This window comes from Mesorhizobium sp. P3_B5 (genome assembly GCF_056402815.1).
Genome location: NZ_JBFUGR010000016.1, coordinates 1 through 54,860, shown reverse-complemented (window position 1 = coordinate 54,860; position 54,860 = coordinate 1). Strand labels below are relative to the sequence as shown.

The window sequence follows — 54,860 nt, the reverse complement described above, 5'->3', positions numbered from 1 at the left end:
ATCACCGCGGCGCACGGGCTGCCGGCCTATGAGATCTCCAACCACGCCCGGCCAGGCGCGGAAAGCCGGCACAACCTCACCTATTGGCGCTATGGCGAATATGTCGGCGTCGGCCCCGGCGCGCATGGCCGCTTCATCGAAAACGGCCGCCGCACAGTCACGATCGCCGAGAGAATGCCGGAGACCTGGGCCAATCTGGTCGAGGCCAAGGCTCATGGCGTCACCGGTGGCGAAATCCTGACCCGTTCGGAGGAGGCCGACGAGTTCCTGTTGATGGGCTTGAGGCTCGCCGAAGGCATCGACCTGTCGCGCTACGAAGCGTTTTCCGGACGCAGCCTGTCGACCGCGCGGCTGACGGTGCTGCAGGACGAAGGGCTGGTGGTGCCGATCGGCAATGCAAGGCTGCGCGCCACGGCCGCCGGCATGATCGTGCTCGACGCCGTGGTGGCGGATTTGGCGAGATAACCCCTTTGAAAAACGTGCTCTTCGTCTGCAGCCAGAACCGCTTGCGCAGCCCGACTGCCGAGCAGGTGTTTTCCAAGCGCCAGGATATCGAGGTGGCGTCGGCGGGAACCAACCACGATGCCGACACGCCGCTGACACATGAGCTGGTGGCGTGGGCCGACATCATCTTCGTCATGGAGAAGGCGCACCGCACCAAACTGCAGAAGAGATTCAGGAACAGCCTGAGCAAGGCCCGGGTGATCTGCCTCGACATCCCCGACGACTATGAATTCATGGATCTGGAGCTGATTGACCTGCTGAAGGCGCGGGTGTCCAGGTATCTCAGCTGACTAATGTCGCCTGGTGCGCAACACCTACGCGTTCGTCATCCTCGGGCTTGACCCGAGGATCCATGCCGCGACGTTAAGACATTGCAATGGTTCAGAATTCTGTTTTCGCTGCGCTCTTCGGCTGATGTCACGGAATGGATCCTCGGGTCTGCGCTGCGTCGCTGCGCTCCTTGCTCCGCCCGTGGATGACGAAGAGAGAATTGTCTGCGCCAATCGCGAAGGTTGCAGCAATCAGGCGTCGTGCTTGAAATGGCGCTTGGCGCGACCCTTCTCGGCATGCGCCTGTCCGGTTCGGGCCGGCTTGGCGTCGGCCTTGTCGCGGCGGACGCTGTTCTGGCCGCTTATCGGATGCGGCGGGACGCCTTCCCTGGTGGTTTTCGTTTCAAGACGGGTGATGAAAATATCGAAGCGATTGGGCATCGTCCGGTCAGTGCTCCGTCGTGCTGTCGGGTTCGTTGTTGGAAAGCCTGATCTCCGCTGCCGGAGCGCGCGGGACAGGCTTTTGCGACTGTCTGTTGCCTTTTTCGCTCGGCACGCTGTCCTTCGGCGCGGCAAAGCGCTTGCGGCCGGCATAGTAGGGCTCGAAAACGTCCTGGATCTTCAGGCTGTCCATCCTGTCCTCCTCCTCAGAGACTCAGGGGGTAAATTCGCCGGGCTTGGTTTCGTTCCCCACTGTGGCAAAGGCATGGCGGCCAGATTACATCGCGGTCACGTTTTGCAACCGGGCGTGCGCCGTGCCAAACAGGGTAAACGCATTCGAAATATCAGGGGCACTGGTGACCGGTGATACGGCAAAACGCAGCTATGTGATCGGGCAGACCGAGATATCAGTTCGGCCGCTGCAGCCGGCGCTCTATCTGGTGGCGACGCCGATCGGCAATCTCTCCGACATCACGCTGCGGGCGCTGGAAACGCTGGCCGCCGCCGACGTCGTCGCCTGCGAGGACACGCGTGTCTCGCGCGTGCTGCTCGACCGCTACGGCATTCGCCGCCGCACGTCAGCCTATCACGAGCACAATGCCGGCGAGGCCGGACCAAAACTGATCGCGGCCCTGCAGGCCGGGCAGAGCGTGGCGTTGATCTCCGACGCCGGCACGCCGCTGATCTCCGATCCCGGCTACCGGCTGGTCGGCGAAGCCATCGACCACGGCATTCGCGTCGTGCCGATCCCCGGCCCATCGGCACCGCTGGCGGCGTTGACGGCGTCAGGCCTGCCCTCCGACGCCTTCCTGTTCGCAGGGTTTTTGCCGGTGAAGACCGGGCAGCGGCTGACCAGACTGGAGACGTTCAAGGCAGTGCCGGCGACGCTGATCTTTTTCGAATCGCCGCGGCGGCTGGCTGAGACGCTTGTCGCGATGGTCGAGGTGCTGGGCGGCGAGCGGAAGGCGGCGATCGGCCGCGAGCTGACCAAGACCTTCGAAGAAATGCGCACCGGCACGTTGCAGGCACTGGCCGACCACTATGCGGCGGCCGACACACCGAAGGGCGAGATCGTCATCTGCGTCGGCCCCGCTGAGGTCAAGGCCGACCAACCCGCCGACATCGACCGGCTGCTGCTGTCGCTCGCCGCTGAAATGCCGGCCTCAAAGGCAGCGGCGGAAGCGGCGAAGATGACCGGCGGCCAGAAACAGGCGCTCTACCGGCGGCTGCTTGAACTTAAGGATGCCGTTGGAGAAGGCGACGGTGGCTGAGCGCCCGGCCGCCAGCCGCCAAAAGGCCTATCGGCGCGGCCATCGCGGCGAGTGGCTGGCGGCAGCGGCTTTGATGCTGAAAGGCTACCGGATTCTCGCCCGCCGCTACCGCACCAAGCTCGGCGAGATCGACCTGATCGCGCGGCGCGGCAATCTGGTGCTGTTCGTCGAGGTCAAGGCGCGGCGCACGCTGATCGAGGCCATGGAGGCCATCGCCCACGAATCGGAGCGCCGTATCGAAGGTGCGGCCGATCTCTGGCTGATGCGGCAGCGCGACTACGGGCGGCTTTCGGTGCGCTTTGATATGGTGGCCGTACTGCCTTGGCGCTGGCCGGTGCATGTCGAGAATGCGTTTTATGGGCGGAATTAGCTGAGGTCCGCGCCCTTCCTTCGTCATCCTAGGGCGAAGCAGTCGCGAAGCGACGTCGCGGAGACCCTAGGATCCATGCCGCGACGTCTAAGCGCTTCTGCGGTGCAGAATGTGGAGGATGAAGAACCACGGCTTGGCAATGTTTATTCTCGACCGCTGTGCTCCCCGATCGACGTCACGGCATGGATCCTCGGGTCTGCGCCGCGTCGCTACGCTCCTTGCTCCGCCCGTGGATGACGAAGTCGCGGAGGCCGCGGACCACTCCTCACCCCCAGATGAAAAGCGCCACCAGCCCGACTATACCAACCACCAGCCGCCACCAGCCGAACAGCGAGTAGCCGTTGCGCGAAACGTAATCGAGCAGGAAGCGGACGACGATCAGCGCGGTGATGAAGGCGGCGACGAAACCGATGGCGATGATCGGCAGGTCAGCGGTGCTCAGGACATTGCGGTTCTTGAACAGGTCGAAGGCGAAGGCGCCGACCATGGTCGGGATGGCAAGGAAGAAAGAAAACTCCGCCGCCGCACGCTTGTCGACGCCCAGAAGCAGCGCGCCGACGATGGTCGAGCCGGAGCGCGACGTCCCGGGGATCAGCGACAGGCACTGGAACAGGCCGATCTGCAGATAGAGCCGGGTCGGAAAGCGCTCGACGTCGCGGTAGACCGGCTTGAGGTTCATGCGATCGACCGCCAGCAGGATGACGCCGCCGATGATCAGCATGATGCAGATCAGCCGTGGCGATTCGAACAGCACCGTCTTGATGAAATCATGCGCCAGCGCGCCGATGATCGCCGCCGGCAGGAAGGCGATGAGGATGCCGATGACGAAATGCCGCGTCAGCCGGTCATGCGGCAGGTCGAGCAGCATCTGCCACAGGCGGCGGAAATAGACGCTGAGGATCGCCAGGATGGCGCCGAGCTGGATCAGGATCTCAAAAGCCTTGCCGGTCGAGTGAAAGCCAAGAAAATGGCCGGCGAGCAGGATATGGCCGGTCGAGGAGACCGGGATGAACTCGGTCAGCCCCTCCAGCAGGCCGAGCAACAGGGCTTCGACGATGGTCTGGCTTTCCATGGCAACCTCGGCATTGGCGTGAGCGCTTGAGAAAACGGCTTGCGAAAGGGCTTGCTTGTCACGGCGCGGAAGTCCCCCTATAGGTCGCAACACCCTGACGGCCCGGAATCCGGGCGGCCAAGACTTACCGGCGCCGCCGGCGATTCGCCAGTGCGCCTTATTATCGCGGGACCATGCTGACGCTTTTCCACCACCCGATGTTCGCCACCTGCCGCTTCGTTCGCCTCGCCTTCGGCGAGTATGGCGAGGAGCTGGCGCTGATCGAAGAAAAGCCGTGGACGCGGCGCAAGGAGTTCCTGGCGCTGAACCCGGCCGGAACCTTGCCGATCCTGCTGGCCGAAGGCGATGTGCCGATCGTCGGCGCCATGGTGATTGCCGAATATCTCGACGAGACGCGCGGCGTCTTGAAGCGCGACAAAAGGCTGTTTGCGGAAGACCCGATGGAGCGCGCCGAAATCCGCCGTCTCACCGACTGGTATCTCACCAAGGCCGAAGGCGAAGTGACAAGGCATCTGGTGCGCGAACGCGTGCTGAAGCCGGTCATGCCGGAAACGGCGGGCGGCGGCTCGCCCGATTCGGCGGCGATCCGCGCGGCCCGAGCCAACATCCGCCAGCATATGAAATATACCAACTGGCTGGCCGGCACCCGCCACTGGCTGGCCGGCTCAAGGGTGACCTATGCCGACCTCGCGGCGGCTGCAACACTGTCGGTGCTGGATTATCTCGGCGAGATCGACTGGCGCGAACACACCGCGGCGCGCGAATGGTACACGCGGGTCAAATCGCGACCGTCGTTCCGGCCGCTTCTGTCCGACCGGGTGCGCGGCCTGTCACCGGTGTCGCATTATGCGGACCTCGACTTCTAAGAGCGAAACCCTGCGCGCGCTGATCGACCGTGAAGCGCGGCGCGCCGGTTTCGATGCGGTTGCCGTCACCACGCCCGGCGCGATTCCGCTGGCGCCCGCGCGGCTCGCCGAATTCGTCGCCGACGGTTTTCATGGCTCGATGGGCTGGATCGCCGAGACGCTTCAACGCCGGGGCGAACCGACGGCGCTGTGGCCGGAGGTGCGCTCGATCGTGGTGCTGGCGATGAATTATGGTCCCGACCATGACCCGCGTGCGCTGCAGGCCAGGCGCGACCGCGGCGCCATCTCGGTCTATGCGCAGAACCGCGACTATCACGAGGTGATGAAAGGCCGGCTGAAAGAAATCGCCGGCAAGATCGTGGCGCGCGCCGGCGGCGACGTCAAAGTGTTCGTCGACACCGCCCCGGTGATGGAAAAGCCGCTGGCCGAAGCCGCCGGGCTCGGCTGGCAAGGCAAGCACACCAATCTGGTCAGCCGCGAGCATGGCTCCTGGCTGTTCCTCGGCACCATTTTTACCACGGCCGAACTCGAGCCCGACCGGGCGGAGATCGACCATTGCGGCTCCTGCCGCGCCTGTCTCGATGCCTGCCCGACCGACGCCTTTCCGGCACCCTACCGGCTCGATGCGCGGCGCTGCATTTCCTATCTCACCATCGAAAACAAGGGGCCGATCCCGCACGAATTCCGCGAAAAGATCGGCAACCGCATCTATGGCTGCGACGATTGCCTGGCCGCTTGCCCGTGGAACAAGTTCGCCAGAGTGGCCTCGGAGGCGAAGCTTGCCGCCCGCGCGGATTTGCGCGAGCCGCCGCTCGGCGAGCTGCTTAGCCTCGACGACGCGGCGTTCCGGTCTTTCTTCTCGGGTTCACCGATAAAACGCATCGGCCGCGACCGCTTTGTCCGCAATGTGCTGATCGCCGCCGGCAATTCCGGCGATTTTTCGCTTGTCGACTCCGTGCGAGCGCTGCTTGGCGATGCCTCGCCGCTAGTGCGGGGTGCTGCGGTATGGGCGCTGGCGCGACTTGTGCCTGAGAGCGAATTTGCCGACCGTGCCGCCGCTGCGATGAAAACAGAAAGCGAAGAAGCCGTGCGAAACGAATGGCTTCTGGCGTTGCCCCCTCCAATCGAGACGCATGCATGAGCCAAAAGCATTTCTTCATTTTCGGCGCCGGTTATTCGGGCAAGGCTTTTGCGCGAGGCAACGCCAATGACGACAAGATTTTCGGCACGACGCGCTCGACTGAAAAATTCGCGGCGCTGCGGCAGGCTGGCATCGAGCCGCTGCTTTTCGATGGCGCGCTGACACCGGAGATCGGCGAGGCGCTGAGGACGACAACCCATCTCGTCATCTCGGTTGCACCGGAAGAGGCCGGCGACCCGGTGCTGAATGCCGCGCGCGCAAGGATCGCGGCTGATATGCCGGCCCTCGCATGGATCGGTTATTTGTCCACCGTCGGCGTCTATGGCGATCATGGCGGTGGCTGGGTGGACGAAAGCGCCGCATGCCGGCCGGTGTCGAAACGGTCGGTGATGCGGGTCGCGGCCGAGCAGGACTGGCTGAAGCTCGGCCAGGATATCGGCCGGCCCGTCGCGATCCTGCGGCTGTCCGGCATTTACGGACCAGGCCGCAATGCGCTGGTCAATCTGGACAACGGCACCGCGCGGCGGCTGGTCAAGCCCGGCCAGGTGTTCAACCGTATCCATTGCGACGACATTGCCGGCGCGCTCTGGCATCTGGCGGAGAGCAATAGAGGTGGCATCTTCAACGTCACCGATGACGAGCCGGCGCCGCCGCAGGATGTCGTCACCTATGCCGCCTCGCTGATGGGTGTCGCCCCACCGCCGGAAATTCCGTTCGAGACCGCCCAACTTTCGCCCATGGCGCGGTCCTTCTATGGCGAGAACAAGCGGGTCGCCAATACGGCGATCAAGGCGGCGGGCTATCGCTTTCGCTTTCCGGACTACCGCACCGCCTTCGATCATATGTGGGCCAGCGGCGACTGGCGCGACGGCGAAGCGCGCAGCCCGATGAAGCGCTAGCGATCGAAGCGTCGTGCAAGGCATGATATGATTCGCCGTGGTCGCCTTAGGGCAACCTGGTTCAGGAATGCGGTGGGGTCCGGTTTCATGAAGACAGCGATGCGGCTCGGCAAAACGTCAATGCTAGCGGCGGCACTCGGCCTGCTCGCAGTGGCCGGGCTCGCCGCGCAGCCGGCGGCGGCCGAGGAGCGGGCAAAAGACCTGTTCGGCGCCAAGAAATTGCCGGCGGCGGTGGCGGCGCAATCGATCGGCTTCTATTCCAAGGGCTGCTTTGCCGGCGGCGTCGCCATTCCCATGGACGGTCCGAACTGGGAGGTGATGCGGCCTTCGCGCAACCGCCGCTGGGGCCATCCCGTCATGATCGCGCTGGTCGAAAAGCTGTCGCGCGACGCAGCGGCCGACGGCTGGCCAGGCCTGTTGATTGGCGACATTTCGCAGCCGCGCGGCGGCCCGATGATGACCGGCCATGCCTCGCACCAGATCGGGCTCGACGCCGACATCTGGCTGACACCGATGCCGGCGCAAAAGCTTTCGACCGACAAGCGCGAATCGATGAGCGCCACCTTGCTGGTCGACGAAAAGACGCATCTGGTGAAGGACGCGCTGTGGACGCCGGCACATATGCGGCTTTTGAAGCGCGCGGCGAGCTATCCGGAGGTCGAGCGCATCCTGGTCAATCCGGGGATCAAGAAAAAGCTCTGCGACACCGTCAAAGGCGATCGCAGCTGGCTGCAAAAGATCAGGCCGTTCTGGGGCCACGACTATCATTTTCACATGCGCATCGGCTGCCAGCCGGGCTCGCCCAATTGCAAGGCGCAGGAAGCCACCACGCCCGGCGACGGCTGCGACAAGTCGCTGGCCTGGTGGTTCACCGAGGAGCCGTGGCGGCCCAACAAGAACCCGGATGCGCCCAAGGCGCGCGACATTATGACGATGGCGAACCTGCCCAAGCAGTGCCAGGCGGTGCTCGACGCGCCGGCGCCGGCCTCGGCGGAAGCCGCCACCTATCATGGCGACGGCATGCCGATCGCTGCCGCGCCTGCTCTTGCAGATGCAGAGCCGGCTCCGCCAGCCGAAAGCCCAGGAACAGTTCTGCCGGCTTCGGCCAATGCCTTCGCTGCGACCCCCGAGATCCACATTCCGCTGCCGCGCCCGCGGCCGGGAAACTGACCTGTCAGCGGTCCCTGGCGAAATCCATTCTTTCCCTTTCCAAACTCATGCGCTAGTCAACGAAGAACGGTGCAACGCCGCCGGAACGGGGACGGACAAGGGCATGCCTAGCGTGAGTGACGACGATACTGTGCTGCGGTTTCCGATCCTGATCGGCGATATCGGTGGCACCAATGCGCGCTTTTCGATCGTGCTCGACGCGAACTCGGAGCCGAGCGAGCCGCAAATCGTGCAGACGGCCAATTTCAACACCATCGACGAAGCGATCCAGGCGGCGGTGCTCGACCGCTCGTCGGTGCGGCCGAATTCGGCGGTGCTGGCCGTGGCCGGCCCGGTCGACGGCGACGAGATCCAGCTCACCAACTGCCCATGGATCGTCAAGCCGAAGCAGATGTTTGCCAATCTCGGCCTGAGCGACATCGTCGTGCTCAACGATTTCGAGGCGCAGGCGCTGGCCGTCGTCGCGCTCGGCGAAGAGCATATGGAAAAGATCGGCGGCGGCACGCCGGAAGCCAATGCCGGGCGCGTGGTGCTCGGTCCAGGAACCGGGCTCGGCGTCGCCGGTTTGATCCATGTCCTCAATCACTGGATACCGGTGCCGGGCGAGGGCGGCCATATGGACATCGGACCGCGCTCGGCCCGCGATTTCCAGGTGTTCCCACATATCGAGAAGCTCGAGGGCCGCATTTCCGGCGAGCAGATCCTGTGCGGACGCGGCCTGGTCAACGTCTACCGGGCGGTGGCCAAGGCCGACGGCAAGCCGGCGCCTTTCACGACGCCGGCCGAGATCACCGCTGCCGCACTGGCGAAAACCGACCGGATCGCCGAAGAAGCGCTGTCGATGTTCGTCACCTGCCTCGGGCGCACCGCAGGCGACCTGGCGCTGGTGTTCATGAGCCGCGGCGGCGTCTTCCTCACCGGCGGCATCGCGCAAAAGATCGTGCCGGCCCTGAAAGCCGGCAATTTCCGCGCCGCTTTCGAGGACAAGGCGCCGCACAGCGAGCTGATGCGCTCCATGCCGGTCTACGTCATCACCCACCCGCTGGCGGCGCTTCTGGGGCTTGCCGCCTACGCCAGAAACCCGTCGCTGTTCGGCGTGCAGACCGCGGGACGGCGCTGGCGCGCCTAGACGCTCCCGTCGCGAGCATCATGTTTTCCAAAAACCGCTTCCGGCCTTTTTGGAACCGTGCTGCGGGCCGCGACGAAGTTTCGCCATAGGCAAGCCACGACCGGGGCGCTAAGAGGGGGGCCGAATTCCAGCCCGCTCTACCATGCGGAAACCGACGAAGCGCTGCAGATTTGACACTTCAAAGCCCAAACACGGCGAAAGCTCGGCCCGGCGAGGTCACGGCGGTGCTGCGCCGTATCATCGCTGAAAACGGCCGTGACCATCGCTGGACCTATGCGGTCGTCATCGTCTGCTCGCTGCTGGTTTCGGGCGCGACCGCCTTCACGGCCTGGGTGATGGCCCCGATGGTCAACGAGATCTTCTACGAGCGGCGCGCCGACTCGGTGCTCTGGATCTGTGCCGGCTTCATGGGTGCCTTCATCGTGCGTGGCTTCGCCGGCTATGCTCAGGCGGTGGGGCTGGCCACTATCGGCAACAATCTGGTCGCCCGCTACCAGAAACGCACCTTCGATCATCTGATGAAGCTCGGCGTCGACTTCTTCAACGACACGCGTTCCGGCCGGTTGGCGGCACAACTGGACGAAAATATCGGCGGCATCCGCGACCTGTTGTCGTTGACGTTGATTTCGATCACCCGCGACGCGGTTACGCTGGTCGGCCTCGTCGGCCTCATGGTTTACCAGGATCCGGTGTTGTCGCTGAGTTCGCTGCTGATCGGGCCGCCGCTGATCTGGGCCGTCGTCTACATCACCCGCAGGGTCCGCAAGATCAACCGGGAATCCGTGCTGATCAACTCGCGGCTGAGCGGGTCTGTCCAGGAGGCCACGCAAGGCATCGCCATCGTCAAGGCCTTCACCATGGAGGATGAGCTGGCACGGCGCATCGGCGTCATGGCCGACACGGCGGAGCAGCGCAGCAACAAGATTGCGCGCGTCTCGGAGCGGCTGTCGCCGATTTCCGAGATGCTTGCAGGTCTCGCGGTCACCGCTGTCATCGGTTATTCCGGCTATCGGGCACTGGTCCTCGGCCAGCCGCCGGGCGCGGTGTTTTCGTTCATCACCGCGCTGATCCTGGCCTATGATCCGGCACGGCGCCTGGCGCGCATGCAGGTCACGATGGAGCGCGCGCTGGTCAATGCGCGCATGATCTACGAGCTGCTCGATCTCGAACCGAAACAGAGCGACGCGCCAGATGCCGTCGAAGCGCGGATCACCACCGGCGAGGTGCGCTTCAACAATGTGACGTTCGGCTACAGCTCCGATATGCCGGTTCTGAGGGATCTGAGCTTCACCGCCGTCGCCGGCAAGGTGACGGCGGTCGTCGGCGCTTCGGGCGCCGGCAAGTCGACGCTGGTGGCGCTCTTGCAGCGCTTCTACGACGTCGACAAGGGCAGGATCGAGGTCGATGGCTGGGACCTTGCCAAGGTGACGAAGCGCTCGCTGCGCCAATCGATCGCCTATGTCTCGCAGGCGCCCTATCTTTTCGAAGGCACGATCCGCGACAACATCCGCTACGGCCGGCTCTCCGCCAGCGACGCCGAAATCGAACAGGCCGCGCAACAGGCCGCCGCCGACGAGTTCATCCGCCAGCAGCCGCAAGGCTATGACACGCCCGTCGGCGAAAACGGCGTGACGCTGTCGGGCGGCCAGCGCCAGCGCGTCTCGATCGCTCGCGCCATCGTGCGCAATGCACCGATCCTGCTGCTCGACGAGGCGACCTCGGCGCTCGACAATGAAGCGGAGGCCCGCGTCCAGCAGGCGCTGACTCAGGTCATGGAAGGGCGCACCACCATCGTCATCGCGCACCGTCTGTCGACCGTGGTCAATGCGGACCACATCATCGTGCTCGAGGACGGCCGGCTGGTCGAGGAGGGCACGCATGCTTCGCTGATGGCCGATCCGTACAGCGTCTATGCCCGGTTCCATCGCATACAGGGCATCGATGGCCTGGGACTTGTCGACGACAGCGCGACGACCCAAGGTGCGGTTGAGGATTTCGAGACGCAGGCCGGGAGCACGAGATGAGCGAGACGTCCGCAACCGGGAAGCCGGCAAGCGATATGGGCCTGGTGGTGGTGGGGGCGGCCGGCCGCATGGGCCAGACGCTGATCCGCGCCATCCATACGATTCCCGGCGCGCGCGTCGTCGGCGCGGTCGAGCGCACTGGGTCGCCCTATCTCGGACGGGATGCGGGCGAACTCGCCGGCATCGGCATCATCAATGTGGCGATATCGGACGATCCGTTGCCGGTGTTCGCCAGGGCCGATGGCGTGCTCGATTTCACTGCACCGGCGGCGACCGTCGAGTTCGCCGGCTATGCCGCGCAGGCGCGTATTGCCCATATCATCGGCACCACCGGCTGCTCGGCCGACGACAATGAAAAAATCGCAGCGGCGGCGCGCCACGCGACGATCGTCAAATCCGGCAATATGAGCCTCGGCGTCAATCTGCTGGCCGTGCTGGTGGAGCAGGCCGCGAAGGCGCTCGACGCCGACGATTTCGACATCGAGATCCTGGAAATGCATCACCGGCACAAGGTCGACGCGCCGTCGGGGACAGCACTGCTGCTCGGAGATGCCGCCGCCGCGGGGCGCGGCATTCCCCTTGCCGGCAACGATGTCAGGGTGCGCGACGGCCACACCGGCGTGCGCAAGCCTGGAACGATCGGCTTCGCCACTTTGCGCGGCGGCTCGGTGGTCGGCGACCACAGCGTGATCCTGGCCGGCACCGGCGAGCGCATCACGCTGTCGCACCATGCCGAGGACCGGGCGATCTTCGCCCGCGGCGCGGTCAAGGCGGCGCTATGGGCGCGCGCGAGGAAGCCGGGACTGTATTCGATGCGGGACGTGCTCGGGCTCGCCTGAGATTTCCATAAACTTGAAGGAGCGAAAATGTCGGGAACTCTCGTGCTCGTGCGCCATGGCCAGAGCGAATGGAACCTGAAGAACCTGTTCACCGGCTGGCGCGACGTCGACCTGACGGAACTCGGCCACAAGGAGGCCAAAGAGGCGGGCGCGAAGCTGAACGCACGCGGGCTGAAATTCGACATCGCCTTCACCTCGGCGCTGATCAGGGCGCAAAAGACCTGCCAGCACATTCTCGACGCGGTCGGCCAGAGCGATCTGAAGACCATTCGCGACCAGGCGCTGAACGAGCGCGACTATGGCGACCTCTCCGGCCTCAACAAGGACGACGCGCGCAAGAAATGGGGCGAGGAACAGGTGCATGTCTGGCGCCGCTCCTACGACGTGCCGCCGCCCGGCGGCGAGAGCCTGAAGGACACCGGCGCCCGCGTCTGGCCCTATTATCTGCACGACATGCAGTCGCATGTGCTGCGCGGCGGCACCGTTCTGGTGGCGGCGCACGGCAATTCGCTGCGGGCGCTGATCATGGCGCTGGACGGCAAATCCGGCGAGGAGATCGTCAAGCTGGAACTCGGCACCGGCGTGCCGGTGGTCTACAAGCTCAACGCCGATTCCACCGTGGCTTCGAAGGAAGTGCTGGAGGGCTGAGCCGGCTTGCCGACCGTGGCCTCAAAAAAGCGCGTTGACACTCATCGCTTGCCCGCTTACATGAGCCCGCACCAGCCCAGATGGCGGAATTGGTAGACGCGCACGGTTCAGGTCCGTGTTCCGCAAGGAGTGGAGGTTCGAGTCCTCTTCTGGGCACCATTTTTCCCGACTACCAACGGGATCAACACGTTAAGCAGAGTGCAGGACGTCGGAGCGGGTCAATGGGTCTCGATTTCGTTGTCTTCAAGCAGCTCGCGTCCTTAAAGGCGGAGTACGGCGCCGATTTGTCGCTGGCCGACGAGGAAACGGGTGAGGTCGACTTGGAGTCGCTGTGCCTGGATGACCCTTGGGCAGCGGCAGTGGCTCTCGATCATCGTGTTGGAAACATCAACACAGTCTATTATCTTCGAGATCTCGTTGCCGATATTCTGATGGATCCCGACTCTGCGTTGCAGACTCTGGTGCTCGACTCCCGCAGCCATCTGGGAGACGTGATCAAGGCGTCTGCTTTCGGCCAGCTCCGCAAGGAGCTCGATGCTCTTCGTTCCGTCGATACCCCCATAATCGTAGAGTTCGTCGCGGGGCTCGATGCCTTGATTGCGTGCGCCGAGCGAGAGGGCAACCCGATCGTCTTCTCTTAGATGGCGGTGCCGCCGCTGCGTGGCAGGGCTTGCGGTCTTCCAGCAGCAGCCGCCGCCCCGAGAATTGAACCCGTTGGCCCTCTTGCCTATAAGCGCATGTGGCCGGCCAGCGAGGATTTCTGTTGAGACTGTTTGGAAAGCTTCGCGCGAGAGCGGTATCGATTTCAGCGGCAAGCGCATACTCGACGCCGGCTGCAATGTCGGGATCGTTGCCTATGAGGTGGCGAAGGAGGGGCCGGCATCGATCCGCGGCGTCGACTATTTCCCTGACTTCATCGAAACCGCAAAACACGTGTTCCACGGCTATCGATCTCTCCCGCACCGCTTCGATGTGCTCGACCTCAGCAAACCGCGACGGGTCGAGCAGACGCTTGCGACCGAGTATGACATCGTCATCTTCTTGGCGGTGTGGCAGCATATTTACCAAAGGCATGGGGCGGGCGTGGCCGAGCGGGTAGCGGTCGATCTTGCCAGAAGATGCAAGGAGACGTTGATCGCCCGCACCGTGCCCCTTGCGCTTGCCGATGCCTTCTCCGGCATCATGCGACGGGAAGGCTTCGAGCTTGCCCGGGAATGGCGGGGCACAAAGTCAAAGAACGGTGACCGTATATTGGCGATCTACAACCGTGTTCATCCGCCGGTTTCGGATAGCGCAACACAATATCGCTAATCGGCCATCGGTGCTTGTATTCTCGACTATTCACTTTGCTCTGCGTCGACGCCAGTAGATCAAATGGCCGAGACTTCCCGATGCGAATGAGGTCAGAGCATCGGGCCGACACGCATTTGGTCGAATCGTGCACCAGCTCGTCGACAGGGATGATTGTTCGAATCGGCCTTGGTACGAAGTCTTAAGATGTCTCACCTAGGTTCGTCTTTGACTTCGAGAGCGCTGCCTTAAACAGATCTGCATAGTTTACATTGGCCAGTCAGACAGCGCTCCGCATCGGAATGGATGTCTCAGAATGCGCGACGTCACGCCTTCTCGACCGCACCCGAGAACCCTGGGATGGGTGGGCACGACAGCGCTCGCCATGGGCGGCAGCAATCAAAGCCTGTTTCTGATCACCGCCCTTTTCGTCGGCCAGGGGAACATTCCCGGCCAGGGAAGCGCCGCGGTTCCGTTGCTCTTCATTGGCCTGCTGCTTGGCTGGGCTGCCGCGCCGGCGTGGACCGAACTGGTTCTCATGTGGCCAAACCGCGTCGGCGGTATCTCTGCGGCGTGCGCGGAAGCTTTCAGGCCTTACAGTCCCGTCCTCTCGGCCTTGACGGGCACTTGCTATTGGTGGGGCTGGGTTCCGACCTGCGGACTGACCGCGGTTCTTTCAGCGTCTGCAATCCAGCAATGGTACTTGCCGGGCCTTCCCGTGGAGGCGGTCGCCTGCGGGCTCGTCGCATTCTTCGCGGCAGTCAATTTGTGCGGAATCAAGTGGGTGGTCCGACTGGCGATACCGGTCGCCACGGCCTCCGCAATACTGGCGTTTCTCTCGTCCCTTGTCCCGGTCATCAGTGGCGAAGTCGACTGGCGCAAGGCGACGGATTTTGCGCTGACCAGCCCGTTTGCCGGCCTGTTCGGCGATATCACGTCGGTGATGGCTGGGCTGTACCTGATCGGATTTGCAGCGCCGGCATTCGAGGCTGCAGCCTGCCATGTTGGCGAGACCGTCGATCCCAACCGCAACATTCCCCGGGCGATGTGGGCCAGCGCGGCAATGGCCGGCATCTATTTCCTTGTCCTGCCGGTCGTCTGGCTGGGTGTGCTTGGACCTGAGCCGCTCGGCACGGACCTCGCCATGGCTCTCGGGCCTACGTTTGCGCCCCTGTTGGGCGGTTTCGGCAAGGCGGCCGCCATCTGGTTCATCATGTTCAACATGTTCCATGGAACGTTGCAGCCATTGGCAGGCGCCGCGCGGACCCTTGCGCAACTGAGCGAAGACGGCCTGCTGCCGAGATTCCTGGCCAGCCGCATCTCGACAACGGATTGCCCATGGGCGGCAACGCTGCTCACCGCTGCCGCGGCAATCGGTTTCATGCTGTGCGGCTATCCGCTCTGGATGATTGCCGCAGCCAATTTTACCTACCTGATCAGCATCTGCATGCCCAACATCGCAGTCTGGCTCTTGCGCCGTGACCATCCCGATGCCGCGCGACCCTTCCGGGCTCCCAGAGGAACGATCGTCCTTGGCGTGGGCGCGGCGGCAGTATGGTTGTTGACCGCTATACTGGGCTTCCAGCAGTTTGGCCTTCCGACCGTCCTGTTCGGTCTGGCGTTGGCCTATTCGGGTGCTGCGCTTTACGCCTGGCGCGCCATGGAGGATCGCCACGCACTGGGTCTATCCTTGCTGCCGCATACGCTTCACCTGAAGCTTACCGGGGCCATGCTTTTTGTGCTCGTGCTTGACGGTGCCGGCTATTTCCTGGCGATCGGCAGCGTTCCCAACATCGACGCTCCCCTGATCGCCGCGCTGGAGGACATTTTTGTCGTTGTCGCGTTGCTGACCATCAGCGTCGGTCTGGTTTTGCCGGGAATGATCACCCATTCGGCAACCGAGGTGAGCAACGCAGCGAAGCGTTTGACATCCGGAACGCTGAAGGACTTCTCTCTCGCCATGGCTGCCCTGGGGCGTGGAGACCTTGCTGCAGCGCACGCCTCCGTGAACATCATGCCGGTGACTGTAAACTCTCGCGACGAACTCGGAGAGATGGCCGAAAGCTTCAACCAGCTGCAGGACAAGGTGAGGGAAGCCGCCCACGGCCTGGACGACGCGCGCGAGAATATGAACCTGGCGCGCACCGAACTCATGGCACGGCACGAGGAAATCGCGCATCTCGCGCACCACGATCCGCTTACCGGTCTGGCGAACCGAACTGCGCTTGCAGGGCACCTGGCCACCACGATTGAGCGGGCGAGAGCAACGCACGCCAGCTTTGCCGTGTTCAGCATTGACCTTGATCATTTCAAAGAGACCAACGACGTTTTTGGGCACGCGGCCGGCGACGATCTCCTGTGCACCATCGCCCGGCGCCTTCAATCCGCGGCGCCGGAGGCGTTTATCGCCCGCATGGGCGGCGACGAATTCACTCTTGTCCTGGCGCTGGATGAACGACCCGCGGGGGCAAGGGAAGTCGCCGATCGTCTGTTCGAAGCGGCGGCAGGCGAATTCGAAATACGGGGCCAGCACATTTCAATCGGGCTGAGCATCGGCGCGGCGATCTATCCGAGGGACGGAGACAATGTCGCATCGCTCATGGCAAATGCCGACGCCGCCCTCTACCGAGCCAAGGCAGATGGTCGCCGAATGCTGCAATTCTTCGATCCGGAAATGGATCGGCGACTAAGAGAGCGCTACGCCCTGCAGCAAGATTTGCGATCGGCGGTCGCGCGTGGAGAACTTGTGCTCCACTATCAGCCGCAAGCCCGGATAGACGGCGAAATCTTTGGTTTTGAGGCACTTGCCCGTTGGCACCATCCAAAACACGGGCTCGTCTCGCCGACCGCGTTCGTACCCCTTGCCGAACAGGATGGCACGATCGTTGAAATAGGGGAATGGACGCTAAGGCAGGCATGCAAAGACGCCGCCTCCTGGGCCACACCCCTGCAGATCGCCGTCAATCTTTCCCCGGTGCAATTCCGTTTCGGGGACCTGGTGGGTCTCGTTCATTCGATCCTCTACGAGACCGGCCTTACGCCCGGACGCCTTGAACTGGAAATCACGGAAGGGGTTCTCATCCGCGATCGGGCAACCGCATTGTCGGTTTTGCGGCGACTGAAGGCGTTGGGCGTCAGGATCGCCATGGATGATTTTGGCACCGGATATGCCTCACTGTCCTCGCTACAGGCGTTTCCATTCGACAAGATCAAGATCGATCGCAGTTTTGTTTCGGGTGTCAGTTCGAATGTCCAGTCGGCCGCCATCGTGCGCACGATACTCAGCCTGGGCTCTGCGCTGGCCCTGCCTGTCATCGCAGAGGGCGTTGAAACCGAAGACGAGCGTGTTTTCCTGATGAAGGAAGGATGTCCGGAGATTCAGGGATATCTGGTGGGGCACCCGCATCCAATAGCGCTCTACAAGGATGTGACGGATGGCTTATCCCCTGGATCTGCCTTGGGAGATTCCGCGGGATCCTCCGCTGCAGCCCAGGCGTTTGGCGTGACAGGATAGTCTTGGGCGGAGATCGTGGCTTGCGCTGTCGGCCGCGTCATCGATCAGGCTCGCCCCTGATCTGCGCGGCAGATCAAACGGCCAGCTTGCGCGCGGCCTCGATCGAAGCCTCCGCTATGATATCGAGCGCGCCGAACTGCTCGTAGAAATTGAGCCCGAACTGCTCTTGCATCTCGCGCCCGGTCGTTCCGCACAGCATCCAGCTGTTGCCGGATGGATTGATTTCGATCAGTTGGAGATTGCCGGTCGCTTCGTCGCGCAGGATGTCGACACCGAGCGAGGGAATGGTCGGGAAGACGGCATGTGTCTGGACAGCAAGGTCGAGCACGTCCGGGTCCACGGCAAGGGCGACGGTGCAACCCTTGGCCGAGGCTATGATCGATTCCCCCTGGCCATGCCGGAACCCGTCGGGACTCTCCAGCGGGGTGAAATCCTTCCTGCCCTCGTACTGGAGGGACATCAGCGGCCTGCCGAGATAGGTGAGGACGCGGTAGGCCTTTGGCCAGCGCCCGGTATGGACATAGCGCTGGGCAAGCATCGGCGAGCGTCGTCCCGCATGCTCCTCGGGATACTCCACTGGGTCGGTGTAGCGGACGCGGCCGGTCTTGGTGATGCGCACGAACGCGCCGCGCGCGCCTCGCGACGGCTTTACCACCACATACGGCCCCCAAACCGCCGGATCGAGTTTGGTCCCGGGCACGATCTCCACCCATTTGGGAACCGGCAGTCCCGCTGCCTCGAGAACGGCAAGCTCCCTGATCTTGCCCATATGCTGATGAACGAGCCGCGTTCCGCGCAACGGCCGCAGCCATTTCAGCCTGTCCATTTCGATGGAAAGGGTTGGCCGCATCGCCAATGCCGCGGTGGGCAACGGCGTCAGCACGGAAGCGGTCGACAGAACACTGACTCTGATCTCCGGCGCGCGCGCCGAGATCAAGGCGCCGACCTTGCGGAAATCGTCGATCGCTTCCTTCTTGGGATAGCAGTAGAAAGCCAAGTTGGACTGGGCCATGCTGGGTTTCGTCCGGAAAAATCGTAAGCTAGAAGACAGATCGCGCCCGCTTCAAGTAGCAAGGAATAGCTTTGCTGCGCCAACGCAATCTCTGCCAGCCCTGAAATAGCAGGACAATCCGTCATCGAGGGTCCTGAAGGAAAAGCCTTCTAGGGTGGGGGTCTACCTTCGCAAGAATCCAAATCCGATTACCTCGCCTCGCGGCTAGGCCCTGAACAAACCACTTCAAACCCGGCGGCCGCTTCGGTACGGTCAAAGCCATGGCTCAACCCACCAACCCGACCGTCACCCGTCGCGACCAGATGTTTCCCATCCTGGCGGAGGCTGACATCGAGCGCATGCGCCGTTTTGGGCAAGCCAGCGCCTATGCCGCAGGCGAGCCGATCGTCAAAGCCGGCGATGTGGCGCCGGGCCTGATCGTCATCCTGTCGGGCAGAGCGGACATTACCCAGGGCGGTGAGTTCGGGAAGCGCGAGACCATCGTCACCCACGGCCCGGGCAATTTCCTCGGCGAACTGGCCCAGCTTTCGGGACGGCCGTCGCTGGTCAATGCCGAGGCGATCGAGCCGGTGGAGGCGTTCGTCATCGCGCCGCAGCGACTGCGCGACTTGATGGTGCAGGAGGCAAATCTCGGCGAGCGCATCATGCGGGCCCTGATCCTGCGCCGCGTCGGGCTGCTGGAAAGCGGCAGCAGCGGGCCGATCATCATCGGACCCGCCGGCAATGGCGACACGCTGCGCCTGCAAGGCTTTCTGGCGCGCAGCGGCCAGCCGCACCGCGCACTCGATTCCGACACGGATCCGTGCGCGACGACGCTGATCGAGCGGTTTCAGGTCGACCCTCATCATCTGCCGATCGTGCTGTGTCCGAACGGAAAGCTGCTGCACAATCCCGGCGAGAATGAACTCGCCCGCTGCATCGGCCTGCTGCGGCCGATCGATGCCAGCAAACTCTACGACGTGGCCATTGTCGGCGCCGGACCGGCGGGGCTGGCGGCGGCGGTCTATGCGGCGTCCGAAGGGCTGTCGACGATCGTGCTCGACTGCCGCGCGTTCGGCGGACAGGCGGGCGCCTCCTCGCGCATCGAAAACTATCTCGGCTTTCCCACCGGTATCTCGGGCATGGCGCTGATGGCGCGCGCCTACAACCAGGCGCAGAAGTTCGGCGTCGAGATGGTGATACCCGACGAGGCCAAGCTGCTGAGTGCTGCCAACGACCTGACCGGCGCCCGCTACAGGCTCGATGTCGGCGACGGCGAGAGCGTGCGGGCGCGCACGGTGGTGATCGCCAGCGGCGCGCGCTACCGCCGCCTCGCCATCGCCAACCTGGCGCAATTCGAGGGCACGTGCGTGCACTATTGGGCCTCGCCGATCGAAGCGCGGCTGTGCGGCGGCCAGGAAGTGGCGCTGGTCGGCGCCGGCAATTCGGCGGGGCAGGCGGCGGTCTATCTGGCCAGCCATGTCAGGAAGGTGGCGCTTTTGGCGCGTGGCGGCAGTCTGGACGCCACGATGTCGCGCTACCTGGTCGAGCGCATCAGGGCCCAGCCCAACATCGAGGTGCTGACCGAGACCGAGATCGAGGCGCTGGAAGGCGATCAGGGCAATCTCGGCAGCATTCGGTGGCGCAACCGCGCCAGCGGCGAGGAAACGACGCGGCCGATCCGCCATCTCTTCCTGTTCATCGGCGCCGACCCGAATACGGACTGGCTGGCGCACTGCAACGTGGCGCTGGACACCAAGGGTTTCGTGCGCACCGGGACGGACATAGGATCGGGCCTGATGGAGACCAGCCGCAGCGGCGTGTTTGCCATCGGCGACGTCCGCTCCGGCTCGGTCAAACGCGTCGCTGCCGCCGTCGGCGAAGGCGCCCAGGTGGTGGCGGCACTGCACGCATATCTCGCGCAAAACGGCAGCCAGGCCGTGGCGCCCGAACTGGCCAGGAGAAACTGATGGCGGATGAATGCAGACATGCGCATGACATCAAGGATGTGACGCCGAGCGCGCTCGGCTGCGAGGAATGCCTGAAGAGCGGCTCGTGGTGGGTGCATCTGCGGCTCTGCCGCACCTGTGGCCATGTCGGTTGCTGCGACGACTCGCCCAACCGCCACGCGACCAAACACTTTCACGCCACAAGCCATCCAGTCATCGAAGGCTACGATCCGCCGGAGGGTTGGGGCTGGTGCTACATCGACGAGGTCTTTCTCGACCTCGGCGAGCGGGTCACGCCGCAGAACGGCCCGATCCCGCGATTTTATTGAGGTAGCGTTGGAAGCCGGCCGTTTATCGCACGGAGCCGGTGACGGTCCGGTCGATGGCGTCGGGATTGCGTTCATTGCCGGCAAGGGCCGCTATGAGCAGCAGGCTGGCAACCACCGGCACAAACAGGATGGCAACGCGGGCTTGCACATAAAAAATGGCGCGCCATTCGCTGCGCTTTTCGGGGCTGTCGTCCATCGTACTCACTCTGTCATGCCCCCCAGGGCGTGACATAGCGGCGAACGGTTAAACAACCCCTTCCGAGTTTGTTAACCCGGCGATTTTGAAACCCTCGCAACCCTGCGGTCAGACGGGCAATGCGAACAGCCTGCCTCCGGCGGCCACGACATCATTCACCCCCGCCAGCCGCAGGCAGTGCCAGGCCATGGCGTGGTTGCTGGAGGTGGCGGGAATGCCGATGCGTTTTTCCAGTCCGGCCACCGCTTCGGCGATGCGCAAGCTGGTGCAGGAGATGAAGATCGCATCGACACCCGGCGTCGCCGCCATGCGCTCGGCGGCGGCCTCGATCGAGGCGACCGAGATACGGGCGGCTTCGCGATCGTCCTGCCGGTCGAAGGTGGCGACGGCGGCTATGTCGAGGCCACGGCCGGTGAAATAGGCAACGAGGCCTTCATTGATGCGGGGCGAATAGGGCGTCAGCAGGCCGATGCCCTTGACGCCGAGCGCCCGGAAAGCGGCAAGGGCCGCGGTGACCGGCGTGGTGCAGGCGATGCCGGGCCGCGCCTTCCTGATTTCGGCGAACACCGCCTCCTCGCCGAGCGTCATCGTCGCCGAGGTGCAGCCGAAGCCGACGACGTCGAGCGGGATGCCGGGCAGGATGAGGTCGACGCATGGCGCGATCCTCGGGCCGATCGCGCGCAAAGTGTCTGGGGTGATGTCGTGGTCGTTGAAGACGCGGGCTTCGTAAAAGGCGACCCCGGGGATGTGTATGAGAGCGCGGAATTCATGCTCCAGCGTCTGGTCGGTGGCCAGCACGGCAAGGCCAATCGCCGCGCGTGACGCCAGGCCGCCGTCGAGGTCTGACGGCAGCACGCCAAGGTCGACCGGTCCGGAGGCGGGACGTCTAGCAGCAACGTTAGGAGACATAGCGTTCCCTTTCAGTTCAAAAGACCATCCATCGAAATACCTGGCGTCTTGCCGGCGATCAGATCGGCGGTGATGCGGGCCGAGCCGTGCGACATGGTCCATCCGATATGGCCGTGCCCGGTGTTGAAATAGAGGTTGCGCAAGCGGCGGCGACCGAAGGCGGGCAAATTGTTCGGCGTCATCGGCCTCAGCCCCGCCCACATCTCGGCGCGGTTGTAATCAGCGCCTTCGGGGTAGAGCTCCTGCGTGACGCCTTTCATGAAAGCGAAATCGGCCGGCTTGTGGCTGGTGTCGTAGCCGGCGAACTCGGCCGTCGCGGTGACGCGGATGCGGTCGCCGAAGCGCGAGATGGCGACCAGATTGTGCTCGTCGACGGAAGCGATGGTCGGCGGGGCCGGGCGGTTGCCGACCGGAATGGTCAGCGAATAGCCCTTGATCGGATAGATCGGCAGGTTGATGCCGATCTTGCCGGCAAGCTTCGGGCTGTGGCTGCCGAGCGCCAGCACATAGGCGTCACCCCTAAAGGCGCCCTTGTCGGTCAGCACATGGGTGACGCCATCGCCCGACGTCTCGATGCCGGTGATCGTCGTTGCCGTGTGGATGGCGCCGCCGCGCGCAAGTACCTTCGCGGCCAGCGCCCGGGTGAATTTGGCGGGGTCGCCGGTCTCGTCGGTCGGGCAATAGATGCCGCCGGCGATCTTGTCCCTGGCCAAGGCCAGCGACGGGTCGAGCGCGACAACGCCGGCGCGGTCGAGCACTTTTATCTCCTGTCCGTCGGATTCGAGCAGCTTCATGTGCTCGACGCCCTTGTCGAGCGCCTGCTGGCTGCGGTGGAAATAGACGATGCCGCGATCGTTGCGGTCGTAGTCGATGTCCTCGTCGGCAATGACCTCGCGCAGGATGGTCTGGGAATAGGCGGCGAGGCGATGCTTGAGCAAAGTGTTGCGCCGCGCCTTGGCGGCCGTGCATTCCATCAGGAACAGCCACGACCAGGTGTACAGCCGCGGGTCGGCCGAGAATTTGAAGCGCAGCGCCTGGTCCTTCAGCAGCAGCGATTTCAGCAGGATCATCGGCGCGCGCGGCGACGACCAGACGAAGGAATGGCCCGGCGCGATCATCCCAGCATTGCCCCAGCTGGTCTCGGCGGCGACTTGTGGCTGGCGCTCTAGGAGCACCACGTCGTGGCCATCCTTCTGCAGCTGGTAGGCGGTGGTGACGCCGACGACGCCGCCACCCAGCACCACTATGCGCATGACGCCTCCGGAGATCGCAAAGTGAGTACACTTTAGGGTGTACGTCGCGGTCCGCAAGTGGAGACGCCAGCGGGACAGCGCCCCCCTCTGGCCTGCCGGCCATCTCCCCCACATGGGGGGAGATCGGCCGTCACGCCGCGTTTCGCCAATCGCCAACGTCGCAGGAACGAGCAAAGCGCTGGAACAGCCAATCTCCCCCCTCGTGGGGGAGATGTCCGGCAGGACAGAGGGGGGCGCGAAGGATCACCGCGATGGAAGCGACCCCGAAAGCACTTACCCCTTCAGCGCCTGCTCGAGGTCGGCGATCAGATCGTCGCCGTCCTCGATACCGGCGGACAGCCGCACCAGCGAATCGGAAATGCCTAATGCCGCGCGTTTTTCGGCCGGGATAGACCCATGCGTCATGATGGCGGGGTGCTCGATCAGGCTTTCGACGCCGCCGAGGCTTTCGGCCAGGGTGAACAGTTGCGTGCGTTCGAGGAAGCGCTTTGTCGCGGCGAGGTCGCGATCGAGCTCGACAGTGATCATGCCGCCGAAGGCGTGCATCTGCTGGACGGCGATGGCGTGCTGCGGATGGCTGGCGAGACCGGGATAGATGACCCGGCGCACGTCTTTGCGCGCCTCCAGCCATTGCGCGATCTTGAGACCGTTGGCGGAATGGCGCTCCATCCTCAGCGCCAGCGTCTTGATACCGCGCAGCGCCAGAAAGCTGTCGAACGGACCAGAAATGGCGCCGATGGCATTCTGCAGGAATTTCAGCTGGACGGCGAGATCCTTGTCGTCGCCAACCACGGCGACGCCGCCGACCATGTCCGAATGGCCGTTGAGATATTTGGTCGTCGAGTGGACGACGATGTCGATGCCGAGCTCCAGCGGCCGCTGGATATAGGGGCTGCAGAAGGTGTTGTCGGCGACCGTCAGCACCCCTTTCCGTTTGGCCAATGCCGCGACGCCTTCGAGGTCGACGATGCGCAGCAGCGGATTGGTCGGCGTCTCGACCCAGAGCATTCTTGTCTCCGGGCGGATCGCCGCTTCGACGGCAGCGAGGTCGGTGAAATCGACGAAGGAGACCTGCAGATTGGCCGAGCGCTTGCGCACCCGCTCCATCAGCCGGAACGAGCCGCCATAAATGTCGTCGGTGGCAACGATGTGGGCGCCGGCATCGAGCAGTTCCAGCACTGTGGCGATCGACGCCAGGCCGGAGGCGAAGGCAAAGGCGGCCGAGCCGCTTTCGAGATCGGCCACGGCGCGCTCGAAGGCGAAGCGCGTCGGGTTCTGGCTGCGGGCATATTCAAAACCCTTGTGCACGCCGGGCGACTGCTGGCCATAGGTCGAGGTGGCATAGATCGGCACCATCACCGCGCCGGTCAGCGGATCGTGGCTCTGGCCGCCATGGATGGTGCGCGTCGAGAAGGCCAGTCGGTTCTTGCCCGGTGTCTGTTCGGTCATCGTGCGCGCCTCAAATGGTTGATCAGGTCGATGCGGGTTATCAGGCCGACGAACTCGTCGCCATCGAAGATGATGGCGACCTCGTTGCGGTCGAACACCGGCAGCAGCGCATCCAGCGTCTGACTGGCCTGCAGCGTGTGCAGATTGGAGGTCATCGCCGTGCGCACCGGACCGTTGAAGCGCTCCCAGCGGCCGTCATGGGGACCATCGACCTTGGCCAGGATGTCGCTTTCGTCGACGATGCCGACCAGTCTGCCATTGTCGAGCACCGGCAGTTGCGACACATCCGAGCGGCGCATGCGGCCATAGGCGTTGAGCAGGCTTTCCTCCGGGCCGACAGAGACGGTGTCGCCGGTGCGATGCGAGCGCATGACGAGGTCGCGCAGATCGCCATGCTGCTCCTGTTCGGCCAGCCCTTGCTCGGCCAGCCAGAAATCGTCGAACACCTTTGACAGATATTTGTTGCCGCTGTCGCAGACGAAGGTGACGACCCGCTTCGGCACCGTCTGCTCGCGGCAATAGCGCAAGGCGGTCGACAAAAGCGTGCCGGAGGACGAGCCGGCCAGAATGCCTTCCTTCGACAGGAGATCGCGCACCGCCAGCATGCTCTGCTTGTCGGGGATGGAGTAAGCCTTTTTCACCAGCGACAGGTCGGCATTGGGCGGCACGAAATCCTCGCCGATGCCTTCGACGGTCCAGCTGCCGGCCTCTTCCAGCTTGCCGGTCTTGATCAGCGGCGCCAGCACTGATCCCACCGGATCGGCCAGGATCATTTCGGTCTTCGGCGAGACCTTTGCAAAATAGCGGCCAAGCCCGGTCAGCGTGCCGCCCGAGCCGACGCCGACGACCACCGCGTCGACGTCGCCTTCGAGCTGCGAAAAGATCTCCGGACCGGTGGTGGTTTCATGCGCCGCAGGATTGGCCGGATTGGCGAACTGATTGGCATAGAAGGCGCCGGGCACCTCGGCGGCGATCTTTTCGGCCATGTCCTGATAATATTCGGCATGGCCCTTGCCGACATCGGAGCGGGTCATGCGTACTTCGGCGCCGAGCGCGCGCAGATGCTGGATCTTTTCGCGCGACATCTTGTCGGGCACGACGAGGATGATGCGGTAGCCCTTGGGGATGCCGACCTGGGCAAGGCCGAGGCCGGTATTGCCGGCGGTCGCCTCGACAATGGTGCCGCCGCGCTTGAGCTTGCCCTCGCGCTCGGCGGCGGCGATCATGGACAACGCAATGCGGTCCTTGATCGAGCCGCCCGGGTTCTGGCTTTCGAGCTTGATGAACAGCCGGCACTTGCCGGTGTCGAACTTGGTCAGTTCAACGATCGGCGTCTGGCCGATCAGGTCGAGAACCGACGCATAGGGCGGACGCAGGCGCGACAGCGCGCCGTCAGGTGAAGCGGTTCTGTGCTCGCTCATGTCGAAGCTCCATGGTCAAGGCGAGCAACCGCCGGGGGCAAGCGGTAGCCTATCCTCTTCTCCTGCCCTTTGCAGTCGGAAAGAAGATAGATCATGCCAATCAACCGGCCAGATGCGGAATGAAATTCCGGGTTTCGAGCATGCGGCCGCTGCGGAGGGTTGACGGCAATCACGGTTGCGCAATCGTTCGAGGTTTGCCGAAGCCTCCTCGCGTTCGTCATCCTAGGGCGGAGCAGGAGCGAAGCGACGTTGCGGAGACCCTAGGATCCATGCCGGGACTCTTGAACGCCGCGACGGTGCAGAGTTTTGAAGTGCCAAGACGATCCTCATTCTCAACCGCCGTGTTCCTTGCCGCCCGTCACGGAATGGATCCTAGGGTCTGCGCCGCGTCGCTTCGCTCCTTGCTTCGCCCTAGGATGACGAAGGCATGGGTAGCTTGCTCAGGCGTCTACCCCAGCAGCTGCTTGCTCAGCCTCGCACACTGAACGCGAATGTCCGGGATGGCGTCGATCTCGAAGAAAGTCCCGCGCGTCAGCGGTCCGACGGCGAGGATCTTGGCCGATACCGACCCGTCGCTGGCGATGATTTCGCAATTGGCTGACACGTCGAGGCCGAGCCGCAGCGGGTCGGGCCGGGCCAGTCCACGGTCGACCAGCGAGCGCACCACGCTGTTCGAGGTGGTCGAGATGTCCCTGGCGATGCCGGTGCAATCATAGAGGCGGGCGGCTTCGAAGGTTTCGAGACGCTGCGTGTGGCGGGACTGGACTTCCACCGTATAGCCGTCGCCCGCCGTGATGCCGACGATACGCCCGGCGACGGGACGGATGCGGCCCTTTTGCACGGCCTCGGTGACGCGGGCATAGACCTCCGGCGCCATGCGATGCCGATGGATGTCCCACCAGGCCTTGGTGTGCTCGACAAAGCGGCGCTTGGCCGAGGACGGCCAGTTCTGCCAGATTTTCTGGTTGAACGGCCTGAGGCCGTCGACGACATCGCGCCAGTCGATACCGGCCTTCTGGTTCTCGCGGATCAGGTCGCGGAACCAGCCGACAAAGTAAGAAAGCTGGGTGCCGAGCGGAATGTCGGCGACATCGAGCTTGATCGGTTTGCCCTTGCGGTGCGGCGAAGGCAGCAGGCCGCGCCTGGACAAAGCGACGATCTCGCCGCGATGGCCGCGCTGTTCGAGCGCCAGGAAGGCATCGACCATGCTCAGGCCGGTACCCAGCACCAGCACTCGGGCTTGCGGATCGAGCGCGGTGTCGGCTTCCGACCCCATGCGGATGGCGTGGCCTTGCCCGGCGCCTGGCTCCTCGTCATGACCGGTGGCCAGCACGGCAAGATGGGCGACGACGCTGGTGCCATTGGCCAGTGCCACCTCGACCCCGGATGCGCTCGGCGCAATCGACAGGCTCTCCTCGCGGATCAGGCGCAAGCGTCCCGTCTGCTCTTCCCGCGTCTCGAGCTCGTCCAGCAATTCCTTGAGGTAGCGGGCATAGACGCTGCGCGGCGCATAGACCGGCGCCTGCTCCTGGGTTGCCAGGCCATTTTCGAGCAGCCAGCGCCAGAAATTGCCGGGATCGTCGGCATAGGCGCTCATGCCGGTGGCGGCGACATTCAGCACATGGGCGGAGAGCAGCGTGGAATAGGCCATGCCCTGGCCAAAATGCGGACGCTTTTCGATCAGCGTGACGCGCAGATCGGGATTGGGCGATTTTAAGAGATGCGCGGCCAGCACGACGCCGCTAGCGCCGCCGCCGACAATGATGATCGAATTGGGGATGATCGAATTGCCGCGCCCGGTCATGCGCGCACCAGCAGTGGTCGAAGGGTCAGGCCTGAACCTTCACCGCGATGTCCCTCGCGACCGTAAGGTCGTCGAGGGCGATGTCGCGCATCTCGGCGAGGCTGCGCTGATCGAGCACCTCGGCGATCGCCTGCCGGACCTCGAGCATCAGATGTCTGACTTGGCATGTCGCCTCATTGCAGTCTTCGCAGCGCTGATACTGGGTGCGGCTGGCGCAAGGAATCGGCGCCAGCGGCCCGTCGAGCACGCGCACGACATGGCCGACCTTGATTTCATCGGCCGGGCGGGCAAGACGATAGCCGCCTTCCTTGCCCTTGCGGCTCTGGACGAAACCGGCATTGCGCAATTCGCCAAGGATGGCGTCGAGAAACTTTTTCGGAATGTTGTTGCCGCTGGCGATATCGCCAACGAAGGCGAGCTGTCCGACCGGCAACTGCGCCAGATGGACGAGCGCCTTGAGGCCGTACTTACCCTTTTTTGTGAGCATAAACCGAACGTTTCTCTGTCCTGCGATGGTTTTTGACCATCGGTTGCGAAACGCCTGGCGTGCCTCCCCGCCGCGTCCAAGCTGCCACGACACATAAATTCTAGTGACATGATATACAAGCCGGGAAACGTTGATTTTGCTCGATTTTCAAGCCGCTGAGGCCGTTTTTGCCGGCCTTTGTGCCTTTGAGAGCACAGAAATGCGCTTGGCCGGCAGCGGGGCGACAAAGGGCGACGCGCCAGAAGTCCGATGCATGCCGCGAACGATCATGGTGATGCGGTGGTCGCTCATCGTCGCCTCCAATTCGTCAATGTCGATAAGACTACTATACTTAGCCCCGAAGACGCGGAAGGCGTTTTCAATTCCTTGGCTGTTTGGGGCATGGATTTGCCGAACGGGGGAGCGCGTTGGGAATTCTCGTTCGCGGCCGGCGGGCTAGAACATCAGATGCGGGAGCGGTTCGCCCAACCCAACCCGACCAGGCCGACCAGCATGGTCACGATGCCGATATAGAGCCATTGCGTCTGGTCGGTCATGAAGCTTCCCCGGACAATGCCGAGGCCCTGCAGCGACCACAGCGCGCCGATGGCCAGGACAAGCAACGCCAGCAGATTCCTGATCAGTCTCATCGTCGGCATTCCCTTCCCAAGTCGATCGTCAACTGCATCATGGCCGCGATGAAAATGCGAAAGGAAGCGATCCGGTCGCGTCTGCTGTTACTTGCATAGTAACGTTGAACCTTGCCGAAAACATCCCCGATATTGACATGATAATCACCGGAAATACGCCGGTCTATGGTTAAAAATTCCTGACAAACTGTTTCCTCGTGACTCCAAACGTGTGCTGCCGCCACGGAACTGCCAGACGTTTGCCGCATTTCCTGCCTTATTCGACACATAACGGCTGGGGTCTGTCAAAGAACGGAGCCAATCCCACAAATGAAGAAGAACAACCAGACCGCGCTTGTCGCGGTGACGATAGCGGCTGGCCTGATGGTCGGCGCTTCCGTCTCCCCCGCCGCAGCGCAATGCGGCCGTGCCTCCTGGTACGCACTGCACTCCCGGACCGCCTCGGGCGAGCGCATGAACCCGTCGGCGATGACCGCCGCGCACCGCACCTTGCCTTTCGGCACGAAGCTCAGGGTGACCAACAAGAACAACGGCCGCAGCGTCGTCGTGCGCATCAACGATCGCGGGCCGTTCATCAAGGGACGCATGCTCGACCTGTCGAAGGGCGCTGCCGGCCAACTCGGCTTCATCAGCTCGGGCTATACCGCCGTCTGCGTGGCCCGCATTTGACCTTTGTCGTGTCCAGCCCAGCCGGACACGACCTGCCCGCCAAGCGCCTTTCGCAACGCACAGTGAGCCGGCTCCGCTGTTCGAGACGGATTCTCAAGGCCTTAGACGAAATGAGGATATTTCACGCCAGGTGACGTATTGCATCGCAGCAATTAGTTGTTAACCTCGCCGCGAGATATTCAAGGATCGGCGCTGCTCGTCGTGCCTTTGGATCGCATGCAGCAGCGGGGTTCTTTATGTTCTACCAGCTCTACGAACTCAACCACGCTGCCTTGCAGCCCGCCCGCGCCTACGCGGATGCGGTGCGGATTTTTTACCGCAATCCGCTCAATCCGTTTTCGCATACATCCTGGGGCCGCTCGGTGGCGGCGACCGCCGAATTGTTTGAGCGCACCACGCGCCGCTACAGCAAGCCGCGTTTCGAGCTGACCAAGACCGTGGTCGACTGGAAAAATGTCGAGGTCACCGAAAAGACGGTGTGGTCGCGGCCGTTCTGCAATCTCCAGCGCTTCGAGCGCGCCGTTCCTGCCGGGCGCAAACCGGATCCGAAGCTCTTGATCGTGGCGCCGATGTCCGGCCACTATGCGACGCTGCTGCGCGGCACGGTCGAAGCGATGCTGCCCCATGCCGATGTGCACATCACCGACTGGGTCGATGCGCGCATGGTGCCGCTTGCCGACGGCAGCTTCGATCTCGACGACTATATCGACTACATCATCGACATGCTGCACGCGCTGGGGCCTGACACCCATGTCATGGCGGTATGCCAGCCTTCGGTGCCGGTGCTGGCGGCGGTGGCGCTGATGGAAACCCGCGGCGACCCCTTCGTTCCCTCGACCATGACGCTGATGGGCGGGCCGATCGATACACGCCGCAATCCCACCGCGGTCAATCTTCTGGCCAAGGAAAAGGGCATCGATTGGTTCGCCGACAATGTCATCATGAATGCACCCTGGCCGGTGCCCGGCTTCGGCCGCGAGGTCTATCCCGGCTTCCTGCAGCTTTCGGGCTTCATGAGCATGAACCTCGACCGCCACATCACTGCCCACAAGGACTTCTTCGTGCACCTGGTGAAGCATGATGGCGACAATGCCGAGAAGCACCGCGATTTCTACGACGAGTATCTGGCGGTGATGGACCTGACGGCGGAGTTCTATCTGCAGACGGTCGATACCGTGTTCGTCCGCCACGCTTTGCCGAAGGGCGAAATGATGCATCGCGGCGTCGCCGTCGATACGTCGGCGATCCGCAATGTCGCGCTGTTCACCGTCGAGGGCGAGAACGACGACATTTCCGGCCTCGGCCAGACCCAGGCCGCGCACGACCTTTGCCCCAACATCCCGGCTGAGCGGCACGCCCATTACATGCAGCCGGCGGTCGGCCACTACGGCGTCTTCAACGGCTCGCGATTCCGTTCCGAAATCGTGCCGCGCATAGTCGACTTCATCACCAGCTACGGCCGCCAGAACCGCGTCGCGGCAAAGCCCAGGCTGGTCCGCTCCGCCAAGGGCTGAAGCAAGAGCCACAGCACGCCAAGGTCACAGCGCGGAAGCGCTATCTTTGTTTTGAGCATGACCTTTCCGAAAACCAGTTCCCACTTTTCGGGATCATGCCCTGGCCACTGCCGAAACCGATCTGTTGCACAATAGACGCTGTCGGCCGGGTGCGGGTAACCATGCCAAGATTCTGGCTGTCGTCATAATTGACACGGAGTGTAAATCCCCCTTAACCTTTCGTTAACAACAAGGGCGAACGGGGACAATGATTTCCTCACCGATGGCACGGACGCTGCGCTTGTGTGCAGTCGCAGGGCTGGCGATTTCGGGATGCTGGGCTGGCCCGGCATCGGCGGCAGCGCCAATGGCAACCGGGGGGCCGACCTCGCAGCCGATCGGACACTATGATTTCTGCAAGGCCCATCCGGGCGAATGCTCGATCCGGCCGACCAACCTCGCTCCCGCCGCCATGACCGACGCGTTCATGCGCAAGCTGATCAGCGTCACCGCGCAGGTCAACGCCGCCGTCAAGCCGATGAGCGACTACGACATTTACGGCAAGGACGAGGTCTGGGCCTATCCCGACAAGGGCGTCGGCGACTGCGAGGACTATGTCCTGGAAAAGCGCCGCGACCTGAACCGCCTGGGCGTGTCCCTGGCCGACCTTCTGATCACCGTCGTGCGCAAGCCGGACGGCGAAGGCCATGCGGTGCTGACTGTGCGCACCGACAAGGGCGACTACATCCTCGACAATCTGACCGACAAGGTCCGCTCGTGGGACCAGACCGGTTACCGCTTCCTCAAGCGGCAGGCGATCGACAACACCGGCCGCTGGGTTTCGATCCGCGGTGGCCAGCAGGTTCTGGTCGGCGCGGTTCAGTAGCGACCTGCGGCTTCCACCGTTTCGACCGCTCAGGCGCGCCTCATCGCCATCCGAAAATTTTCTGCATTCTCCGTGAACCAATTCATCTCGGCCAACGACACATGGCTGTAGACGGAAACCAACCATGGAGAATTCAGATGACTGCACTTTTGCGTAATGCCTTTCTCGCCGCCATTGCGGTATCGGCCCTGGCCGGATCCGCTTTGGCGGATCAGACCATCACCTGTTCCAACACCCAGACCAACGACCCGTGGGCCGGCCGCTGTTGCAACGCCGGCGACTCGAACTGCCTGGGCGGCGGCAACAATGGCCACGAGCATGGTAATCCGGGAGGTCGCGGTGGCCCTAACGGCCCGGCCGGCGCAAAGTAATCGCGCCATGCCCGCTGGCTCCCCGCCGGCGGGCATCGCTTTCAGAGTGAAATAGACGTCCGGCGCGAGTGGGCTGACGTGGCTGTCAGACTTAGGCCGGCCGGCCCAGCGCCGCGCGGATCGACGCGGTGATGCGGCGCAGCTCGGCTTCGTCGAGTTTTTCGATGTTTTCGGCCAGCAGATTGGCGAGTTCGGTGGCGGCGGGGGTGAGACCCGACGTGTCGATCCTGACGCGCGGATGCGAGCCCTCGGCCAGCCGCGCCAACTCCTCCGCATCGTCCCAGATGACATTGAAATAGCCGATGATCTTCTGGATCAGCGTCCAGGTCGGCGCGCCGCGGCGGCCATGCTCGAGCGCCGACAGATAGGCGGCGCTGACGCCGATGGCCGAAGCCATGTCCTTCTGGCTGACACCACGTTCCTGCCGCAGCGACCGCAGCTTTTCGCCGAACGGGGTCACGGCCACGCCCTCATCAGCGCAGCCGCCGCAAACGGATGTAGAGCGCGCCCGAGCCGCCATGGTTGCGGGCGGCATGGTCGTGGCTGGAGACCAGCGGCCGGAACGCCGGCGTCGACAGCCAGGCCGGCACGGCGCGGCGCAGCACGCCGTCGCCGCCCGACGACGAGCCCTTGCCGGTGATAACAAGGACATAGCGGATGCCGCCGGCATGTGCCCGGTGTAGGAACGAAAACAGCAGCGAATAGGCCTCGTCCTGGGTCATGCCATGCAGGTCGACGCGGCCTTCGATCGGCAGCCGGCCCTTCTTCAACTTGTCCAGTGTCGGCTCGTCGAGCGCATGCGAGATGTGCTGCGGCTTTGGCTTTGACGCCAAAGCGGGGCTGGCGGCGGCATGAGCCGGCGGCGCGGCAGGCTTCGCGTCGACGCCGAAATCCGGAATGTCGACGGCGGTTCTGCCCCTGAGCGGCTTGGCGGTGCGCGCCACCAGGTTCCACAGCACCCGGTCGTCCTCACTCAGCCTGTCCGTCTTGCGGGTCATCGATTCGCCCCCGAAACAAGCGGACGCGGTAGCAGCGCATAGAAATCGGCGGCGTTGCGGACGACGCCGGCGATCTCGCCGGCCGCATCGCCCGATCCGGCGAAAAGATCGCCTCGCGCCGGCCCGGTGATGGCCGAGCCGGTGTCTTGCGCGATCATCAGGTGCCGGAACGGTTTGGCGTCGAAAGCCATCAGCGACGGCGCGTCGATGTAGAACGGCGTGCCGAACGTGTGCAGCAGCCGGTCGACCGCGACCGAGCGGCCCGGCGTCAGCGGAACCTTGGCGGCGGCGATTGGCCCGAGCGTCGCGTCGTCGACCGCCGCTTCACGGAAGAAGATAAAAGAACGGTTCTGCCAGAGGATCTCGTCGATGCGATCCGGGTGCGCTTTGAACCAGGCGCGGATCGACTGCATCGTCACTTTTTCCAGCGGGATCTCGCCGGTTTCGCTGAGAATCTTGCCGGGGCCGGTAAAGCGTTGGCCGGATTTGGCGGCATAGGTGATGCGGCGCAGCCGGCCGTCGGTCATCTTCAGCCGGGCGGCACCTTGAACATGGATGAAGAAGGCATCGACCTTGTCGGCCAGCCAGGCAATTTCCAGACCCTTGCCGGCAAGCGCGCCGCGCTCGATGGCGCCACGGTCGTAATACTCCGCTGGCCCGTCGGCGCGCGCGAAGGCGAGATAGGGATCCATGCCTGGGGGACGATTGGCGTCGTCAATGTCGATGAGATCGGCCGGGCGCGACAGCAGCGGCACCGTGAACTGCTGCGTGCGCACCGGCGAGGCATCGACTTGTGGCTCGTAGAAACCGGTGACGAGGCCGGAGCCGCCGTTTTCGGCGTCGATGCGGGCCGGAATGAAATGGCGTTCGAAGAAAGCGCGCGCCGCGTTTCGATTCGGCAGCGAAATGGTCCGCGCCTCATCACAGGCGGCGGCAAAGGCGCTGAAGTCGACGCCGAGTGAGCCCGAGCGATAGGGCCTGGTCAGGACATGGACGGCCGAACGGCGAAAGGCGACAAAGGCCTGGAGATGGTCGTCATCGCCCCAGCCGGGGAGATCATCGAAGGATTTTACCTGGAAAGACCGCGATAGCGACACGACCTGGCCCGCCGCCGCTGGAATTCAGTCTTCTTCTTCGGTGGCGACGAGCTTCCAGTTCGGATCGCGCGAGCGCGTGTCGCGGGCAAACGTCCAGACATCCTTGACCTCGGCGACCGTCTCGGGATCGCCGTCGATGACCGCACCGGCCTTGTCGCGGGTCGCCGAAATCAGTTCGCTGATGATGCGCAAGGTGACATGGGCCTCGCCGCCCTTCATTTCGGCGGAGACGATGTCGGCCTTGTCGATGCCGACGAAGGAGGACTGGATCTTTTCCGATTTCGCCTCGCGGTCGCCGATGGCGGCGACGAAGCCGTCAAAGACCTCGCGCGACAACAGGTTCTTAAGCGTCTTGCGGTCGCCATCGGCATAAGCCATGACGATCATCTCGTAAGCCATCTTGGCGCCGTCGACGAAGGTTTTGGGCTCAAAGGTCGGGTCGTTGTCCTTGATCGTGCGCAGGCCCTTGTTGAGGTCGGTGTCGGGCTTGGCGAAGGCATCGATGGCGGCATAGGTGTCGCCAACCGGTTCACCCGGCGCCCGCTTGCGCGGCAGCGAGACCACATTCTCGGGTTTCTGGGGGGCATCCTTGTCGGCGGCGCGGCCCGCCGTATAGGGATCGAAGGGCGGGCGTTCGCTGCCCGTGCGGCGACCGAGCACATTGCGCAGCTGGAAAAAGATCACCACTGCCGCGATCAGAAAGAAAATTGTGCCGAAGTCGAAAAATCCCATATCTTCCGCCAATCAATCCCTGTCCTGGCCGGACCCCCGGCCAATCAACAGGCCGCGGTCGCATAGCGTTCAACATTCAAAGCATATAGAACGCAAGGCGCCATCATTCAAATCAAAGGCAGGCATACCTATCTAACGGGCTCAGTGCCAGCGGCGATTGCTCGCCGACCGGCAAAACACGGAACCGATCGGTCAAGACTTGCGTATTTCGTTCCTTCCCCTGTTCCTGCTGGCGCTTCCGTTGCTGGAAATCGCCGGTTTCGTCGTTGTCGGCCGCCAGGTCGGCGCGCTGGCGACGGTCGGCCTGGTGCTGGCGTCAAGCGTGGCCGGCGCCCTGCTGCTCCGGTACCAGGGCTTTGGCGTCATGACCCGCGTGCGCACTGAGATGAACGCCGGACGCGATCCAAGCCGGCAACTGGCGCATGGCGTAATGATCGTGCTGGCGGCAATCCTGCTGATCATCCCCGGTTTCATCACCGACATCTTCGGCATTTTGCTGTTCCTGCCGCCGGTCCGCGACCTCGCCTGGCGGCTGTTGAAAAGCCGCGTCGTGCTGGCGACCGATTTCAGCACCGGCGGTTTCCGCACCCGGCAGCGCGGCAAGACCATCGATCTCGAGGACGGCGACTATTCGCGCGCCGACGACTATGGCCGTGGACCCGATCACAATTCGCCCTGGCGCCGCCTGAAGGACGAATAGATCGTCCCTCGACCGCTTCGAGAAGCAGGCGGCAAACCTTGTCTTGTCATGCCGACCATGGTAGCGAACGCCCGATTTCAATTCGGGCCGCATCGTCGCCCAGGCAAAAGGACAACGGCTCATGGCCAGCAAAGATGACGCGCCGGTCGGCGCCGCCAACGGCAACGGCGAGACAAGCCAGCCCTCGCTCAACGTGCTCGCCCAGTATGTGAAGGACCTGTCCTTCGAAAGCCCCGGCGCCCCCAATTCGCTGCGCGGCCGCGACAAGGCCCCCGGCATCGCCATCAACGTCAATGTCAACGCCAACCCGCTTTCGGACAAGCAGTTCGACGTCAATTTGACGCTGAACGCCAAGGCTTCCTTCGATCAGGAAGTGCTGTTCAATGTCGAGCTGGTCTATGGTGGCGTGTTCGCCATCGCAGGTTTCCCGCAGGAGCATATGCTGCCGATCCTGTTCATCGAATGCCCGCGGCTTTTGTTCCCGTTCGCCAGGCAGATCATTGCCGAAGCGACCCGCAATGGCGGCTTCCCGCCGCTGATGCTCGACCCGATCGATTTCGCGCAGATGTTCCAGCAGAAGCTGGCCGAAGACCAGGCGGCGTCGAAGGTCAAGGTCAGCTGAGGCTGCCCTGCACGGTGATTTGAAAAGCCCGGCCTTGTGCCGGGTTTTTTGTTTGAGACGCTGAGGGACAGCGAATCCTTCTAGGTTGCCGATGCCCTCCTCTCCCTTCGTCATCCTAGGGCGAAGCAAGGAGCGAAGCGACGCAGCGCAGACCCTAGGATCCATGCCGTGAAATTGATCGTAGGATGCAGCGGATCAGAATCGCGCTTGTCCTTGCATCAACGCTCGCTACCCTGAAACCCTGACCGGCTACGTCTATATGACCGCGAGTCAGAAACGCGGCACGATCTATATCGGCGTCACCAACGATCTTGGCCGACGCATGCCGGAGCACAAATCCGACCAGGGCGCGGGTTTCACCAGCCGATACGGTGTACAACGGCTAGTCTGGTACGAGGAATTTTTCGACATTGCCGATGCCATCCAGCGCGAGAAGTCGCTGAAGCGCTGGCCGCGTCAATGGAAGATCGAGCTGATCGAAAAGGCCAATCCGGAGTGGTTTGAGCTCTTTCGTGGAACCGGGTGGTAGGCGCTCGGTTTCTTGCACCGCCGGAGCACTGCACGACTGTCACGGCATGGATCCTAGGGTCTGCGCCGCGTCGCTTCGCTCCTTGCTCCGCCCTAGGATGACGAAGACGCGGCAACCTTCAGCCACAGCGCCTTTTCGCCGAGCGTCCCGACCATGCCGGCATGCGCGGCGCGTTCGGCGTCGGTCAGGCGCGGGGCCAGCGGCACCGGGCGGGCGCCGATCGAGATGTCGATATAGGCGACATCCGACCTGCCGGCAGAGGGCGATGCCACGCTGTCGAGGATGAGCGCGGCCTGCTTGCCGCCGATGAGTTCGATATAGACCTCGGCCAGCAGTTCCGAATCGAGCAAGGCGCCGTGCTTGGTGCGATGGCCATTGTCGATGCCGTAGCGGCGGCACAGCGCATCCAGCGAATTGGGGCCCATCGGATGCTTGCGGCGCGCCAGGGCCAGCGTGTCGACGACCAGCCCATTGTCGATGACCGGGTGACCCAGCCGGCCGAATTCGACATTGAGGAAGCCAATGTCGAAAGTGGCGTTGTGAGCAACAAGCTTGGCGCCGTCGGTGAAGGCCAGCCACTCCTCGGCAATCTCGGCAAAGGTCGGCTTGTCCTTCAGGTCCTCCGCACTGATGCCGTGCACCGCCTGCGCTTCGGCGTGAACCGCGCGTCCCTGCGGATTGATGAATTTGTGGAAGGTGCGTCCGGTCGGAAAGCGGTTGACCAGTTCGACGCCGCCAAGCTCGATGACGCGGTCCTCGCGGGAATCGAGGCCGGTGGTTTCGGTATCGAAGATGATCTCGCGCATCGAATCAGTCTGCTCCTGGCCAGCAGAATCATACACCGGAACAAAATGGCAATGGGCAATGCTGACGGCCTGCAGTCAGGAGCCTGCCTTGCCGGACTTATCCCCGGAGACTTCGGCAATGATGGCGTTGACCGCCGCTCGCGCGGCCTCAAACCCCTGGCCGGTGTCGATGACGAAATCGGCCTGCCGGCGCTTCTCGGCGTCGGGAACCTGCTTGGCCAGAATCGCCGAAAATTTCTCTTCGCTCATGCCCGGCCGCGCCAGCACGCGGGCGCGCTGGATTTCTGGCGGCGCGGTGACGACCACGACCTTGTCGACGCGGTCGCGGCCGCCGGTTTCAAACAGCAGCGGAATGTCGAGCACAACAAGCGGCGTACCGGCGGCACGGTTTTTTGCCAGAAAGGCATCGGCCTCGGCGCGGACCAGCGGGTGGACGATGGCTTCCAGTTTTTTCAGCGCGGCGGCGTCGCCAAGCACACGTCCGGCCAACGCCGTGCGATCGGTTGCACCGGATCTGGTCACGCCGGGAAAGGCGGCTTCGACCAGCGGAACGGCCTTGCCCGAATAAAGGCGATGCACGGTCTCATCGGAATCATGAACTGGCACGCCGGCCTCGGCAAACATTTTTGCCGTGGTCGACTTGCCCATGCCGATCGATCCGGTGAGGCCGAGCACGATCATGCCTTGGCGCCGATATCGGTGACGATCATCTGGCGCAGTTCGGCGGTGACCTCCGGCCTGATGCCGAACCAGCGTTCGAAGCCGGGCACGGCCTGATGCAACAGCATGCCGAGCCCGTCGACGGTCTTCAGCTTCCTGGCGCGCGCCGCGGCCAGCAGCGGCGTCTCCAGCGGCACATAGACGATGTCGGTGACGATGGCTTTGGCAGGCAATCTGGCCGGGTTGGCCGGCAGGCCTTCGTTGCCATGCATGCCGAGTGCCGTGGTGTTGACCAGCAGGCCGGCGCCGGCAAGTAGTTCGTTGGTTGCGCCGAGACCATGGGCGGTAACGCCGGCGCCGAAACGATCGCGCAATTCCTGTGCCCGCGCGAGTGTGCGGTTGACGATGCGGATGTCGCCGACACCACGTTCGATCAGCGCATGGATGACGGCGCGCGACGCGCCGCCGGCGCCGAGTACCACGGCCGGGCCGTTGATCGCCCAGCCCGGCGCATGGTCGTCCAGATTGGCGGCAAAGCCATGGGCGTCGGTGTTGCCGCCCCATAGATTGCCGTCCTCGAACCACAGCGTGTTGACGGCGCCGATCGTTTCGGCGGCCTCGTCGCGGCGCTCGACCAAAGCGAAGGCGGCCTCCTTGTGCGGAATGGTGACGTTGCCGCCGCGGTAGCCGTTCTTGCGCAGCCCAGCAAGGAATGCGGCAAAATCCGCAGGCGCGACGTCGATGGCCTGGTAGCTGCCATCGATGCCGTATTGTTCCAGCCAATGGCCGTGGATCCTCGGCGACCGCGAATGGGCGATCGGGTGGCCGGTGACAAAGGCTTTTTTCGCCATCTCAGCCATCGACAGCACCAAGGCTGCGAAGTTCGGCCAGCACCGACAAAAGCGGCAGGCCGACAATGGTAAAATAGTCGCCCTCGATCTGAGCGAATAGCTGGATGCCCTCGCCTTCGATCTGATAGGCGCCGACGCTGGACAAGGCCTTGACGCCGACGCGGGCCAGATGGCGGCCGATAAAGGCCGGATCGAGCTTGCGCATGGTCAGGCTGGCGATGCCGACATGCCGCCACAAAACCGCACCGTCACGAACCAGAACCGCGGCACTGTTGAGCTGATGGGTCTTGCCGGACAAAGCCAGCAGATGGCGGCGCGCGCCTTCCATGTCGGCAGGCTTGTGGAACACTTCGTCGCCAAGCGACAGCGTCTGGTCGCAGCCAAGCACCAGGGCGCCAGGCTTGCGCTCGCTCACCTCGGTGGCCTTGGCCTCGGCCAGGATCGCGGCAACGTCCTCCGGCGAGACGCCTTGCAAAGGCGCTTCGAGCGCGCGCTCATCGACATCCGCGGGCACCGCCTCGATGGCGACGCCGGCATTGACCAGCATCGCCTTGCGGAACGGGCTGCCGGAAGCGAGGATGATTGTTTCGGTCATTGTTTTATCGCGCCTGATTACCTGTCTAGTGGCCCAAGTAGAAAACCGTTGCATTCGTCGGCCACTGTAACGGCATGGATCCTAGGGTCTCCGCCACGTCGCTACGCTCCTGCTCCGCCCTAGGATGACGAAGGCGTGGTGGCTCTTTGGCTAACCGCGAATGTCGGAGTTCGGCATCTGCGCCGTTGAATAGCAGCTGATGGCAAATCGCAAACCTTCGAGATTGGCTGAGGCAATCGTCCCTTCGTCATCCTAGGGCGACGGTGGGTGTTAACAACGCGGCGCACGGCTCCAATTATCTGCTCTTCCCCCTCAGGGCAACGATCGCCGCCGCCGTCTCCTCTATCGAGCGGCGGCTGACATCGATCATCGGCCAACCATGCCTTGTGCAGATCTGGCGGGCATAGGCGAGTTCCTCGGTGATGGCGGCGCGGTCGACATAGTCGCCGGCCTCATAGTCACTGCTGTTGCCCAGCACGCGGTTCTGGCGGACATGCGAGATGCGCTCGGCGGTGGCGATCAGCCCGACGATCAGCGGCGTCTTGGCGCTGATCAGGCTTTCCGGGATCGGCACGCCAAGCACGATCGGAATGTTGGCGGTCTTGATGCCACGATTGGCGAGATAAATGCTGGTCGGCGTCTTTGACGTCCGCGAGATGCCGATCAGCACGATATCGGCGTCATCCATATTGGCCGGCAGCTGGCCGTCATCATGCTCCATGGTGAAGTTGAGCGCGTCGATGCGGCGGAAATATTCGGCGTCGAGAACATGCTGTGCGCCGACGCGTCGGCCGGCCGGCGTGCCGAGATAAGACTGGAACACGATCAGCACCGGCTCCAGCACCGAAACGCAAGGCAGGCCCATGGTTGCGCAGCGCTCGTCGATGCCGCGCGCCAACTTCTGGTCGACGACGGTGTAGAGGATGATGCCTGGTTCCTCCTCGATGTCCTCGAACACTTTGGCCACCTGCTTCTCGGTGCGGATGAGCGGATAGATATGCTCGATGGCGCGCGCATCCTTGTACTGTGCCGAAGCGGCGCGGCCGGCGGCGAGCAGCGTTTCGCCGGTGGCGTCGGAAATCAGATGCAGATGAAAGAAGCTCTGGGGTTTGTTCACAGGGTCCATTCCAGGCTGTGGGCGAATGTGGATAAACCGGACCGAAAAACCGGCCGGCTGGAAGCGACTGTATCAGATGGCAGTTTGTCCACAATTCGATGCGCTGTCGGCTTCGTCGGGCGGCTGGGGACAAGTCCGGGGACGCATTTTTTCGCCCATGCCTCATCCACAGCGGCAATTTCCTTGGCTCGACGACAAACCATTGACTCCAGTCGTAAATTCCCGACCTTCCACAAAGTTCTGCAATCCTTTTGGAGAAGCGCGCGACAATATGCTGGCTGGCCTTTATCGGGGCAAAGCGGGACAGGTGACAACCACCGATACCAACAGACTCTTAGAATCAGAAGATTCTAGAAATAGACTCTTTAATTATAGAGAAGGCTTAGGAAGAGAGCGCTCAATGCCCCAAGTCAGGACCATGCTGGACGTGCTGAAGGGGCAAGCGGTGTTTCCGCCACCACTCTGGATGATGCGCCAGGCCGGCCGCTATCTGCCGGAGTATCGCGAGACGCGCCGTCGCGCCGGTTCGTTCCTCGATCTCTGCTATGATCCCGACCTGGCTGTCGAAGTGACGATGCAGCCGATCGAACGGTTCGGCTTCGATGCCTCGATCCTGTTCTCCGACATCCTTGTCGTGCCGCATGCGCTTGGCCGTGACGTGCGCTTCGAGGAAGGAAGAGGCCCGCTTTTGACCCCGATCTCTGCGCCAGAGATTCTGGCTCTGGAGAGCGACGTGTTTCACGTGAATCTCGAACCGGTCTACGAGACGGTGCGCCGCTTGCGGGCAAAGCTGCCTGATGAAACGACGCTGATCGGTTTCTGCGGCGCGCCGTGGACAGTGGCGACCTACATGATCGCTGGCCATGGCACGCCCGACCAGGCGCCGGCACGGCTGTTTGCCTATCGCGAGCCGGTGGCGTTTCAGCAGCTGCTGAAGGTGCTGGCCGATCACTCGGCGCAATATCTCATCCGTCAGATCGAGGCTGGTGCCGACGTGGTGCAGATTTTTGATTCCTGGTCCGGCGTGCTCGACGACGCTTCTTTCGACTTGTTCTGCGTGCAGCCGGTGGCGGAGATCGTCCGCCAAGTTCGCGCCGTTTATCCCGAGGTTCCGATCATCGGTTTTCCCAAGGGCGCCGGCGCGCACTACCAGACCTACCGCCAGAAGACCGGTGTAACGGCCCTGGGGATCGACTGGACGGTGCCCCTGACGGCAGCGAAGGAATTGCAGCGCTCGGGTGCGGTTCAGGGTAATCTCGATCCCTTGCGGCTCGTGGCTGGCGGCAAGGCGCTATCCGATGGTGTCGGCGCGATCCTGAAAGCGCTGGGAGATGGGCCGCTGATCTTCAATCTCGGCCATGGCATCACGCCGGAGACGCCGATCGGCCATGTCGAGGCGATGGTGAAACAGGTACGGAGCGCGACACGCTGATGACCGACAACAATACGAACAGCACCAGCCAGGCGATGATACGCATGGCCGTTGGCATCGCCGCGCTGGTTGTTCTCACCGGGCTTTTGTATTTCGTCGCGCCCGACGGCTTCTATCCGTGGGCAAAGGCGATCCATATCCTTGCCGTCATCGCGTGGATGGCTGGCATGCTCTATCTGCCGCGGCTGCTGGTCTACCACGCCGATGCCGAGAAAGGCTCGGTACAGTCCGAGACCTTCAAGGTGATGGAGCGCCGCCTGCTGCGCGGCATCATCAATCCGGCGATGGTCGTTACCTGGGTGTTCGGGCTTTGGCTGGCCTGGAAAGGTTTTGCGTTCCAGGGTGGCTGGCTGCACGGCAAGATCGCTTTGGTGCTCTTGCTGTCCGCCGTGCATGGCTACCTCGCCGGCGCGGTGCGCAAATTCGCCGAGGATCGCAACGAAAAACCCGCGAAGCACTGGCGGATCGTCAACGAGATCCCCACATTGCTGATGATCGCCATCGTAATCCTGGTTGTCGTCAAGCCGTTCTAGACCATATCGGTCCCGTAAAACGCAGCTTGCTCTTTCACCCGACCGACGATAAAAGACGGGTCTTCCTTCCCGTCATGCGCCGCCCTTCATCGCTTTCGGCCGCGCCCGGCATTTGTCGCATCCCGCCGATATATTTTCCCCAAAGCAGATTCAGAGTCCGTCTATGCAAGAAATGAAACTCGCAGAGTTCAAGAACAAGAAACCGCCAGAGCTGATCGCCTATGCCGAATCGCTCGAGGTGGAAAACGCCAGCGTCATGCGCAAGCAGGAGCTGATGTTTGCCATCCTGAAGAAACTGGCCGCGCAGGACGTCGAGATCATCGGCGACGGCGTGGTCGAAGTGCTGCAGGACGGTTTTGGCTTCCTGCGCTCCGCCAATGCCAACTATCTGCCAGGTCCCGACGACATCTATATTTCCCCGTCGCAGATCCGGCGCTTTTCGCTGAAGACCGGCGATACGGTCGAAGGGCCGATCCGCAGCCCGAAAGAGGGCGAGCGCTATTTCGCGCTGCTCAAGGTCAACACGATCAATTTCGACGACCCGGAAAAGATCCGTCACAAGATCCATTTCGACAATCTGACGCCGCTCTATCCGACGTCGCGGCTGAAGATGGAAATGGAGGTTCCGACCTCCAAGGATATTTCTGCCCGCGTCATCGACCTGGTGGCGCCGCTTGGTAAAGGCCAGCGCGCCTTGATCGTGGCACAGCCGCGTACCGGTAAAACGGTGCTGCTGCAGAACATCGCCCACTCCATCACCACCAACCACCCGGAATGCTATTTGATCGTGCTTTTGATCGACGAGCGGCCGGAAGAAGTCACCGACATGCAGCGTTCGGTGAAGGGCGAGGTCGTGTCCTCGACCTTCGACGAACCGGCGGTGCGCCACGTCCAGGTCGCCGAAATGGTGATCGAAAAAGCCAAGCGCCTGGTGGAACATGGCCGCGATGTCGTCATCCTGCTCGATTCGATCACCCGCCTCGGCCGCGCCTACAACACCGTGGTGCCGTCATCCGGCAAGGTGCTGACCGGCGGTGTCGACGCCAATGCGCTGCAGCGGCCGAAGCGCTTCTTCGGTGCCGCCCGTAACATCGAGGAAGGCGGCTCGCTGACCATCATCGCCACCGCGCTGATCGACACCGGCAGCCGCATGGACGAAGTAATCTTCGAAGAGTTCAAGGGCACCGGCAATTCGGAAATCGTGCTCGACCGCAAGGTCGCCGACAAGCGCATCTATCCGGCCATGGACATTCTGAAGTCCGGCACCCGCAAGGAAGATTTGCTGGTCGCCAAGCAGGATTTGCAGAAGATCTTCGTGCTGCGCCGCATCCTGGCGCCGATGGGAACGACCGATGCGATCGAGTTTCTGATCGACAAGCTGAAGCAGACCAAGACCAATGCGGATTTCTTCGATTCGATGAATACGTAGGGGTCGAGCTGCGGATCCGCGGTTCGTTCCAAGCAAAGCTATTTGGAGCCCATTCCGAGAGATCGGGATGGGCCTCTTCATTTTGACCAAATCACCGTCGCAAAAGCCGTTCGAGCTCTTCAGCATCAGTCACCACCGGCAAACACACCTGCCCCGTGCAAAGCCAGGCGCCCGGTTTATCCGTCGGCGGCAGGATGCCACCCGGCAAAGTCGGTCGATTCGCTTCCGAACCAATCGCCACGACGATATCGACTCGTCTCGGATCAGGGGATCGATTCGCAACCGGAACGAGTCCTGGATTGGCGAGGTTGTCTATTAGCACCAGCTTCAATGGCTCGACCGCGAGGGCACAGGCGTTGACGATGCCGGCCTGGCCATAGGCCTGGTGTGCAGCGCGGCCGGCGGCATGCTCGGCGACTTTCCAGGCCTTTTCCTGCAGGTCGAGATCGCCGGTGACGGAGGCCAGTCGGACCAGGGCCTCGACGATCTGGCCGGAGGCCGAGGGGATCGCCTCGTCCACATCGCCCCTGATGCGGATCGGTACGTCAGTGCTGTCCGATGCAGTCAGATAGTAGCCGGTCTTGTCACTGTCCTGATGCCAGTGGTCGAGTTGTTCGATGAACCGGCTGGCCTGCTCGACATAGCTCCAATTGCCGGTTGCTTCGAACAGCGAGATCGCGGCGTTGGTCATTGCGGCATAGTCGCTCGACAGCGCCGGAAACAGTTTTTTGGCGCCGAGCATCGAATGCGGCAAGCGCCCGTCCTGGCTGGACTCGGCAATATGGGCGAAGGCTTTTTCCGCCGCTTCGATCCAGTCGGCCCGGCCGAGTGACCGCCCTGCCTCGGCAAGGGCTGCGATCATCAGGCCGTTCCAGTCGGTCAGCGCCTTGCCGTCGCGCCCGGGCCTGACGCGATGCTCTCTGGCTGCCAGCAGCTTTGCTTTTAGCGGGATGAGCTGGTTGCGATCGGCCACGCCTTGCGTCTGCCGGGCTTCACTTTGGTGGACGATCGGCTTGCCTTCCCAACCATGCGGGCTGGAAAGCATTAAGTGTTTGAAAAACAAGGTGGAGTCGTCACCGAGCACGGCTTCGATCTCATTCTCACTCCAGGTGTAGAACAGCCCCTCCTCGCCGTCGCTGTCGGCGTCCAGGCTGGCGGCGAAGGCGCCGTCATCGACGCGCATTTCTCGCAGCAGCCAGTCAATTGTCTCTTCGATTCGTACCCGGAACAAATCATTGCCGCTCGCCGCATAGGCCCAATTGCACAGGCGGATGAGGTGGGCGTTGTCGTAGAGCATCTTTTCGAAATGCGGCACCAGCCATTCGGCGTCGGTCGAGTAGCGGCTGAGGCCGCCGCCGATATGATCATAGATGCCGCCGGCCAGCATCTTTTCGAGGCTGAGCAGGACGGCGTCGCGATGCGATGTGCTGCCGTCGCGCAGCCAGGACAACCACAGGGTCTGCATGAACGGTGCATTGGGGAATTTTGGCGCCCCGCGCAGGCCGCCCAAATCCCGGTCGATCATGCCGTCGATGCCGCTAGCGAGATTGGCCAGCGTGTCGCGGTCCAGCACTGCCTTGGCATGCGTGCCAGCCAGCCGCGCCTCGACATGGTTGGTCAGACCGTCGGCACTCTGGTCAAGGCTTTGTCGCTTCTCGCGCCACGCCTTGTCGACCGCTTCCATCACCTGGATGAAGCCGGGGCGGCCGTAGCGCGCCTCGCGCGGAAAATAGGTGCCGCCCCAGAACGGCTTGCCGTCCGGGGTCAGGAACATGGTCAGCGGCCAGCCGCCCTGCTCGCCCATCGCCGAAAGTGCCGCCATGTAGATCTGGTCGATGTCCGGCCGTTCCTCGCGATCCACCTTGATATTGACGAACAGCCGGTTCATGACGGCGGCGACGGCATCGTTTTCAAAGCTCTCATGCGCCATGACATGGCACCAGTGGCAAGCGGCGTAGCCGACCGAAAGCAGGATGGGCCGCTCGAGCGCCTTGGCTTCGGCCAGAGAAGCAGGTGACCAGGCCCGCCAGTGCACCGGATTGTCGCTGTGCTGCTGCAGGTAGGGGCTGGCCTCTTCGGCAAGCAGGTTTTTGGCGGGCAATGTCACAATGGCAGCTCGGTGAATGGGATCGGGATTAAGCGGGCGAAGCTAGGGCGGTTCGACGGAGCGGGCAAATGATTTCAGCTGAGTCCATCGTTGCGCTGTCGAGCGGCCGCCTGCCCGCCGGCATCGCCGTTATCCGCATTTCCGGCCCAAGGAGTCGATTCGTAGTCGAAACGATTGCCGGCGGAAAGATTAAGGACCGTGTGGCGACCTTGCGCAAGTTACGGGCGCCGGACAAAACCGTGCTGGACAGCGGTCTGGTCGTCTTCTTTCCTGGTCCCGACAGCTTTACCGGCGAGGATATCGCCGAATTCCATGTCCATGGCGGCCGGGCCGTGGTGACCAAAATGCTGGAGACCATCGCCGGTTTTAATGGCGTCAGGCATGCGGAGCCGGGCGAGTTCACTCGCCGGGCCTTTCTCAATGGCAAGTTCGATCTGGTCGAGACCGAGGCGCTGGCCGACCTCATCAACGCCGAAACCGAGGCGCAGCGGCGCTTTGCGGTGCAGAACGCCCAAGGTGTGCAGAGTGAGCTTTATCTTGGCTGGCGCCGCCGGCTTATTCATGCGCGGGCGATGATCGAGGCCGAGATCGACTTTGCCGATGAGGACGATGTGCCCGGTTCCGTTTCGGATACGGTCTGGTTGGATGTGCGAAAGATGATTGACGAGATCGATCGACACGTCGCCGGGTTCCGCGCCGCCGAGATCATTCGTGACGGCTTCGAGGTCGTCATCCTCGGCGCGCCGAATGCCGGGAAGTCGAGTCTGTTCAACGCGCTGGCGCGGCGCGATGCCGCTATTGTAACGGATGAGCCCGGCACGACGCGTGACCTGCTCGAAGTGGTGCTGGATCTCGAAGGAATGCGGATTAGGGTGACGGACACGGCGGGTCTGCGCGAGGCTCCGGGCAAGGTCGAGGCAATCGGCATCGAGAAAGCCCGAACGAAAGCACGCGGTGCCGACCTTTTGCTGCTGCTGAAGGATATGCTGAACCCGGCAGAAGTTGGTGCAATGCCGGCCGACGTTCCGACGCTGAGGATTGGCACAAAAGTCGATCTGGTGCCGCAGACGCCGGCGACGCAGTACGACGCGGTCATTTCGACCACGGATGGAACGGGGCTGACGGAGCTGTTGGCGGATATCGGACGCCGCGCCGCGGCGCAGGCCGGCCAGGTCGGTGATATCCTGCCGTCGCGGCTTCGCCACGTCGAGCTGCTCAATGAGACGAAGCGCTTTCTGCTGTCGGCTTTTGCGGGAGATGGGCGTGGGCAGGAGTTGCGCGCCGAGGATCTGCGCCTGGCGGCGGACCGGCTTGGCCGCATCGTTGGCGCTGTTGACGTCGAGGATCTGCTGGATGTCATCTTTTCGCAGTTCTGCATCGGTAAATGACTCACGTGAAACACGGCCTGGCGGCTGGCAGATGACTCACGTGAAACACTAGGCCCCTCCGAACTGCCGTGACTCACGTGAAACAGGGCGACTGGGATGCCGGCGATGTTGTTTCACGTGAAACGAAGGGCCGTGCATTCTTGACAGCACGCCCATGCGGGCACATGTGTCGGGCGAACTGAAATTCGGGATTCTTGGAATGAACGATCACTATGACGTGGTTGTGGTGGGCGGCGGCCATGCCGGGTGCGAGGCGGCGAGTGCTGCCGCGCGCGCGGGCGCCAGGACGGCGTTGGTGACGCTGCGCTTCGACACGATCGGCGTTATGTCGTGCAATCCGGCGATCGGCGGTCTCGGCAAGGGCCATCTGGTGCGCGAGATCGACGCCATGGACGGGCTGATGGGTCGCGTCGCCGATGCTGCCGGCATCCAGTTCCGCCTGCTCAACCGCCGCAAGGGCCCGGCCGTGCGTGGACCGCGCACGCAAGCGGACCGCAAGCTCTATCGGCTGGCGATGCAGGCGGCGATCCGTGAACAGGCCGATCTCGATGTGATCGAAGGCGAGGTTCTCGATTTTGAGATCGAGGACGGGCGCCTGTCGGCTGTGCTTTTGGCAAATGGCCACAGACTCGCCTGCGGCGCCGTGGTGTTGACCACCGGCACTTTTCTGCGCGGACTGATCCATATCGGCGAGAAGAAGATCGTTGCCGGCCGCATGAACGAGCAGGCCAGTCTCGGTCTGTCGGCGACGATGAGCCGGGCGGGCTTCAAGCTTGGGCGACTGAAGACCGGTACACCGCCGCGGCTCGATGGCCGCACCATTGATTGGGCATCGCTGGAAAGCCAGGCGGCGGATGAACATCCCTCGCCGTTCTCGCTGTTGACCGACCGCATTGAGAATCCGCAGATCCATTGCGGCATTACCCGCACGACGCCGGCGACGCACGACCTGATCCGCGCCAATCTTGGCCGCTCCGCCATGTATTCCGGCTCGATCGAAGGTGTGGGGCCGCGCTATTGCCCGTCGATCGAGGACAAGATCGTCAAGTTCGGTGACCGCGAGGGTCACCAGATTTTCCTGGAGCCGGAGGGGCTCGACGACGACACAGTGTATCCGAATGGCATTTCGACCTCGCTGCCCGAAGACGTCCAGCTCGACATTCTGAAAACCATTCCGGGGCTGGAGCGGGCGGCCATGTTGCAGCCCGGCTATGCCATCGAGTACGACCATGTCGACCCGCGTGAATTGCTGGCGACGTTGGAGACGAAGCGGATTGGCGGGCTTTTCCTTGCAGGCCAGATCAACGGCACTACGGGCTATGAAGAGGCGGGCGCGCAGGGATTGCTCGCCGGCCTCAACGCGGCGCGCAAAGCAGCGGCGAGTGATCCAATCGTGCTCAGCCGGACCGAGGCCTATATCGGCGTGATGGTCGATGATTTGACCAGCCGCGGCATCAGCGAGCCCTACCGCATGTTCACCTCGCGGGCCGAGTTTCGGCTGTCGCTGCGCGCTGACAATGCCGATGAGCGGCTGACGCCACTGGCCGTGAAGCTTGGCATCGCCTCGCAGCGGCGGACGCAGCGGTTCAACGATGTCGTGGACGATCTCGACAAGGCACGACAGCTCGCAACCAGCACGACGATGACCCCGAACGAGGCGTCGGGTCACGGGCTGCAGATCAACAAGGACGGTGTGCGGCGCTCCGCCTATGAATTGCTGGCCTATCCCGGCGTCGATGTCGCCTGGCTGGCGCGAATTTCGCCTGCGTTCGGCGAAATCGACGCCAAGACGGCCGAACGACTCGAAACGGAGGCGAAATATTCCGTTTACCTTGACCGCCAGCAAGCCGACGTCACTCAGATCCGGCATGAGGAGAGCCGCCTGATCCCGGTTTCAGTCGACTTTGCCCATGTTCCAGGCCTTTCTAATGAACTGAAGCAGAAGATGCTGGCACGCCAGCCGCGCTCCATCGCCGATGCGCAGCGCATGGAAGGCATGACGCCGGCGGCGCTGGCGATCATCGTCGCGCATGTCCGCAACGCCGAGGCGTCCGCGCAAAGGAACGTTGCGTGAGCGCTGCCACATGGAAAAGCCTGCAAGAGGCCGCAGGCCCGGTTTCACGTGAAACATTCGATCGTCTGGTCGAATTCGAACGGGTCTTCCAGAAGTGGAACAGCCGCATAAACCTGGCCGCACAATCGACGCAGGACGATGTCTGGCGCCGTCATATATTGGACAGCGTGCAACTGGCGCGACTCGAGCCGGCGGCGACGCGCTGGGTGGATCTCGGCTCGGGTGGCGGCTTTCCCGGACTTGTGATGGCTTTTCTATTGGCCGAACGCGCCGGTGCCAGCATTGATCTGGTTGAAAGCAACCGGAAAAAAGCGTCGTTCCTGCAAGCAGTCGTCGGGCAGTTCAATCTGCCCGCGCGCATCATCGCGCGGCGCATCGACGACAGCTATGCGCTTGTTTCTGAACCGCAAATCGTCACGGCGCGAGCACTTGCCGCGCTCCCTGCCCTGGTTGATCTCGCGGCGCCGTGGCTGACAAAAGGCGCCCGCGGCCTGTTCCACAAAGGCCGGGATTACCGCGCTGAAGTGGAAGAAAGCGCTCACCGATGGTGCTTCGATCTGGTAGAACATTCGAGCGTCACCGACCCGCATGGGGTCATCCTCGAATTGTCTGCTTTGCGCCCGGCTGAAAATGAACTTCTGGCATAAATCCATGATGAAGAATGGCCCTCGAATCATCACCGTAGCCAACCAGAAGGGCGGTGTCGGCAAGACGACGACGGCCATCAATCTGGCCACGGCGCTGGCGGCGATCGGTGAAAAAGTGCTGATCGTCGATCTCGACCCGCAGGGCAACGCCTCCACCGGTCTCGGTATCGACCGCAAGGACCGCACCGTCTCCTCCTATGACGTTTTGACCGGCGAGCTGGACCTCGAAGCCGCAGCCATTCCGACGGCGGTTCCAGGCCTGTCGATCGTGCCGTCGACGCTCGATCTGCTCGGCATCGAGATGGAGATCGCCTCGGCGCCGGACCGGGTGCTCAAGCTGCGCAATGCGCTGCGTGCCGCGACCGAGCGCGGGGCGCCCTTCGGCTATGTGCTGATCGACTGCCCGCCGTCGCTCAATCTTTTGACCCTGAATTCGATGGCGGCGGCCGATTCGGTGCTGGTGCCGCTGCAATGCGAATTCTTTGCGCTGGAAGGTCTCAGCCAGTTGCTGGAGACGGTCGAACAAGTCCGCCGCTCGATCAACCCCGACCTGACCATCCAGGGCATCGTGCTGACCATGTATGACGGCCGCAACAACCTCGCCAACCAGGTGGTGCAGGATGTCAGGGCGCATATGGGCGACAAGGTCTACGAGACCATCATTCCTAGGAATGTGCGGGTTTCCGAGGCGCCGTCCTACGGCAAGCCGGCGATCCTCTACGATCTCAAATGCTCAGGCAGTCAGGCCTATCTGCAGCTTGCCTCAGAGGTTATCCGCCGCGAGCGTAAATTACGCGCTGCTTAATTAGCAAACAAGCCGATTCGATACCGAAACGATCTGGATAGAGAATGAGCGAAGACCTTTCACGGAAAAGACTGGGGCGGGGACTGGCGGCGCTGATCGGCGAGATCGATCGCCCGGCCGCGCCGGAAAAGCAGGGCCTGAACGCCGATGGCAAGGTGCCGATCGAGTTCCTGACGCCGAACCCGAAAAACCCGCGCCGGCATTTTGGCGATGCCGAGCTCACCGACCTGGCGCAGTCGATCCGCGAGCATGGTGTCGTGCAACCGGTGGTGGCGCGGCCGTCGCCGACACACGCGGGACGCTACGAGATCATCGCCGGCGAGCGGCGCTGGCGCGCGGCGCAGCGCGCCGGGCTGACCGAGATCCCGATCATCGTGCGCGACGTCAACGACCGCACTGCGCTCGAACTCGCGATCATCGAAAACGTCCAGCGCACCGACCTCAACCCGGTCGAGGAGGCGCTCGGCTACCAGCAGCTGATCGACGATCACGGCTACACCCAGGCCGATCTCGGTCAGGTGATCGGCAAGAGCCGCAGCCATGTCGCCAACACGCTGCGGCTGCTGAAACTGCCCGACGTGATCCGCGACATGCTGGTCGACGGCGCGCTGTCGGCCGGCCACGCCCGTACGCTGGTGACGGCCGAGGATCCGGCCGGTCTCGCCAAACGCATCGTCGAGGAGGGGCTGTCGGTCCGCCAGACGGAAGCGCTGGCGCAAATGCCGGCCGGCAGCAGCCCGAATGGAGCGCGCCCAGCGGCGAAGCCGGCGGACAAGGATACCGACACGCTGGCGCTGGAAAAGCTGATGACCGACACGATCGGCATGATCGTGGCCATCGAGCACAAGGGGAAGGGCGGCGTGCTGCGGGTGAGCTACCGGACGCTGGAGCAGCTCGATGAGTTGTGCCGGCGGTTGAAGCAGGAGCGGTAGGCTGCTGGAGACGTCACGGTATTTAGCCGGCAAATCATGTTCTAACGTAAGGTCAGGTTGTGGCGCTGATATATCGGTGATAATCACCAAAAAAAGCGGGCCTGCTATGCCGAGCCCTCAACAGAAACGCGCAGACCAGGCTTATCTGTCAGTGATCCGAGTTATCGGATCACTGCGATTGATCGGGCGCTTCCTTCCGCTTTGCCATGAGCCGGCGAATGGCCGGGACGACGAAGCCGTTGGTTATGAACAGGCCGAAAGCACCGCCCAAAAAAAGAACCCACCAGTGCACCTTCGGATTTGGCGACGAGGTGCAATAGACGAGGGTCGCCGCTATGGCCGAGAAAAACAAACACCCCGCGCAAAATCCTGCGTAGGTTGCTAGATTTTTCGCGGGATACTTCATGCCGCGAAACTACCATGGCTAAGGGCCGGCCGCTACGCCGGCCCTTTCCTTTTCGTCGCTGGCAATTGGCGAAATCGGCGCGGCTGCGTATCTCCCCCCTCGAGGGGGGAGATGGCCAGCAGGCCAGAAGGGGTCGTCTCATATCAGGCGCCGGCGCGGAGCGAAGGAGGTCGGCGCTTTACGCGCTGGGACCCCCTCTGTCGCCTTCGGCGACATCTCCCCCTCAAGGGGGGAGATCAGCCGCGCTGCGCCAGCCGACTGCTCTCCACCGCAATGCCAAGCAGCGCCTGCCGCTCGCGGCTTGACAGTGCCGAGCAACGGCGTAACCTAAATTAGATATGGCTTAAATTATCTGCCCTGGCGTGCCGATCAGTCGCGGCGAGGGTATTTGCCATTCCTACAATAGCCGTGAAATGGCACCGCCTCGCCAAAACGATATGCCGACGCGCCTGACGCAAGTGGGAGGTGCAAATGGCAGTCCGTTGGCAATTGTCCGGAAGTTACTTCGAAAATTGTAGCTGCGATGTCGTATGTCCTTGCCTGCTGTCCACCAACGCGCAGCTGACATCGAAGCCGACGCGAGGCGTTTGCGACGTCGGTCTGGTTTTTCACATCGACAAGGGCAATTACGGCGACGTTCGATTGGATGGGCTCAGTGTCGCGATGGTTGCGCACACGCCGGGTCCGATGGCAGACGGCAATTGGACCGCCGCCGCCTATATCGACGAACGAGCCGATGACAGGCAAACAGAGGCGCTCGGTGCCATCTTCACTGGCGCCGCAGGCGGCCCTATGGCGGTGTTGGCGCCCATGATCGGCACGAATCTCGGCGCCAAGAAGGTGCCGATAGACTACCGGATAGACGGCAAGAAGCGGTCGGCGGAGATTGCGGGCGTCATGCAGATGGCGGTCGAGCCGCTGCCGACAATGCGCGAGGACGGGCAGATGTGGGCGGCCACCGGCCATCCGATCAATCCCGACTGGCTTGCCCTGGCGATGGGGGCGGAAGGCAGTACATTTAGCGACCATGGCATGAGCTGGGACAATTCCCGCCGAAACGGACATTACGCCCCGATCAATTGGTCCGGCCAGCAGTAGCGTTGGCCGCATGGTCGAGGCGGATCCGCTGACGCTGCAGCGAAACATCATTCTGGCGATGCTGATCGCGATCGCTGCGGCGGCGTGGACCCTGCTTGTCTGGCAGCAGATGGGCATGGACGCGGACATGCGCATGGACATGTACTCACTCACCATGGGCATGGAGGCGCCGCTGTTTCTTGCCGTCTGGATGATCATGATGATTGCCATGATGTTTCCAACGGCCGCGCCCATGATCCTGACGTTTCACCAGGTCCAGGCCGGCAAACGGGGCCGGGGCGAGACCTTTGTCTCGAGCTGGGTGTTCGTGGCTGGCTACATGCTGGTCTGGGGCGTGATGGGCGTGGTCGCCTTTGCCGGTGCGGCGGGTGCGGAGATGCTTGCCGGGCATGTGGGATTGTCTACGGCAACGGCCGCCCGTATTGGCGGCGCGCTGCTGATGCTTGGCGGCGCCTATCAACTCTCCCCACTGAAAGATCTGTGCCTGGCCAAATGCCGCACGCCGATTGGCTTCATCCTGACCTCATGGCGCGATGGTTACCGGGGCGCGGTTCGCATGGGCCTGGAGCACGGACTTTTTTGCCTGGGCTGCTGCTGGCTTTTGTTTCTTGCGCTGTTTCCTCTCGGGGTCATGAACGTCGCCGCAATGGCCGTGGTCACCTTGCTGATCTTTGCGGAAAAGACCCTGCCGTCAGGAGAGGGGATCGCAAAGGTCTCGGGTGTCGCTCTGCTGCTTTATGGTTCGGCGGTGCTGGTCTTTCCACAGGCGCTGCCAACCTTCCAGCCGATGGGCGCCATGATGATGAATTGAAAAGGCCCTTCTCGGTTGCGGCGTTTGTATTTGGCTAAAGCGGTGGAGCTGCTGATCTCCCACCTTGAGAGGGAGATGGCCGGCAAGTCGCCGACGCCGCCTGCCGTTGCGGAAGGCGTCGGCGCCTCTCGCGCGGCGACCCCCTCTGTCGCCTTCGGCGACATCTCCCCCTCAAGGTGTCGCCTTCGGCGACATCTCCCCCTCAAGG

The 54,860-nt window shown here is 63.1% G+C and carries 57 protein-coding genes and 1 tRNA gene (1 of these 58 running past the window's edge); 35 read left to right on the top strand and 23 right to left on the bottom strand.

Going from position 1 to position 54,860, the window contains the following annotated elements; all coding sequences use genetic code 11:
- Both hemW and AC1DVW_RS26520 read left to right on the top strand, forming a co-directional pair.
- A protein-coding gene (gene hemW, locus AC1DVW_RS26525) for a radical SAM family heme chaperone HemW (protein ID WP_477327072.1) crosses the window boundary here: on the top strand, window positions 1-465 show its 3' end. Its footprint begins 699 nt before the window's first position; the window shows 465 of its 1,164 coding nt (coding positions 700-1,164); its start codon lies off the left edge, out of view; its stop codon occupies window positions 463-465.
- Between the two features lie 5 nt (window positions 466-470).
- The gene (locus AC1DVW_RS26520; protein WP_477327070.1) at window positions 471-794 is read left to right on the top strand and encodes a low molecular weight protein tyrosine phosphatase family protein; all 324 of its coding nucleotides are present in this window, start codon (window positions 471-473) and stop codon (window positions 792-794) included.
- Between the two features lie 231 nt (window positions 795-1,025).
- On the opposite strand, the gene AC1DVW_RS26515 is transcribed toward AC1DVW_RS26520, so the two are convergent.
- Together AC1DVW_RS26515 and AC1DVW_RS26510 are read right to left on the bottom strand one after the other, a co-directional pair.
- A complete protein-coding gene (locus tag AC1DVW_RS26515) occupies window positions 1,026-1,214 on the bottom strand; it encodes a hypothetical protein (RefSeq protein WP_477327068.1) in 189 nt (62 codons plus the stop codon).
- A 7-nt stretch (window positions 1,215-1,221) separates the two neighbouring features.
- The gene (locus AC1DVW_RS26510; RefSeq protein WP_477327066.1) at window positions 1,222-1,407 is read right to left on the bottom strand and encodes a hypothetical protein; all 186 of its coding nucleotides are present in this window, start codon (window positions 1,405-1,407) and stop codon (window positions 1,222-1,224) included.
- A gap of 163 nt (window positions 1,408-1,570) precedes the next feature.
- Between AC1DVW_RS26510 and rsmI the strand changes: the two genes are divergently transcribed.
- Entirely contained in the window at window positions 1,571-2,485 is a 915-nt protein-coding gene (rsmI, locus tag AC1DVW_RS26505) for a 16S rRNA (cytidine(1402)-2'-O)-methyltransferase (protein WP_477327109.1), read from the top strand.
- Window positions 2,478-2,855, top strand: coding sequence for a YraN family protein (locus AC1DVW_RS26500; protein WP_477327064.1), 378 nt, complete (start codon window positions 2,478-2,480; stop codon window positions 2,853-2,855). The genes rsmI and AC1DVW_RS26500 overlap by 8 nt, the downstream gene beginning before the upstream one ends.
- A gap of 265 nt (window positions 2,856-3,120) precedes the next feature.
- Here AC1DVW_RS26500 and AC1DVW_RS26495 read toward each other — a convergent pair whose 3' ends face one another.
- On the bottom strand, window positions 3,121-3,927 hold the full coding sequence (locus AC1DVW_RS26495) for an undecaprenyl-diphosphate phosphatase (protein ID WP_477327062.1): 807 nt from the start codon (window positions 3,925-3,927) through the stop codon (window positions 3,121-3,123).
- A 173-nt stretch (window positions 3,928-4,100) separates the two neighbouring features.
- On the opposite strand from AC1DVW_RS26495, the gene AC1DVW_RS26490 reads away from it, so the two are divergent.
- From AC1DVW_RS26490 to AC1DVW_RS26435, 12 genes are all read left to right on the top strand, one after another.
- On the top strand, window positions 4,101-4,793 hold the full coding sequence (locus AC1DVW_RS26490) for a glutathione S-transferase family protein (protein WP_477240230.1): 693 nt from the start codon (window positions 4,101-4,103) through the stop codon (window positions 4,791-4,793).
- The gene (gene queG, locus AC1DVW_RS26485) at window positions 4,774-5,934 is read left to right on the top strand and encodes a tRNA epoxyqueuosine(34) reductase QueG (protein ID WP_477327060.1); all 1,161 of its coding nucleotides are present in this window, start codon (window positions 4,774-4,776) and stop codon (window positions 5,932-5,934) included. Before AC1DVW_RS26490 ends, queG begins: the two co-directional genes overlap by 20 nt.
- Window positions 5,931-6,833, top strand: a complete 903-nt coding sequence (locus tag AC1DVW_RS26480; protein WP_477327058.1) for an SDR family oxidoreductase — start codon at window positions 5,931-5,933, stop codon at window positions 6,831-6,833. Before queG ends, AC1DVW_RS26480 begins: the two co-directional genes overlap by 4 nt.
- A gap of 87 nt (window positions 6,834-6,920) precedes the next feature.
- The gene (gene mepA, locus AC1DVW_RS26475; protein ID WP_477327056.1) at window positions 6,921-8,003 is read left to right on the top strand and encodes a penicillin-insensitive murein endopeptidase; all 1,083 of its coding nucleotides are present in this window, start codon (window positions 6,921-6,923) and stop codon (window positions 8,001-8,003) included.
- Window positions 8,004-8,106: 103 nt separating this feature from the next.
- On the top strand, window positions 8,107-9,132 hold the full coding sequence (locus AC1DVW_RS26470; protein WP_477327054.1) for a glucokinase: 1,026 nt from the start codon (window positions 8,107-8,109) through the stop codon (window positions 9,130-9,132).
- Between the two features lie 170 nt (window positions 9,133-9,302).
- The gene (locus AC1DVW_RS26465) at window positions 9,303-11,156 is read left to right on the top strand and encodes an ABC transporter ATP-binding protein (protein WP_477240220.1); all 1,854 of its coding nucleotides are present in this window, start codon (window positions 9,303-9,305) and stop codon (window positions 11,154-11,156) included.
- Complete coding sequence (gene dapB, locus AC1DVW_RS26460; RefSeq protein ID WP_477327052.1) at window positions 11,153-11,995, top strand: 4-hydroxy-tetrahydrodipicolinate reductase; 843 nt, start codon at window positions 11,153-11,155, stop codon at window positions 11,993-11,995. Before AC1DVW_RS26465 ends, dapB begins: the two co-directional genes overlap by 4 nt.
- 27 nt (window positions 11,996-12,022) lie before the next feature.
- Window positions 12,023-12,643: a 2,3-bisphosphoglycerate-dependent phosphoglycerate mutase gene (locus tag AC1DVW_RS26455; RefSeq protein WP_477327050.1), complete on the top strand. Its 621-nt coding sequence runs from the start codon at window positions 12,023-12,025 to the stop codon at window positions 12,641-12,643.
- Between the two features lie 74 nt (window positions 12,644-12,717).
- Window positions 12,718-12,802 (top strand) — tRNA-Leu (locus AC1DVW_RS26450).
- Window positions 12,803-12,864: 62 nt separating this feature from the next.
- Window positions 12,865-13,284, top strand: a complete 420-nt coding sequence (locus AC1DVW_RS26445; RefSeq protein ID WP_477327048.1) for a hypothetical protein — start codon at window positions 12,865-12,867, stop codon at window positions 13,282-13,284.
- Window positions 13,285-13,303: 19 nt separating this feature from the next.
- Window positions 13,304-13,954, top strand: a complete 651-nt coding sequence (locus AC1DVW_RS26440; RefSeq protein ID WP_477327046.1) for a class I SAM-dependent methyltransferase — start codon at window positions 13,304-13,306, stop codon at window positions 13,952-13,954.
- A 295-nt stretch (window positions 13,955-14,249) separates the two neighbouring features.
- Window positions 14,250-17,447 carry an amino acid permease gene (locus AC1DVW_RS26435; RefSeq protein ID WP_477327044.1) on the top strand — a complete coding sequence of 1,066 codons (3,198 nt, stop codon included), beginning with the start codon at window positions 14,250-14,252 and terminating at the stop codon, window positions 17,445-17,447.
- A gap of 73 nt (window positions 17,448-17,520) precedes the next feature.
- Here AC1DVW_RS26435 and AC1DVW_RS26430 read toward each other — a convergent pair whose 3' ends face one another.
- Window positions 17,521-18,459: an ATP-grasp domain-containing protein gene (locus AC1DVW_RS26430; protein ID WP_477327042.1), complete on the bottom strand. Its 939-nt coding sequence runs from the start codon at window positions 18,457-18,459 to the stop codon at window positions 17,521-17,523.
- 260 nt (window positions 18,460-18,719) lie between these two features.
- On the opposite strand from AC1DVW_RS26430, the gene AC1DVW_RS26425 reads away from it, so the two are divergent.
- Window positions 18,720-20,408 carry an FAD-dependent oxidoreductase gene (locus tag AC1DVW_RS26425; protein ID WP_477327040.1) on the top strand — a complete coding sequence of 563 codons (1,689 nt, stop codon included), beginning with the start codon at window positions 18,720-18,722 and terminating at the stop codon, window positions 20,406-20,408.
- Window positions 20,408-20,716 (top strand): UBP-type zinc finger domain-containing protein, encoded by a 309-nt coding sequence (locus tag AC1DVW_RS26420; RefSeq protein WP_477270123.1) that lies wholly within the window; start codon window positions 20,408-20,410, stop codon window positions 20,714-20,716. The genes AC1DVW_RS26425 and AC1DVW_RS26420 overlap by 1 nt, the downstream gene beginning before the upstream one ends.
- A gap of 22 nt (window positions 20,717-20,738) precedes the next feature.
- Here AC1DVW_RS26420 and AC1DVW_RS26415 read toward each other — a convergent pair whose 3' ends face one another.
- From AC1DVW_RS26415 to AC1DVW_RS26380, 8 genes are all read right to left on the bottom strand, one after another.
- Window positions 20,739-20,912 (bottom strand): hypothetical protein, encoded by a 174-nt coding sequence (locus AC1DVW_RS26415; RefSeq protein WP_477270125.1) that lies wholly within the window; start codon window positions 20,910-20,912, stop codon window positions 20,739-20,741.
- Between the two features lie 108 nt (window positions 20,913-21,020).
- The gene (locus tag AC1DVW_RS26410) at window positions 21,021-21,821 is read right to left on the bottom strand and encodes a maleate cis-trans isomerase family protein (RefSeq protein ID WP_477327038.1); all 801 of its coding nucleotides are present in this window, start codon (window positions 21,819-21,821) and stop codon (window positions 21,021-21,023) included.
- An 11-nt stretch (window positions 21,822-21,832) separates the two neighbouring features.
- The gene (locus AC1DVW_RS26405; protein ID WP_477327036.1) at window positions 21,833-23,074 is read right to left on the bottom strand and encodes a D-amino acid dehydrogenase; all 1,242 of its coding nucleotides are present in this window, start codon (window positions 23,072-23,074) and stop codon (window positions 21,833-21,835) included.
- Between the two features lie 273 nt (window positions 23,075-23,347).
- Entirely contained in the window at window positions 23,348-24,523 is a 1,176-nt protein-coding gene (locus AC1DVW_RS26400) for a trans-sulfuration enzyme family protein (protein WP_477327034.1), read from the bottom strand.
- Entirely contained in the window at window positions 24,520-25,944 is a 1,425-nt protein-coding gene (locus tag AC1DVW_RS26395; protein ID WP_477327032.1) for a pyridoxal-phosphate dependent enzyme, read from the bottom strand. Before AC1DVW_RS26395 ends, AC1DVW_RS26400 begins: the two co-directional genes overlap by 4 nt.
- A 448-nt stretch (window positions 25,945-26,392) precedes the next feature.
- Entirely contained in the window at window positions 26,393-27,748 is a 1,356-nt protein-coding gene (locus AC1DVW_RS26390; RefSeq protein ID WP_477240192.1) for an FAD/NAD(P)-binding protein, read from the bottom strand.
- Between the two features lie 25 nt (window positions 27,749-27,773).
- Complete coding sequence (locus AC1DVW_RS26385; protein WP_477240190.1) at window positions 27,774-28,235, bottom strand: RrF2 family transcriptional regulator; 462 nt, start codon at window positions 28,233-28,235, stop codon at window positions 27,774-27,776.
- A gap of 443 nt (window positions 28,236-28,678) precedes the next feature.
- Window positions 28,679-28,864: a hypothetical protein gene (locus AC1DVW_RS26380; protein ID WP_477240188.1), complete on the bottom strand. Its 186-nt coding sequence runs from the start codon at window positions 28,862-28,864 to the stop codon at window positions 28,679-28,681.
- A gap of 309 nt (window positions 28,865-29,173) precedes the next feature.
- Between AC1DVW_RS26380 and AC1DVW_RS26375 the strand changes: the two genes are divergently transcribed.
- From AC1DVW_RS26375 to AC1DVW_RS26360, 4 genes are all read left to right on the top strand, one after another.
- Window positions 29,174-29,533 (top strand): septal ring lytic transglycosylase RlpA family protein, encoded by a 360-nt coding sequence (locus AC1DVW_RS26375; protein WP_477240186.1) that lies wholly within the window; start codon window positions 29,174-29,176, stop codon window positions 29,531-29,533.
- A 236-nt stretch (window positions 29,534-29,769) separates the two neighbouring features.
- The gene (locus AC1DVW_RS26370) at window positions 29,770-31,047 is read left to right on the top strand and encodes a polyhydroxyalkanoate depolymerase (protein WP_477240184.1); all 1,278 of its coding nucleotides are present in this window, start codon (window positions 29,770-29,772) and stop codon (window positions 31,045-31,047) included.
- Between the two features lie 247 nt (window positions 31,048-31,294).
- Window positions 31,295-31,912, top strand: a complete 618-nt coding sequence (locus AC1DVW_RS26365; protein ID WP_477270144.1) for a transglutaminase-like cysteine peptidase — start codon at window positions 31,295-31,297, stop codon at window positions 31,910-31,912.
- 137 nt (window positions 31,913-32,049) lie between these two features.
- The gene (locus AC1DVW_RS26360) at window positions 32,050-32,283 is read left to right on the top strand and encodes a hypothetical protein (protein WP_477327030.1); all 234 of its coding nucleotides are present in this window, start codon (window positions 32,050-32,052) and stop codon (window positions 32,281-32,283) included.
- 91 nt (window positions 32,284-32,374) lie between these two features.
- Here the strand turns inward: AC1DVW_RS26360 and AC1DVW_RS26355 are convergent, their stop codons facing one another.
- Genes AC1DVW_RS26355 through AC1DVW_RS26340 form a run of 4 tightly spaced genes read right to left on the bottom strand, consistent with a single transcriptional unit; the run spans window position 32,375 to window position 35,110 of the window.
- A complete protein-coding gene (locus AC1DVW_RS26355) occupies window positions 32,375-32,743 on the bottom strand; it encodes a helix-turn-helix domain-containing protein (protein WP_477327107.1) in 369 nt (122 codons plus the stop codon).
- A gap of 13 nt (window positions 32,744-32,756) precedes the next feature.
- Window positions 32,757-33,281 (bottom strand): Smr/MutS family protein, encoded by a 525-nt coding sequence (locus AC1DVW_RS26350; RefSeq protein ID WP_477327028.1) that lies wholly within the window; start codon window positions 33,279-33,281, stop codon window positions 32,757-32,759.
- Window positions 33,278-34,378, bottom strand: a complete 1,101-nt coding sequence (gene mltA, locus AC1DVW_RS26345; protein ID WP_477327026.1) for a murein transglycosylase A — start codon at window positions 34,376-34,378, stop codon at window positions 33,278-33,280. Before mltA ends, AC1DVW_RS26350 begins: the two co-directional genes overlap by 4 nt.
- Window positions 34,379-34,402: 24 nt before the next feature.
- Window positions 34,403-35,110 carry a Tim44/TimA family putative adaptor protein gene (locus tag AC1DVW_RS26340; protein ID WP_477240172.1) on the bottom strand — a complete coding sequence of 236 codons (708 nt, stop codon included), beginning with the start codon at window positions 35,108-35,110 and terminating at the stop codon, window positions 34,403-34,405.
- Window positions 35,111-35,309: 199 nt separating this feature from the next.
- Between AC1DVW_RS26340 and AC1DVW_RS26335 the strand changes: the two genes are divergently transcribed.
- The 3 genes from AC1DVW_RS26335 (at window position 35,310) to AC1DVW_RS26325 (ending at window position 36,961) form a co-directional block, all read left to right on the top strand.
- Window positions 35,310-35,810, top strand: a complete 501-nt coding sequence (locus AC1DVW_RS26335; protein ID WP_477327024.1) for an FxsA family protein — start codon at window positions 35,310-35,312, stop codon at window positions 35,808-35,810.
- Between the two features lie 121 nt (window positions 35,811-35,931).
- Window positions 35,932-36,432 carry a protein-export chaperone SecB gene (gene secB / locus AC1DVW_RS26330; protein ID WP_477327022.1) on the top strand — a complete coding sequence of 167 codons (501 nt, stop codon included), beginning with the start codon at window positions 35,932-35,934 and terminating at the stop codon, window positions 36,430-36,432.
- A gap of 241 nt (window positions 36,433-36,673) precedes the next feature.
- The gene (locus AC1DVW_RS26325; protein ID WP_477327105.1) at window positions 36,674-36,961 is read left to right on the top strand and encodes a GIY-YIG nuclease family protein; all 288 of its coding nucleotides are present in this window, start codon (window positions 36,674-36,676) and stop codon (window positions 36,959-36,961) included.
- A 92-nt stretch (window positions 36,962-37,053) separates the two neighbouring features.
- Here the strand turns inward: AC1DVW_RS26325 and dnaQ are convergent, their stop codons facing one another.
- From dnaQ to AC1DVW_RS26300, 5 genes are all read right to left on the bottom strand, one after another.
- Entirely contained in the window at window positions 37,054-37,767 is a 714-nt protein-coding gene (gene dnaQ / locus AC1DVW_RS26320) for a DNA polymerase III subunit epsilon (protein WP_477327020.1), read from the bottom strand.
- Window positions 37,768-37,842: 75 nt separating this feature from the next.
- The gene (coaE, locus tag AC1DVW_RS26315) at window positions 37,843-38,448 is read right to left on the bottom strand and encodes a dephospho-CoA kinase (RefSeq protein WP_477327018.1); all 606 of its coding nucleotides are present in this window, start codon (window positions 38,446-38,448) and stop codon (window positions 37,843-37,845) included.
- Window positions 38,445-39,287: a shikimate dehydrogenase gene (locus AC1DVW_RS26310; protein WP_477327016.1), complete on the bottom strand. Its 843-nt coding sequence runs from the start codon at window positions 39,285-39,287 to the stop codon at window positions 38,445-38,447. Before AC1DVW_RS26310 ends, coaE begins: the two co-directional genes overlap by 4 nt.
- Complete coding sequence (locus AC1DVW_RS26305) at window positions 39,280-39,873, bottom strand: Maf-like protein (protein ID WP_477327014.1); 594 nt, start codon at window positions 39,871-39,873, stop codon at window positions 39,280-39,282. The genes AC1DVW_RS26310 and AC1DVW_RS26305 overlap by 8 nt, the downstream gene beginning before the upstream one ends.
- A 295-nt stretch (window positions 39,874-40,168) precedes the next feature.
- Window positions 40,169-40,990: a pyruvate, water dikinase regulatory protein gene (locus AC1DVW_RS26300; protein WP_477327012.1), complete on the bottom strand. Its 822-nt coding sequence runs from the start codon at window positions 40,988-40,990 to the stop codon at window positions 40,169-40,171.
- 400 nt (window positions 40,991-41,390) lie between these two features.
- Here AC1DVW_RS26300 and hemE point away from each other — a divergent pair, with 400 nt between their 5' ends.
- From hemE to rho, 3 genes are all read left to right on the top strand, one after another.
- The gene (hemE, locus tag AC1DVW_RS26295) at window positions 41,391-42,422 is read left to right on the top strand and encodes a uroporphyrinogen decarboxylase (protein ID WP_477327010.1); all 1,032 of its coding nucleotides are present in this window, start codon (window positions 41,391-41,393) and stop codon (window positions 42,420-42,422) included.
- On the top strand, window positions 42,422-42,955 hold the full coding sequence (gene hemJ / locus AC1DVW_RS26290) for a protoporphyrinogen oxidase HemJ (RefSeq protein ID WP_477327008.1): 534 nt from the start codon (window positions 42,422-42,424) through the stop codon (window positions 42,953-42,955). Before hemE ends, hemJ begins: the two co-directional genes overlap by 1 nt.
- A gap of 163 nt (window positions 42,956-43,118) precedes the next feature.
- Window positions 43,119-44,384: a transcription termination factor Rho gene (gene rho / locus AC1DVW_RS26285; RefSeq protein WP_136621617.1), complete on the top strand. Its 1,266-nt coding sequence runs from the start codon at window positions 43,119-43,121 to the stop codon at window positions 44,382-44,384.
- A 91-nt stretch (window positions 44,385-44,475) separates the two neighbouring features.
- On the opposite strand, the gene AC1DVW_RS26280 is transcribed toward rho, so the two are convergent.
- Window positions 44,476-46,491 (bottom strand): thioredoxin domain-containing protein, encoded by a 2,016-nt coding sequence (locus AC1DVW_RS26280; protein ID WP_477327006.1) that lies wholly within the window; start codon window positions 46,489-46,491, stop codon window positions 44,476-44,478.
- 68 nt (window positions 46,492-46,559) lie between these two features.
- Here AC1DVW_RS26280 and mnmE point away from each other — a divergent pair, with 68 nt between their 5' ends.
- The 5 genes from mnmE (at window position 46,560) to AC1DVW_RS26255 (ending at window position 52,337) form a co-directional block, all read left to right on the top strand.
- Window positions 46,560-47,879 carry a tRNA uridine-5-carboxymethylaminomethyl(34) synthesis GTPase MnmE gene (mnmE, locus tag AC1DVW_RS26275; protein ID WP_477327004.1) on the top strand — a complete coding sequence of 440 codons (1,320 nt, stop codon included), beginning with the start codon at window positions 46,560-46,562 and terminating at the stop codon, window positions 47,877-47,879.
- A 199-nt stretch (window positions 47,880-48,078) separates the two neighbouring features.
- Window positions 48,079-49,953 (top strand): tRNA uridine-5-carboxymethylaminomethyl(34) synthesis enzyme MnmG, encoded by a 1,875-nt coding sequence (gene mnmG / locus AC1DVW_RS26270; RefSeq protein ID WP_477327002.1) that lies wholly within the window; start codon window positions 48,079-48,081, stop codon window positions 49,951-49,953.
- Window positions 49,950-50,600: a 16S rRNA (guanine(527)-N(7))-methyltransferase RsmG gene (rsmG, locus tag AC1DVW_RS26265; RefSeq protein ID WP_477327000.1), complete on the top strand. Its 651-nt coding sequence runs from the start codon at window positions 49,950-49,952 to the stop codon at window positions 50,598-50,600. Before mnmG ends, rsmG begins: the two co-directional genes overlap by 4 nt.
- Before the next feature lie 4 nt (window positions 50,601-50,604).
- Window positions 50,605-51,405, top strand: a complete 801-nt coding sequence (locus tag AC1DVW_RS26260) for a ParA family protein (protein WP_477240144.1) — start codon at window positions 50,605-50,607, stop codon at window positions 51,403-51,405.
- Window positions 51,406-51,449: 44 nt separating this feature from the next.
- Window positions 51,450-52,337 carry a ParB/RepB/Spo0J family partition protein gene (locus AC1DVW_RS26255; RefSeq protein WP_477326998.1) on the top strand — a complete coding sequence of 296 codons (888 nt, stop codon included), beginning with the start codon at window positions 51,450-51,452 and terminating at the stop codon, window positions 52,335-52,337.
- Window positions 52,338-52,506: 169 nt separating this feature from the next.
- Here the strand turns inward: AC1DVW_RS26255 and AC1DVW_RS26250 are convergent, their stop codons facing one another.
- Window positions 52,507-52,743: a hypothetical protein gene (locus tag AC1DVW_RS26250; RefSeq protein WP_477326996.1), complete on the bottom strand. Its 237-nt coding sequence runs from the start codon at window positions 52,741-52,743 to the stop codon at window positions 52,507-52,509.
- A gap of 471 nt (window positions 52,744-53,214) precedes the next feature.
- On the opposite strand from AC1DVW_RS26250, the gene AC1DVW_RS26245 reads away from it, so the two are divergent.
- On the top strand, window positions 53,215-53,841 hold the full coding sequence (locus tag AC1DVW_RS26245; protein ID WP_477326994.1) for a DUF1326 domain-containing protein: 627 nt from the start codon (window positions 53,215-53,217) through the stop codon (window positions 53,839-53,841).
- Window positions 53,842-53,899: 58 nt separating this feature from the next.
- A complete protein-coding gene (locus AC1DVW_RS26240; RefSeq protein WP_477326992.1) occupies window positions 53,900-54,652 on the top strand; it encodes a DUF2182 domain-containing protein in 753 nt (250 codons plus the stop codon).
- Window positions 54,653-54,860 lie beyond the last annotated feature (208 nt).

Excerpts from the sequence above, each read along its gene's own strand:
- AC1DVW_RS26515 (WP_477327068.1), bottom strand. The coding sequence starts at position 1,214 with ATGCCCAATCGCTTCGATATTTTCATCACCCGTCTTGAAACGAAAACC.
- AC1DVW_RS26510 (WP_477327066.1), bottom strand. The coding sequence starts at position 1,407 with ATGGACAGCCTGAAGATCCAGGACGTTTTCGAGCCCTACTATGCCGGC.
- AC1DVW_RS26495 (WP_477327062.1), bottom strand. The coding sequence starts at position 3,927 with ATGGAAAGCCAGACCATCGTCGAAGCCCTGTTGCTCGGCCTGCTGGAG.
- AC1DVW_RS26490 (WP_477240230.1), top strand. The coding sequence starts at position 4,101 with ATGCTGACGCTTTTCCACCACCCGATGTTCGCCACCTGCCGCTTCGTT.
- queG (WP_477327060.1), top strand. The coding sequence starts at position 4,774 with ATGCGGACCTCGACTTCTAAGAGCGAAACCCTGCGCGCGCTGATCGAC.
- AC1DVW_RS26480 (WP_477327058.1), top strand. The coding sequence starts at position 5,931 with ATGAGCCAAAAGCATTTCTTCATTTTCGGCGCCGGTTATTCGGGCAAG.
- mepA (WP_477327056.1), top strand. The coding sequence starts at position 6,921 with ATGAAGACAGCGATGCGGCTCGGCAAAACGTCAATGCTAGCGGCGGCA.
- AC1DVW_RS26470 (WP_477327054.1), top strand. The coding sequence starts at position 8,107 with ATGCCTAGCGTGAGTGACGACGATACTGTGCTGCGGTTTCCGATCCTG.
- dapB (WP_477327052.1), top strand. The coding sequence starts at position 11,153 with ATGAGCGAGACGTCCGCAACCGGGAAGCCGGCAAGCGATATGGGCCTG.
- AC1DVW_RS26455 (WP_477327050.1), top strand. The coding sequence starts at position 12,023 with ATGTCGGGAACTCTCGTGCTCGTGCGCCATGGCCAGAGCGAATGGAAC.
- AC1DVW_RS26445 (WP_477327048.1), top strand. The coding sequence starts at position 12,865 with ATGGGTCTCGATTTCGTTGTCTTCAAGCAGCTCGCGTCCTTAAAGGCG.
- AC1DVW_RS26435 (WP_477327044.1), top strand. The coding sequence starts at position 14,250 with ATGCGCGACGTCACGCCTTCTCGACCGCACCCGAGAACCCTGGGATGG.
- AC1DVW_RS26430 (WP_477327042.1), bottom strand. The coding sequence starts at position 18,459 with ATGGCCCAGTCCAACTTGGCTTTCTACTGCTATCCCAAGAAGGAAGCG.
- AC1DVW_RS26425 (WP_477327040.1), top strand. The coding sequence starts at position 18,720 with ATGGCTCAACCCACCAACCCGACCGTCACCCGTCGCGACCAGATGTTT.
- AC1DVW_RS26420 (WP_477270123.1), top strand. The coding sequence starts at position 20,408 with ATGGCGGATGAATGCAGACATGCGCATGACATCAAGGATGTGACGCCG.
- AC1DVW_RS26415 (WP_477270125.1), bottom strand. The coding sequence starts at position 20,912 with ATGGACGACAGCCCCGAAAAGCGCAGCGAATGGCGCGCCATTTTTTAT.
- AC1DVW_RS26410 (WP_477327038.1), bottom strand. The coding sequence starts at position 21,821 with ATGTCTCCTAACGTTGCTGCTAGACGTCCCGCCTCCGGACCGGTCGAC.
- AC1DVW_RS26405 (WP_477327036.1), bottom strand. The coding sequence starts at position 23,074 with ATGCGCATAGTGGTGCTGGGTGGCGGCGTCGTCGGCGTCACCACCGCC.
- AC1DVW_RS26400 (WP_477327034.1), bottom strand. The coding sequence starts at position 24,523 with ATGACCGAACAGACACCGGGCAAGAACCGACTGGCCTTCTCGACGCGC.
- AC1DVW_RS26395 (WP_477327032.1), bottom strand. The coding sequence starts at position 25,944 with ATGAGCGAGCACAGAACCGCTTCACCTGACGGCGCGCTGTCGCGCCTG.
- AC1DVW_RS26390 (WP_477240192.1), bottom strand. The coding sequence starts at position 27,748 with ATGACCGGGCGCGGCAATTCGATCATCCCCAATTCGATCATCATTGTC.
- AC1DVW_RS26385 (WP_477240190.1), bottom strand. The coding sequence starts at position 28,235 with ATGCTCACAAAAAAGGGTAAGTACGGCCTCAAGGCGCTCGTCCATCTG.
- AC1DVW_RS26380 (WP_477240188.1), bottom strand. The coding sequence starts at position 28,864 with ATGAGACTGATCAGGAATCTGCTGGCGTTGCTTGTCCTGGCCATCGGC.
- AC1DVW_RS26375 (WP_477240186.1), top strand. The coding sequence starts at position 29,174 with ATGAAGAAGAACAACCAGACCGCGCTTGTCGCGGTGACGATAGCGGCT.
- AC1DVW_RS26370 (WP_477240184.1), top strand. The coding sequence starts at position 29,770 with ATGTTCTACCAGCTCTACGAACTCAACCACGCTGCCTTGCAGCCCGCC.
- AC1DVW_RS26365 (WP_477270144.1), top strand. The coding sequence starts at position 31,295 with ATGATTTCCTCACCGATGGCACGGACGCTGCGCTTGTGTGCAGTCGCA.
- AC1DVW_RS26360 (WP_477327030.1), top strand. The coding sequence starts at position 32,050 with ATGACTGCACTTTTGCGTAATGCCTTTCTCGCCGCCATTGCGGTATCG.
- AC1DVW_RS26350 (WP_477327028.1), bottom strand. The coding sequence starts at position 33,281 with ATGACCCGCAAGACGGACAGGCTGAGTGAGGACGACCGGGTGCTGTGG.
- AC1DVW_RS26340 (WP_477240172.1), bottom strand. The coding sequence starts at position 35,110 with ATGGGATTTTTCGACTTCGGCACAATTTTCTTTCTGATCGCGGCAGTG.
- secB (WP_477327022.1), top strand. The coding sequence starts at position 35,932 with ATGGCCAGCAAAGATGACGCGCCGGTCGGCGCCGCCAACGGCAACGGC.
- dnaQ (WP_477327020.1), bottom strand. The coding sequence starts at position 37,767 with ATGCGCGAGATCATCTTCGATACCGAAACCACCGGCCTCGATTCCCGC.
- coaE (WP_477327018.1), bottom strand. The coding sequence starts at position 38,448 with ATGATCGTGCTCGGCCTCACCGGATCGATCGGCATGGGCAAGTCGACC.
- AC1DVW_RS26310 (WP_477327016.1), bottom strand. The coding sequence starts at position 39,287 with ATGGCTGAGATGGCGAAAAAAGCCTTTGTCACCGGCCACCCGATCGCC.
- AC1DVW_RS26305 (WP_477327014.1), bottom strand. The coding sequence starts at position 39,873 with ATGACCGAAACAATCATCCTCGCTTCCGGCAGCCCGTTCCGCAAGGCG.
- hemE (WP_477327010.1), top strand. The coding sequence starts at position 41,391 with ATGCCCCAAGTCAGGACCATGCTGGACGTGCTGAAGGGGCAAGCGGTG.
- hemJ (WP_477327008.1), top strand. The coding sequence starts at position 42,422 with ATGACCGACAACAATACGAACAGCACCAGCCAGGCGATGATACGCATG.
- rho (WP_136621617.1), top strand. The coding sequence starts at position 43,119 with ATGCAAGAAATGAAACTCGCAGAGTTCAAGAACAAGAAACCGCCAGAG.
- mnmE (WP_477327004.1), top strand. The coding sequence starts at position 46,560 with ATGATTTCAGCTGAGTCCATCGTTGCGCTGTCGAGCGGCCGCCTGCCC.
- mnmG (WP_477327002.1), top strand. The coding sequence starts at position 48,079 with ATGAACGATCACTATGACGTGGTTGTGGTGGGCGGCGGCCATGCCGGG.
- AC1DVW_RS26260 (WP_477240144.1), top strand. The coding sequence starts at position 50,605 with ATGATGAAGAATGGCCCTCGAATCATCACCGTAGCCAACCAGAAGGGC.
- AC1DVW_RS26255 (WP_477326998.1), top strand. The coding sequence starts at position 51,450 with ATGAGCGAAGACCTTTCACGGAAAAGACTGGGGCGGGGACTGGCGGCG.
- AC1DVW_RS26250 (WP_477326996.1), bottom strand. The coding sequence starts at position 52,743 with ATGAAGTATCCCGCGAAAAATCTAGCAACCTACGCAGGATTTTGCGCG.
- AC1DVW_RS26245 (WP_477326994.1), top strand. The coding sequence starts at position 53,215 with ATGGCAGTCCGTTGGCAATTGTCCGGAAGTTACTTCGAAAATTGTAGC.
- AC1DVW_RS26240 (WP_477326992.1), top strand. The coding sequence starts at position 53,900 with ATGCTGATCGCGATCGCTGCGGCGGCGTGGACCCTGCTTGTCTGGCAG.